Source organism: Alphaproteobacteria bacterium (genome assembly GCA_030680745.1).
Taxonomy (GTDB): Bacteria; Pseudomonadota; Alphaproteobacteria; order JAUXUR01; family JAUXUR01; genus JAUXUR01.
Map to the genome: position 1 here is coordinate 1 of JAUXUR010000017.1, position 52,176 is coordinate 52,176.

Genomic DNA, 52,176 nt, shown 5'->3' on the forward strand with positions numbered 1-52,176 from the left:
AGCGACGGGTGAGGGGTATCTAAAGCGTTTACAAAGAGCAACACTATCATGCCATAATCTAAGCATTGCCAAGCAAATACGCATCTCTCCAAAATTGTAAAAACCCCTCACCCGCTCCCTTTGGTCGCGACCTCTCCCACAAGGGGAGAGGTAAAAAAAAGCCTTCTTTTGGAGGGCTTTTGGTAAAAAATTGTTTTAGCTTCTTAGAAATAAGTTGCGGAGTGTGAGAGTGGGATAGTTAAAAATGGACTTAAGTTCATTTTTTCTCCCGCAGATTGAGAGCCCATCCACCCGGAACGGAGTGTACCCCATTGTACATGAGTACCGGAAACGAAGGCCTGACGACGAATTTGCCCATAGGATGCGTGGTTGTACTCATGAGTCCCGTCGATCATATATCGTATTCAAATAATCACCTATTTTGGTAACCATCATAACCAATAATATCAACATGATACCTGGAAAAAGACTAACCCAATAAGCTTTGTTTAAAAAATAGGCATAACCTTGTGCAATGAATAGACCCAAAGATGGCTCGGTTAAGGGAACACCAACGCCCAAAAACGATAAAGCAGATTCAAGGGCAATTGCACGGGCTAATTGATATGAAAAAACAACAATTTGTGGCGGTAATGCATTAGGTAATAAATGTTTACAGACGATATAAAAAGAAGATAATCCTAATAATCTTGCGGATAAGACATATTCTTGACGTATTTCAGCTTTTGCAATAGAACGTGCTGTTTGTGCAAAATAGGCCCACTGCCCTAAAACAAGCGCTGCAATTAATGGCAGAAAACCGTGCCCCAAAAATGCAATCAATAAAAGCGCAATTAAAAAGCTTGGGATACTCAGTTGAAGTTCAGTCACACGCCCCAAAATTTTTTCTACCATACCGCCCTTATAAGCAGCATATACACCCAAAAAAGTACCGAAAGCAAAGGCTAAAAAAGTACTGATACCCGCTATTATAAAACTAGTTTGAAGGCCATATAAAAGACCACTAAACATATCCCTGCCAAATTCATTCGTGCCTAAAATGTGACCTTGGCTGAAAGGCTTCAAAAATAAATGTTCTAAATCAGAAAAGTGCTTGTAATCATAAGGTAAAAAAAATGGCAAAACAAAAGAAGCTGCAAGAACTACAAAAAGACCTATCAATGAAGCTTTACCCCAAAAACTAGAGCTTTCAGCACTGACAAATTTAGAAATCATGCCCATCTTTTTTCTCGGAGCCTAGGATCAATAAAACGATGAATAATATCTAAAACCAAATTCATAATGGCATAAAACAAACCCACAAAAATCACAAAAGCAATCACCATCGGCCGGTCTAATTGCAACAGAGCATCAATAAGCAATTTTCCTAACCCTGGCCACGCAAAAACAGATTCAGTGATTACAGCCGACAATAAAAGACTCCCAAATTCTAAACTAAACACGGTTGAAATAGGAAGCGTTAAATGCTTAACGATATGTTTTTGATAAATAATAGATTCAGATATGCCGCGCGCGCGCGTAAAATAAATAAAAGATTTCTGTGCAACATTGCCAGCAAAATGACGCGTAAGTCTTATAAAAAGCGCTACCTTAAACATCATTAAAACAAGAACAGGCAACACTAAATGTCTAATGCCATCGATCGTTAAAAAACTTAAACCCCAAAAAGTTTCGCCCCGACCAATAGAAGGAAGCCAATGCAATTGTGCTGCAAAAAACGTTACAAGCATTAAACCCAACCAATAAACAGGGAAACTCATGCCTAATAAAGCATAAAACTCTATCCATTTTGCACCCTTTCCTTCAGGAAAACGCGCAGCATAAAGGCCTAATTTCACGCCAATAATACATGAAAATAAAAGAGCCAAAAGCGTAAGTTCTAAAGAAGCTGGCAAACGTTGCAAAATAATATCAAAACATGATGTTCCAAAAACAAATGATTTACCTAAACTTCCTGAGAAAAGACCTTTAATAAAAGTAGCATATTGCGTTAAAAACGAACCATCTAGACCTAATAATTTTCGTGCAGCATCAATTGAAGCCCCCTGCCCTTGTTCAGGCATTAATAATGCAATGGGGTCACCAATATAATATACACCCAGAAACACAACGAATGTAAGAATAAGAAGCATTACTAACGTTAAAATAACGCGTTGCGTAAAATATAAAATCATTTAATTTTTAAGTTTTTTGACATTCATGGCAATCGTATATTCATCCATCCTTGGTTCAAAAGTCAAACTTTCTTTACCTGACCAATTCGCAATCGAAAAATAAAGTGGAATAATCGCTAAATCTTCAACAACGACACGATTTGCCTTTTTGAGTAATTCTTCACGTTTAACGTCATCCATGGTTTCAAGCGCTGTTTCAATCATCACATCAAGTTCCTGATTTGCATAGCGTCCGCGATTAAAAACCCCATGGCCTTCCTTTATATCAAAACGATGAAATAACGCTTGTAAAGGACTTAAAGATTCACGACCAACCGGCCATCCGCCTAAACTTAAACTAAAATCACCTTTTTGAGAACGCGAAAAGAAAACATTTGAAGGTAATATTTCGACTTTTGCTTTAATTTTTATTTGTTCAAGCATTGATGCTATCGCCTGAACAATTTTGGTATCATTAACATATCTACCAGACGTCGAACTAAAAACGACTTGAAATCCTTTTTCATATCCAGCTTCCTTCATTAGTTGTTTTGCTTTTTCAATATCCTGAATATGTGCTTTTAAATCTGGATTAAATCCTGTAGAACCCTCAATTATTAATTGACCCGCTTGTTTTCCATGATTACCCAGATAATGCTGAATCAAAAATTCTCGATTAATAGCATATGACAAGGCTTCCCTTACACGTTTGTCTTGAAAAGGATTTTGGGTTAATGCTTTTCCATCCATATCTAAAACATAAGGCGAAATTTTATTTCCTAAATCCATGCATAAATACATCAAACGGCTTGGGATGGTTGCAAATAATTTAAATTTTGATGTCTCTTTAAAGCGATACAATTCTTCAACAGGCACCGTTTCAATAAAATCAAAATCATCTGCTAACAACGCATTAAATCTTGATATATCCTGGGGAACTGGCTTAAAAATAACTTTATCCCAAGGTTCTTTGTTACCCCAATAATCATTATTTTTTTCGATAATAATGTCCTGGCCAGGACGCCATGAAACAAAACGATATGGGCCCGTTCCAATAGCTGTTTTAGCTTGATTGAAATCATGAGAATCAAGATTCTCACCTAATGAATGTGGCAGAATTCCAATCATCGCTATATCCCAAGCAAGCAAAGGATAAGGCTTTATAGTTGATATTTTTATTTTATGCGGGTTTACAATTTCAACTTTATCAATAAAACGAATATAGGTTTTATAACTTTCCAAAGGTCCAATACCTTTTTGAATACGATTAATCGTATATACAACATCCTTAGCTTCAAAAGCCTGATCATTATGAAATTTAACATTTTCGCGTAAATTAAATGCCCAAATCAAATCAGATTCTTTTTCCCACGACAAGGCAAGCCCAGGTAATAATTTTTGATTATTATCCTGCTTCACTAAAGATTCAAACATATGGGAAGCCATCGCTGAATTCGGACCACTTACATGAAAATGAGGATCAACAGACGTAATGTCAGCACGCAAACCAATATGAAGATCCTCGGCATCAGCTTGGGTATTTATGCAGAAGGATAATAAGAACAGAAGTTTTTTCATAACGAGAACTTTCTTAATATTTGCATGTTGTAAAAAATAGTTATAATTTTCCAATCTACAGGACAAAAAATGAAATCACTTCGGTTTCACCTCTCCCCTTGTGGGAGAGGTCGGCGCACAGCGACGGGTGAGGGTGTATAAAGCGTTTGCAAAGAGCAACACCAGCATGCCGTAATCTAACACTACCAAAGAAATACTCATCTCTCCAAAATTGAAAAACACCCCTCACCCGCTCCCTTTGGTCGCGACCTCTCCCACAAGGGGAGAGGTAAAAAAATCCTTCTTTTGGACCGCTTTTAGTAAAAATTTATCCAGTAGATTAACAATTTTCAAACCAACAAAAAAACTGTCCAAATTACAGTTTATTGCCAAGGAAGCACCAAAGAACTTAAAGGAACCAGATTATATCCTTTTTTCATAAGCGTTGGAATCCATTTCTCCAAGGCATTTAATGTATCATCTTTAGGATGCCCAATTGCAATGGCGATTCCGTTTTTTAAAGCGATATCTTCTACTAATTTTAATTGAATTTCAATGGCTTTAAGCGTTGGATCGTGATCTAAAAAAACATCGCGTTCGATACAAGGTACTTTACATTCTTTTGCAAGTTCTGGCACCAACGATTTCATTGTTGTTTTTGAGTCCAAAAAAAACAATTTTCTAGATTTTATATCCGCCATTACTTTTTGAAGAGGTTCCTTCGAGGACGTAAATTTACTTCCCATGTGATTGTTAATACCAATATAACCATCAAACTGAGATAAGTGCCAATAAAGATGTTCTTTCAAATCCTTATCACTTGATTTAACCAATAACGACTTAAGGCCAGCATCTTTTCCAGAATCTGCCTCCATTGGTACATGCACTAATAATTCGTGACCTTTGTCTCGCGCAATTTTTGTTTGCTCTTTGATCTTACTGGCATAAGCTAAAAACGAAAGTGTCACTTCTTTAGGTAATGCAATTGCACGTGCTGAGCGATTAAAATCAACACCAACATCATCGATCACAATCGCAATTTTAGGTCCTTTTTGTTCTGTGAAAACAGGTTGCATCATCGCAATTTTAGGATCTAAAGTAAAAACTTCAATCTTAGGTTTTTCTTCAGGCAATACATTTTTAAGCTGTTCAGTTGCTACAGCAACTTCATTTGAAGGCTTCACTTCAGGCAAAATGCTTTTCGGAGAATCCGATGACAACGATCTTTCATTTGAAGGCTTCACTTCAGGCACGATATCTTTAGGTGATTGAGTCAATGACGGCACCTTAGAAACAGGTTTTATTACTGCCGGTTTTTTTTCTACAGTTTGAGTAGATTCTTTTTTAGCATTTGCTTTTTCAAAAAAAACATATAACGACACAAACAAAAAGCCGCCCACAAAAAGAAAAGCTAAAGCATATAAATATGGCTTAAAATTAAAATCTCCCCGATGATTTTTTTTACGTCCTGCCGTTGATTTACGGGTTGCTTTATAGGAAGACTTACTTTTCTTTGTTGTTTTTTTAGGTTGTGGCTTTTTAGGCATTTTGAATCCATTCAATGCGTAATATAAAAATATGTTCTTTGAACATGAGATCAAACCATACCCTAATTTTAGCTTCAAGAAAATACTTGCAAAAATGAATCAAATCAGGACATATGAATATAGTTTTGTGAATACACCCACAATGCGGGATCGGTATTACATTATATAAAGAAACCTTATGTTTCCGTCGTTGCGATGAGCCCCAAATTAAATAGGGCGAAGAAGCAATCCAGAAAAATAGCCCTTTAAAATCTTCATGTAGATTTTTAACTGGATTGCCACGCGGCCCCTTTTTAAATTTGGGCCGCTCGCAACGACGGACCTTTCGATTTTTAATAAATCTATTTCCGAGTTCGCACAACCTGTTTTAAACTAAAAACCATGCGCTTGTAGCTCAGTAGGATAGAGCACAGGATTCCTAATCCTGGGGTCGGAGGTTCGAATCCTCTCGGGCGCACCATTTAGTGATTAATTTCATCTTTTTTTATGGAAGTAATTTCTAATCGAGGAAGATGCATAGTTGGATAATTTTTTCCCATTATTGAAATTTCTAATAATACGGATTCGTACTGCGTTATATCAGCCAATTCAGCTAATTCATCAGGTTTAAAAAACAATCTTTTATAAACACCCACTTTTTCACCAATACTAAGAGCACAATCTACAGAGATTATTTTCCAATCTTGAGGAATAAAAGCATCAGTTTCATGTTCTCCACTTAGAATTGCAAAACCATTAGCAGGATTTATTTTGCATTCTACAAAATGACCATCTTGATTATTGAATTTAAGAGAAATTTCACGAATAGCATATAATTTACTTATTATATCTTTGTTTTTTTGACAATCGCATCTTGAACATACTTCGCATAACTGATTGTAGTGACTGTTCATTTTCACCAAATGATTATAGTTACAAAAATCAGCAATGCTGACACCAATCCTAACAGCCTCTGACGGTGAGGTAAACGCACTGAAAAAAACACTCAATATCGCCAATGTTTTAAATATCTTCATAATGAACCTTATTTTTGCATTAATTTGAGCCTGTCTCAAAATTGAATGGCAAACTATAAATATCAAACAAATATTTTTCAAACTATTTTTATATAAATATTTAAATTATTTTTTTTCTCTGGGGGGAACAATAATAATTGTTCTTTTTTGATCGCCTATCTGTTTTTCAGGCAATCCCATTAAAATAATTTTTTCTTGAGGATCAGAAAGACCTAATTTATAACGAATTTCTTCATCTAACATATCAGGATCAAGATGTTTTGGGCTTAAAAGACCTGTTTTTGATTCTTTGAATGCAAGCTTCTTTTTTAAAGCATCTCGTTCATTTTCATAAACAATTTTTTGATCTTTAAGCTTAAAATAAACACCAATGCCACGACTGCCATTCATTAAATGCACAGCAAAATACGTCACAAGCATTATACTTGTGAACGGCAAAATGAGACTTGGTAAACGCTCTTTTATTTTATCAATAGTGTGCATTTGTCCATAATAGTATAAAAAACATTATACTTCAAGATAGTGCATATAATTTTAGAGAGCTACCCCACATAAATTGTAGTAGCTCTCTATCAATTCTTAGATTATTGGTTTACGGGCAGAAACATGTAACGATCCATGCGACCTCGTAAAACCAAGCACGCCGTTTTCTTCGCGTTGTATTTTAATATCAACGAATCCTGCATTTGCTAAATTTTGTACTGTTGCTGTGATATACCCGTTGCCTTTAACTTGCTTGAGCAACTTTTCTTTCAAATCACTTCGTAAATCAATAGATTCTTTATCCAAATCAAAGGTACCATAATTTAGTTTTGGATCATATGATATCACGACCCGAGGTGCATCATCAGTACGTAAATAATAACTCATGGGATACGCTTCATCATCAAAAAAATATCCCCAACTCAAAAAATCAAACGAACCACCTGGTGTTAACAAATTAAAATAAGCCTTAGCAACCCCCATACAATATTCAGAATCTTTTACAGGTTGATACATCGACATCCCAACATGCTCAAAAAGAACGTGATTATATTTATTTGGCGTTAATTGTTCGAGCAATTCTGTATCCCATCCACTTCCTATAATATCAGCACGACAAATATTAATTGAAAGTTTATCCGGATCATTTTTAGTTAAACCACCCACGACGAGTACATCTCCAGTAAAGGTCTTATCCAGGTGATTTGCAAAAACAAAAGAGTTTGAAAAAAACATACAAACCACAACTAATAAGACTAATTTTTTCAACATTTGAAACTCCTAATATTTATATTACATTTAAATTTCAATTACTATAATACATATTATTAATGAATGTCAATTTTAAAACTTTTCATATTACGTTCTTTTATTTAAGTTTTTTTAAAGCATTTAAAAAAAAATTAAAAAACAGTTTTTTTTATACTAAAAAAATGCTAGAAGTAGTTTCGAATTTTTTATTTAAAACGATGATATGTTTCACCGTAAAACACCAAACTTTTTTGTGGAGAATGTCATGCTTAGACAGCCAAACGTAGCTATTATTGGATGTGGATATTGGGGCAAAAACCTTGTCCGAAATTTCCATAAACTTAAATCTCTAGCCGCTGTTTGCGACGATAATCCTGAAACAGCTGAATCCATGTCAAAACAATTTCATGTACCCTATTTGACATTCCACGAAATTCTTCTAAATAAAGAAATAGATGGTGTTGTTATTGCAGCTCCAGCCATTCAACATTACACCCTCGCTAAAAAAGCACTTCTTGCAAACAAGCATGTTTACGTCGAAAAACCACTTTCCTTAAATCTATCACATGCTAAAGAATTATGTGAACTTGCACACTCTAAAAATCTAAGACTAATGGTCGGTCATCTTTTGCAATACCACCCCGCTTTCTTGAAATTAAAAGAAATGGTTCAAAAAGGTGATTTAGGTCGTCTTCAATATATATATTCAAATCGTCTTAACCTTGGCAAAATCAGACGCGAAGAAAATATTTTGTGGAGCTTTGCACCCCACGACATTTCAATGATTTTATCACTCGCAGGCGAAATGCCTACTGATGTAACAGCTATATCCGCTACACATCTTCACAAAACAGTCGCTGATATTACAACCACGCATCTGACTTTCAGCTCAGGTCTTGCCGCACACATTTTTGTATCCTGGCTTCATCCATTTAAAGAACAAAAACTTGTTATCGTTGGTGAAAAGGGAATGGCCGTTTTTAACGATGGGCATTCTTGGGAAGAAAAATTACAATTATACCCCCATAAGATTGAATGGGTAAGTGGCGTCCCTTCTCCTTTAAAAGCCGAAGTTGAATATATTCCTATCAAACCAGATGAGCCCCTTACACTTGAATGTCAACATTTCTTGGATTGCATTCAGACAGGAGAAACACCTCGAACAGATGGCGAAGAAGGTGTTCGTGTTCTTGAAGTGCTTTATAAAGCAGAGCTATCAATGCAAGAACCTACAACAAATATTATTCCTTTGCAAAAAGACATTTTTATTCATGAAAGTGCATATGTCGACCAACCTGTTGAAATTGGCGCTGGTACAAAAATCTGGCATTTCTCACATATTTTAGGTCAAACTAAAATCGGTAAAAATTGCGTCATCAGCCAAAATGTTATGATTGGACCTAATGTTGAAATTGGCGATAATTGTAAAATTCAAAACAATGTAAGTCTGTATAAAGGCGTGGTTCTTGAAGATGGCGTTTTTTGTGGCCCCTCTTGCGTCTTTACAAATGTCAACACGCCACGCGCAGAAGTTGAACGTAAGGATGATTTTTTAGAAACACGGATAAAAAAAGGCGCAACAATTGGTGCTAATGCAACAATCGTTTGCGGCAATACAATTGGTGCTTATGCCCTCATAGGCGCAGGATCTGTGATTACCAAAGATGTACCTGATCACGCTTTGATGGTTGGCGTTCCGGCACGTCAAATTGGTTGGGTAAGCCATTCAGGTGAAAAACTTGGGAATGACCTTATTTGTCCACGTGAAAATCGCCAATATAAAATTGATAATAATCAATTGATCGAAATTCAAAAAGTTCAAAAGCTACACAAAGCAGGATAATAAAAATGCAACCAATACAATTTATTGATCTTAAAGCACAACAAAAAAACATTCGCCAAAAGCTTGATATAGCCATTCAAAAAGTACTTGATCATGGCATCTATATCATGGGGCCTGAAGTTAAAGAACTTGAAGCTAAACTTTCAGCATTCTGCGGCGCAAAACACACTATTTCTTGCTCCAACGGAACCGATGCCATTGCATTTGCTTTAATGTGCAAAAATATTAAAGCTGGCGATCACGTGCTTGTCCCATCCTTTACATTTGCAGCAACAGCAGAAGTTCTTGCATGGTTTGATGCTATCCCTGTTTTCGTAGATGTTGATCTTAAAACTTTTAACATGTGCCCAAATCATCTTGAATCAACTATTCTAGATGCAAAGAAAAAAGGACAACGCCTTACAGGTATTATTACTGTTGATCTATTTGGTCAACCTGTTGATTATGAAGCAATCAACAAAATTGCCAAAAACCATGATTTATGGATCATTGATGATGCAGCACAAGGTTTTGGTGGCAGCTTAAAAGGACAAAAAGTTGGAACACTCGCCGAACTTACAACAACTAGCTTTTTTCCTGCAAAACCATTAGGTTGTTATGGTGATGGTGGCGCTATTTTCACTGATAATGATGAATATGCTGCACTCATGCGTTCTATTCGTGTCCATGGTCAAGGAAGTGATAAATACGACAATGTGCGCATTGGCATGAACGGTCGTCTTGATACAATTCAGGCAGCGATTCTTCTTGAAAAGCTCGCCATTTTTGCTGAAGAACTTAAAAAACGCGATCAAATTGCACAACGTTATTCAAATGCTCTTAAAGATTGTATCCAAACACCTCATTTAATTGATGGTGCATTTTCAGCTTGGGCACAATATACGCTGGTAATACCTAACCGCGATGAAGTTGCGCAATCTCTGAAAGAAGTTGGCGTTCCTACTTTTGTATATTATCCAATGCCTTTAAATCTACAAACAGCCTATAAACATTATCCAACAGGCCCCAATGGTACACCAAACGCTGAAAAGCTTGCAAAACAAGTTCTAAGTTTACCAATGCATCCTTATTTGGATGAAAAAACACAAGATTACATTATTGAGCAAACGCGTGCTATCCTTCTAAAAAAAGCTGCGTAATATTGTTATAGGACCTGGGTTGCGAGCTACGGAGCTGCGTAGCAATCCAGTTCTAAATCAATATTTATAACTTGTTAAAATGTTTTTTCTGGATTGCTTCTTCGCCCCATTTAATATGGGGCTCATCGCAACGACGAACCTATTGATTTTAATCAATCTAATTTCGCGTTCGTATTATTAACACCTAACTCTCTCTCAAAAAACGTTATTAACATATAAGAAGAGATCCTTTGATAAATGTCAGATCCTTTTGCAAAAAACCAAGAAAATGATACAAACTTTGGATTCAAATCAGTAAGTTTTGACGAAAAGAAAAAACTTGTCCAAAACGTTTTTGATTCTGTTGCCCCAAAATATGATTTAATGAATGATTTAATGAGTCTTGGTCTTCACCGCGCTTGGAAGAAATCATTTGTTAATATGATCACACTTGAAGACAATGATCACGTTCTAGATATGGCAGGTGGCACAGGTGACATTAGTTTTAAGCTTCACGAAAAAGCCAAAAAGCAACACGCTAATATCCACATTACGAATGCTGATCTTACATATCATATGCTTAAAACAGGTATTGACCGCGCTATCGATCGTGGTATTTTAAATGGTATTAATTATGCCAACACTGATGCACAATCCCTTCCCTTTTTAGACGAAACATTCTCGCATTATGTTATATCTTTCGGTCTTCGTAATGTGCCCTCACGCGCAAAAGCGCTTAGCGAAGCAAAAAGAGTCCTTAAAAAAGGGGGAAGATTTTACTGTCTTGAATTCAGCCACATTTTTCTATCACCCATTCAAAAAATATATCAAAAATACGCCTTCAAATTCATTCCGAAATTAGGCGAAAAAATTTCAAATGACAAAGCTTCCTATCAATATTTAGTTGAAAGCATCGAAAAATTTCCAAAGCAAGAAGATTTAGCTTTAGAATTACGCCAAGCAGGATTTGATAATGTTAATTTTCGTAACCTGTCTTTAGGATTGGTTGCTATTCATTACGGCACAAAGCTGTAAAAACTAAATAATGACTACCCTATTAAAGAATTTATATTCAAGATTTCTATATGATTCTTCAAAAAAACCAACTATTAAATCCAATGATCCTAAAAATATGACAATATTATTGACAAAATAGTTTTATTAAAGTAAAAGTATATAATCATTTAAAAATTTAAAAGGGAAACAAATGAATAAATTATATATTTTTTTTGCATTATTGTTTTTTGCGAGCTCTTCTTACGGTGTTTCACGATTTGATCCTATCTTAAAAGAAATTATTAAATATCAAGAATTTGAAATTGAAGCTAAAGAGTATCGACATGAATTACTTAATAAGAAAAAAGTTACAAATCTTGATACAAAAGAAACAATATATAATCTTAAAGAAAAAAATGAATTAAAAGAAAATGATGATGATGTTTTTATTGAAAAATTATATTTTTTTGCAAAAGAATCTATAAAAAATAATGATAGTGCAATCAATTTTTTTGAATTTCTTCTTGAAAGCAGATTGGAAAAATTTATTTACTACTCTTATAAAGCAACCGAAACCCTTCTTACAACAAACGTAGCCTTACCACCTCAAGATATTGAGTTATTTAATCAATGTAATCACCACGATATAGAATATTCTACACTAACAAGAATCACAAATATTGAGAGATATCAACTAATTGTTTCTTTAATTAAAAAATTATTTCAAATTCTTTCCATTGATGAATTAACCAAAAAATCAATTAATTTATTACGCGCATCTCCTGCTCTTTGGGATATACTCCAAAACAAAACAACTAATTTAGGACATGAAGATCAATCAGGTGGTTACATTAAAGTTAAAGTTTATATGGATTATTTTAAATGTGACATGGCACAAGCCCTATTAAAAATCATGCACAGAACACATTGCCCAAAATGGGAAAAAAATAAAAAAAACTATGATGTATATTTATATGAATCACATTTTATCCCTAAAAAGAAATTCATCGAATCTAAAATACTTGGCGCTAATGGCCGTGGCATGTTTTTTACACTCACAGATTATGAAAATGGTGAATGCGATGATTTACCTTATCCAGATTTTCTCAAAACCCAACCTGAACACCCTTTTCTAGAATCAGAAAGTTTTTTTGATACGTTTAACTTTAATCTACTTTCTGATGAAGTTGATATACCAGCAAAAATAAAACTTTTACCAACTGAACATATTTGCAACAATACAAATAACATTCAACCAGCAGATACGTTAGCAGAAAAATCAGAAAACATAATTGATCATTCAGAACCTATTATCTACAATGAGATTATTTTAGATAATAAAAAAATTGATATTATAGATGATGAAGATTACCTCGCCCCATCTGGCATTCGTAAATTCCATAATCTTATGCCTGAAGCGCCCTATCCTCCCCTTAACCTTAAGAAAAAAGACCAACGTTTTATTGATACAATTTTTAATTCCAAAACATCCCATACAATAAGTTATGGTAAGTTCAAAAAGTTTTGGAACAAAATGGGCGGTCAAATTATTGAAGACACAGGATCGTCTCATAAACAATTAATCGGTCCTAAAGGTGATTCTCTGTACGGTGTTTCCGCCCATAATGATGCGCATACTTATGGCAAAAAAACTATTAAATATTTTCGTGCAGCTTTTTATTATATTGGCTGCAGACCTAGCTGATAAATCAATATGCGCAAATGATCTCTAAATGATGGTTTGCGCAACATAATTAAAACACTTAAATAAGATAAAATCATCATTTATACATTGAAAAAAATATAATTTATGTATTATTTTAAAATTTAAAGGAAAAACAAATGAAAAAACTATTCATTTTTATAGTATTATTAACTTTTGCAAACTCTTCGCACGCTGTTTCGCGCTTTGATCCAATCTTAAAAGAAATTATCAAATATCAAGAATTTGAAAATGAAACAAACAATAAAATAAAAAATAATGAACAATTATATTCTAATGTAATAAATAAAAACTATTACGACCATAGATTTGTCCAAGAATGTAGAGATGAATTCATTGCTGAACTATATAACAATATCATCAAACTTCAAAATAGCAAAACAACAGGATCTGATTTTTTAAAATATCTTCTTAATAAGCGATTAGAAGCCTATATCTATAACCCTTCAAAAAGATTAGAGGATGGTATCGTAACCAATATACCATTTAATGATTTTTTATTTAACTCGTGGATAAAACTACATAAAGCCCAACAGTATTACGATTACAATAAATTTGCATCAAAAAATGATAACAAAAGATATGAATTAATCGTTAATTTAATTAAGAAAGCATTTCAATTGCTTTCTATAGAAGAATTAGATGATAAAACAATAAAATTACTTCGTGCTTCTCCTTCTATTTGGAATATACTTCAAAATAAAACTTTTAATTTAGGGAATTATGATGAAGCTGGAGGTTATATTAAAGTTCAAACTTATATGCAGCATTTTGGTATTGGTATTAATGAAGCCATCAAGAAAATTAATAACAAAGAAAATTGCTCAAGTTGGAATAAAATAAAAAATATGACTGATTTGTGTTTATATGAATCACATTTTATACCTAAACAAAAATTTATTGAATCGAAAATCCTTGGTGCTGACGGAAGTAGCATGAGCTACATGCTTACAGATTATGAAAATGGTGAGTGTGATGACTTACCCTATCCAGATTTCCTTAAAATTCAACCTGAACAACCTTTCGTAGAACTTCCTAATTTTTTTGATACATTTGACTTTGATCTACTTTCTGATGAAGCTGATATAAATGAAGAAATTCAAGTTATACAAAATGAAAATACCAACAATAATATAATTATCACCGAACAAAAAGATCCTACAGAAGAAAAATCAGAAAATATAATCGATCATTCAGAACCTGATATTAATAACGATATTATCTCCGACAACATAGAAAATGAAATTACAGATAATAAAGACTATCTTCCGCCATCTGGTATTCGCAAATTTCATAACCTTATGCCTGAATCCCCCTATCCTGCCCTTAGCCTTAAGAAAAAAGATCAAAAATTTGTTGAGAGAATATTTAATTCTAAAACCTCACACACAATAAGTTTTGGCGAATTTAAAAACTTTTGGAAGAAAATGGATGGTCAAATTATTGAGGAGACAGGATCTTCCCATAAACAATTAATTGGTCCAAAGGGCGACGCTCTTTATGGTGTTTCTGCACATAATGACGCCCATACTTATGGTAAAAATACGATTAAGTATTTTCGTGCAGCTTTTTATTATATTGGCTGTAGACCGAGTTAATAAATAGCTGCAGCGATTATGGACAAATTCGTCGTCAGGCCTGTGCTTCCGGTACTCATGTACAAAAAGGTACACTCCGTTCCGGTTCTCGTCCTTTCTAGACTTTGCCTCATAATCGCTGCAGCTATATAATTCAAGGCGTTGAAAAGCGCCTTAATTAATCCTAACGAAACTTACTAGCAATTGCGTCGTTGACCCTATCCAACATTAACGACGCATTACTTACAAAAGAAAAACATACTTTTCGCATAATTAACCCTTCAAAAAAAAAAATTAATAAGCATATATTAAGCCAGTTTGTTTATATGTTTAATAGGACTAAAAATGCTTCTGCAAATCACAGAACCTAAGGGAAAAAGCCAAGAAATCCCTGAATACCTGACAAAATCCATCGGCATTGATTTGGGGACGACGCATTCTGTGATTGCTTATGTAAAAGAGGGTGTACCTGAAATTATTCCATCTCAAGAAGGCAAACCCTTAATTCCTTCTGTTGTTGCCTATCAAAATAATGAAGTTCTTGCAGGCGATGAAATTTCGGATCTTCAAACAAATGTTATACGTTCTATCAAACGCTTAATGGGACGTGGCCTTGCTGATATCCAAACACTTCAAGGCATCATGCCTTATGAATTTCAAAAAGATCAAGACAATCAATCCCTTTTACGTCTAAATATTGATGGGCAATTAAAAACTGCCATTGAAATATCCGCCGATCTTCTTAAAAAACTAAAACGTGATGCTGAAGCCTATCTTGGGCATCCCGTGACGCAAGCCGTGATCACGGTTCCAGCTTATTTTGACGAAGCTCAACGCGCTGCCACCAAAGATGCTGCACGCCTTGCAGGACTCGACGTATTGCGTCTTTTAAGCGAGCCAACAGCCGCCGCCCTCGCCTATGGACTCGATCAAAACAAAGAAGGTGTTTATGCGATTTATGATTTAGGGGGTGGAACGTTTGATATCTCCATCCTGAAACTTGAAAAAGGTGTCTTCCGCGTATTAGCCACTGGAGGCAATGCACGATTAGGCGGCGATGATATCGATCTTTTAATCGTTGATGATTATCTAAAAAAACACAATAAATCAATAGAATCGCAGCAAGACCTTAAGAGATTACTTCAGCTTGCGAAAAAGCTAAAAGAAGCATTGACCGAAAATGAAACCGCAGGTTTTGAAGATTATATTTTAACTAAAACAGATTTCAACAATCTAATCGAACCCATAACAAACCAAACAATCACCCTATTTGAACAAACGCTTAAAGATGCACAACTTAATGCCAAAAATCTTAACGGCATCGTTTTAGTAGGCGGCTCAACACGTATCCCTTATATATCTGAAAGCTTAAAACAGGCTTTCAACCAAAAACCACTTTCTGACCTTAATCCTGATGAAATTGTCGCCCTAGGCGCTGCCATTCAAGCCCATGGATTGACAGAAGGCGCTAATCATCTTTTGCTCGATATTATTCCCCTATCCTTAGGCATTGAAACAATGGGCGGATTGGTTGAAAAAATTATCGATCGCAATTCACCAATTCCAACCGCCAAAATGCAAGAATTCACAACCTATGTTGATGGACAAACCGCCATGTCTTTGCATATTGTCCAAGGTGAACGAGAACTCGCCAAAGATTGCAGATCTCTCGGCCATTTCGAGTTTAAAAACATACCGCCCATGAGCGCCACCATGCCGCGCATCCAGATTACCTTCATGGTCGATGCTGATGGATTATTAATCGTTTCAGCCCATGAAGAAACAACAGGCGCCAAACAAGAAATCGTCATTAAACCTTCTTATGGTTTGGACGAGGCAGAAATAACCCAGATGCTATATGATTCCATCAATCATGGCGAAGACGATTTAAACCAACGCTTTTTAATCGAACTTAAAGTTGAAGCACAATCTGTTCTGACAGCTTTAGAAAAAGCACTGATTGCGGATAAAGATGTCTTAACAAATGATGAAAAAAATGAGATAGTACTGGCAGCAGAAAAACTCACGTTTTTACTTGATAGTTCAAATCGTGACGACATTCAATTAGCCCTTACGTTATTAGAGGACAAAGCAAAGCCTTTTGTTGAAAAAAGGTTAAATAAAGCACTTTCTTCCTCGATAAAAGGAATTTCAATTGATCAATTTAAATAATTTCGGAGAATTAAATGGCAAAAATGGTTTTTATAGATGCAGATGGTACTAAAAAAGAAGTAGAAGCGCCTCTTGGTCTATCTGTTCTTGAAATTGCTCATCGTAATATGGTTGATATTGAAGGCGCTTGCGATGGATCACTTGCGTGCTCGACCTGCCATGTCATCGTTGAAGGTGATTATTTCAAGAAATTAGAACCTGCTTCAGAAGATGAAGAAGATATGCTTGATCTTGCTTTTGGGCTTACCCATACGTCGCGTTTAGGATGCCAAATTATCATGAGCGAAGAACTCGATGGTCTTACAGTGCGCCTGCCGAACGCAACACGTAATATGATGGTTGATAAATAAAATGGCCCCTTCTCTTCGTTGGACAGATTCGCGTGACATCGCGATTGCCTTGGATGAAAAATTCCCTAATACAGACATCCTGTCCATTCGTTTTACTGATCTTAAACAATGGGTTACCGAATTAGATGGATTTTCAGATGACGCTACAAAATGCAACGAAAAAATTCTTGAAGCTATCCAAATGACTTGGCTCGATGAGCGCGATTAAGGAAAAATGATGAACCACCCTCTTAATTCCTTAGGCATCACCAAACCCATTTCTGAAACACGTGTTGTTGTTGCCATGTCCGGTGGTGTTGATAGCTCCGTCGTTGCCGCTTTACTAAAGCACGAAGGCTACCAAGTCGTTGGCATTACGTTGCAACTTTATGATGAAGGTCAAGTAGGTCAAAAAAAAGGCACTTGTTGCGCAGGTCTTGATATTTATGACGCCAAACAGGTCGCCCAAAATCTTAACATTCCGCATTATGTTCTTGATTATCAAAAGAATTTCAAGAAAGACGTCATTGATCCTTTTGTCGATTCATATCTACAAGGACAAACACCCATTCCTTGCGTCAGATGCAATCAAACCGTTAAATTTCGTGATCTTTTTAGCTTTGCCAAAGATTTAAATGCTGATGTCATGGCCACAGGCCATTATGTAAGACGTCTTGAAATCGATGGCAAACCGACTTTACATTCAGGCACAGACCCAACACGGGATCAAAGCTTTTTCTTATTTGCAACAACGCAAGAACAATTAGAATTCCTCCGTTTTCCATTGGGGGCGTTCGACAAAGTACAAACCCGACAAATGGCTGAACAATGGGGCCTTGTTGTCGCTGAAAAACCTGACAGCCAGGATATTTGCTTTGTGCCCAACGGATCCTACGCACGTGTTGTTGAAAAATTACGACCCGGCACGTTAGAGCCCGGCAATATCGTTGATCAACAAGGCAATATTTTAGCCCAACATAAAGGCATTATTCATTACACCATAGGACAACGCAAAGGCCTTGAAATTGGTGGCCTTAAAGATCCGCTTTATGTCGTAAAACTTGATCCCATCAAACATGAAGTCATTGTTGGCCCAAAAGAGGCTTTAGCTTGTGCCGAAATTGACATCATTGAACCCAATTGGTTAATTGATCCTACGACTATTAACGGGCAATTTATGGTTAAATTTAGATCTACGCAACCTGCGATTCCCGCTGAGATTATCCCGGTTGACAACAATCGCGCCACTATCCGTTTCGCAGAAGCGCAATATGGCGTAGCCTCAGGTCAAGCTTGCGTTATTTATGATAATGAGCGGGTTTTGGGTGGTGGCTGGATACAGCTGAAAGGGTAATTCCTGTTAATACAATGTATACAGCCTAATTAACTCCATTATTTTCTTGGAACCTAAGAGCTCAAAGGACTCAGAAAACGCTACAAATGGACGGCACCCGCCTCCTACGTCCCGCGACTTGATCGCGGGATCCATTGTGAAGGAGGTAAATGAATGGATTTATCGAGACTTTTCAATAGGTTTTATGGATCCCGCGGACAAGCCGCGGGACGTAGGAAGTTTGTAGTATTTTTGAATCATTTTACTATAACAACTAATTTCGAAAGAAACCAAATGAACGACACTGACCGCAAAAAAGAACGATTAGCCATTGCCTTACGCGAGAATCTTAAAAAACGTAAAATTCAGCAACATGCAAGAATTAAGAATACATTGATTTCTTCTAACCAAGATATAGATACTGAAAAAAAGGATTTATCTTCATCTACTATAATTAACGATAATAAAAATCCTGAATAAAAAAGAAATTAATACAAATATAATTTATTTTCTTTACTAAGCAATATATAAATGATATAAATACAACTCAAAAAAAAGAAAAAAATATTTTTTAATATACATAATTAAAATAAAGGATTATATAATCATGAAAAAAATCGTTCTAACACTCTCTATTCTTCTTGCATCACCTATATTTAATTGCTGTGCTGCAGGCCTCGCACATAGACCAGCAGCGCTTACTTATTTACAAACGCAAGAGCATCTTGCACTTGCTCAAAATGATTTGGCGGCAACTTTTGATAGATTTCAAGCATGTATGACCCTTTTAAATTTTGCAAAACATACAAAAAATCAAGTTATCCCAATCATCTTTAATATCATCGAAGAAAACAACATCACAGAAATGAGTAAACGTGTAGCACTCAACACCATTTGGCGTGATCGTGAAGCACGCACTACATATCACGATACGTTAATGATTCATTACTTAAATCTTATTCAAAACTCACCTGATAAATTTATTCGTGAACTCGCTTTTGATGATCTATTATTTGATCAACAAATTTTGCATCAATATGAACAAATATTACAAGATGCGTACAAAAAGCACATTGATGAAGATTTTGATAATTTTGAACTTAAACTAAAAGCCTATCTTATCTTTGGTGAGTCTTTTCATGAAGCATATAATCAATTTATAAATGAATATTGGTTAACGCGAAACAATAATCAAAAACAAGGACTATTGCAAAGAATGATCAACAAATTTGGCGCTGATCATCCATGCCTTCAAGAATTGGATTCAACTATATTGCCTAATTGGTCCGCTAAATTTTTAAAAATAGCAAATGCAGCTGAGGCAAAAAACAAACAAATCGCGGATAATAATATCATCCAAGATTAAATTGCATTAACACCCTAAATATTTATGAGTTATAAACACTCGCTTTATAACTCATGTTTTGATGCAATGTGAGCCATAAAAAAGAAAAGGCCGCACAGGCCCTCAAAACATTTTTATGTTAGAAAACCTGTGAAAAACAATTAATTTTGTGCGTTTTTTGTATTTTTTGAAGGTAGTCGATATCCTTCAGTGTAATTTTCTCGAATGTCATCTCCTATTGCTGTACCTTGAGGAAATGTAACTTCCAAACTAGCCTTAAGAATTGGGTTATATGCTGGTAATATTAGCTGACCCAATCCAGCAAACCCTGTACAACCATAAAGAAAAATTTGTTCAATCTGTATCACTAGACGAAAGGCAGAAAGATCAAGACCTGTCAATCCGCTACAATTTAAAAGAAAGCCCTGTTTAATCTGCGTCAATTGACTCAAGGAAGAAAGATCAAGATTGGTCAATTTAGAACAATTAGTAAGAAAAAGAACGCCAATCTGTACCACTTGACGCAAAGGAGAAAGATCCAAATCAATCAATTCAGTGCAATCCTTAAGAAAGCAAGCTCCAATATGGATCACTTGACTTAAAGGTATAAGATCAAGGCGGGTCAAACTAGCACAACCTTCAAGAAAGCTATCTTTGATATGTGTCACTGAAGGGGGAAGATCAATGTGAGCCAATCCATTGCAACCATAAAGAAAGTAAGATCCAATTCTTCTCACTTGACTTAAAAGCGTAAGATCAAGATCACTCAATCTAATATACCTAGAAAGAAAATCATCTCCGATTATTTGAACATCTTGAGCAATATTAAGGATTGTAAGTTTACGTATATTTTCAACTAAATTCTGACCAAGAGATAATGAAGCATTTTCTACCAACCCATCGCCTTCTTGAACATCAAGAATAATGTGCATATTAGGAGAATTTTGAAGCAATTCATTAATACGATTATTTTTATCGTGCAATTCTTGACCCGTAAGCACAAGATACGCATTATTTAAGCCGTCATTGACACTACCAATCTCATTCAGGGTATAAAAAGATCCTTCCACTTGAGGATGTGTTTCTTTGTAATTGCCTATAATTATATCATGACGCTCATCAGCAAAAGAAAAAGATGCCGAAAATGCCATCAAAAATAATATAGACAACATATGTATTTTCTTCATAAAGAATCTCCTATGAATGTTAAAAATTCAAAACCAAAATATTTTAACACGCAAAAATAATTATTTATATTTTTTTATAAAAAAATACGCTTTCATAATATTTTGCAAAAATTTAAACTAAATAATATTTTTTAAAAAGCATTAATACAATTATAAATAAAATTTATTTATGTACAATAAAATAAATACAACAAATTATTATTTTTTATTTTAAATAAAATGTGATATATGGATATAGTCAATAAATTTGAGGCGTAGTCAAAGAACAACGAACGAAGAGTACATGAGTGAAGCGTGACAATGTATCCTTCCAATGTCTATCAACTATAAATGAATTAGAATTCAAAAATCAACTTAAACTGATAATTTGAGGATGCGTTATAACGACTCGCTTTATAGCTCATTATTTGTAATTGGCAACAAATTTATGCTTAATTACCCACCTCCCCCTCTGCTACGCCCCACGGCCATATCATTACTCATAAGTACAACAACATATTGATATGTAAATTATCCATATAAGGACTTAATCCAAAAGCACTAACTGCTACACACGCAACCCCATTTTCCAGGAAATAATTTGATTTAAAAAAAGACCAGCAGAAGATACGTGAGTTTCAACACTGGTCCTTTTTGACTAATCAATCGTCGTAATGTCCTTGGCAAGATAAAATATTAACATTACCATTATTTATAATTTTGTATACAAGCCTATGTTTATCTGTAATGCGTCTTGAAAATAATTCATGACCTTTTAATTTTTCAGGCTTTCCACGTTTTCCACTTATTTTAATATCTGCGATGAGCGCGGATACTTTATTTCGTTCAAATGCATTAAGTCCAATCCATTGATCTTGTGCATTTTTATCGAATAAAACATACACATTTTCTTTATGAAAATTTGTGTCTGGTTTTGACATTAAAGATTTTTTTTCTTCTTCTGAAAGCTGCCCACGAATTAATTTTTTAAACTTATAATTTTGCTCTTTCTTATTTTGTTCTCTTTGTCTTTTTTTTAATGCTTTAAGCTCTCTTCGTTTTAAAAGACTTAATTCTTCTAATTGTTCGTTTGCAGAAAGATCTTTTTGTTCTTTTGCATCACATAGATTCTTATCATCAGAAAATTTTTGCGTCTCAATAGTATCAACTGCACCACTAACATCAATTTTACTAAAATCATCATCCTCCCCATGACTCGAATCTTCTTCATCCCCAACATCATCACCTGAAGACAAATTTTCTATTTTTATTTCAAGGGGTTTTTGATCAACAATTGACTGATCCTGACCAGAAACATTCAAAGAGTATTTTTCACTTTCTATTTCATTTTCTAGAATTACATAATAAAAAGATGCAGCTGTAAAACCACCCAACGCAGCTTTCATTAAAAATTCTAAGGCCTCTTTTCTAACCTCAAAAGAATTACCTAATGATGAAGAAAGCTTAACCAAAGCTATATGATAATTAGCTTCAGGCGAATCACATTGTAAAAGTAAATCAACTACAACTTCATTACGCTGAAAATCTAAAATAATTGGATTATTATCTAAATCAGTCGAAGTTTTATTTTCATAAATTAAGATTGCTAATCTTTGAAGCGCATAAGAAATTTTAGATTTTCTATATAAATCAGCAACAATTTCATATTTTTGATTTGGATCTATAATTTTATTATCTAAATCCCTGTCTATTAAGTCATTTTCAATAAGAACAGCTAAATTACATAAAGACTCTTCTGTAGATTTTGATCGTCTGTACAAATCTGCCGCAACCCTATCTTTCTGACTATCAAGAATATCAACACCAAATAAATCTTTTTTAATGATTCCTCTTTGAATAAGTGATGCAAGATTACCTAAAGAAGATGGTACTGATGGTGATCGTCTATATAAATCGGCTGCAACTTCATATCGCTTATTTTTTGGAATAAGTTTTCCATTCACATCTTTATTGATATACCCTTTAGAAATAAAAACACCAAGTCTGTATAACGCCAAAGGTTCAGATGCTGCATGTCTATATAAATCTGCAACAACTTCAAATTTTTTATCTTCAGGAATATCTTGCCCATATAAATCTTTTTTAATTTTATTACGCTCAATAAATGCGCCTAAATTATATAAAGATTCTGGCAAATCTTTTCCTTTTCTATAAAAATCTGCAGCAATATCATATTTCTCATCTTCCAAAATTTGTTTTCCATTAATAAATGAAATATCACCTGAATTAATAAAATTTCCAATCTTATAGAAAGAAAATGGTGTTTTTAATTCTAAGCATAATTTTAAAATTATATTGTATTTATTTTTTTTTGTTATTTTATTTCCGTTTGAATCAAATTTTATTGAATCATTAACAATTAAATCAATAATAGCCTCTTTTGTTTCTATCGAATTTATTTTCCATAATAAACTTGATGCTATTTTATTTCTATCTTGTTCATTAAATTTTAGTCCATACTGATCAACATTTATATGCCCCTCAAAAATCAATTTTGATAGAATTGTTATTTGATCTTGATCTATTGGGTTTCGGTAACAACAAGCACATTCATACAAAAATCCATTATTATAAAAAAGACTACCAAGATCATTTAAATATAATGCTGATTGTTTTTTAATTTTTGCACATGTTATCCCCCAATTAAAAACATTAAAAGTAAAAACACTTAACTTTCTATCAGGAAAAAAATTACGAATCATATTTGCACATAAATGTTGAAGAACATATATAAACCTAGAATAAAATTCTCCTTTTGATGAACTTTCTACAGAACTTTTAAAAAATAAAATATTTTTTGCAATAAATTCAAAATAATTTATACGTTCTTCTGAAAATCCTGTCTTTTTAGAAAGATTTTCTAATCTTGAAACAATTGTTTTTGGTATAGTTATTGTCTGATTTAATTTAATTTCTTTTATTATTTGCGTCCAAAACGCAATAACATACCATGAAAAAGCATCGTTATAATATTTTTGCTTTTCTTCTTCAGGCGCATTATCACCTTTTTCTACTTTTAATGTACCTAACAATTCCATCGATTTTGGACATGCATTTTGAGCTCCCTCTGCAGAAAGCTTCAAAGCTTCATCAAATGTTGGCTCATTTTTAAATTTATAATTCAAATATAATGCTAAAGCATTTTTAAATTTTTTCTCGTTTTTTTCATCAATTTTTTTCCGCTGGTTATCTTTAAGACTGCACCATTCTTTGAATTTTTCAAAACCACAAAACCGTGTATCTGCAAATGGGTTTTCATCATTCATCATTATTTCTGTATCATCTGCATCATAATCAGCTGAAAAAACATCAATAGGCTTAAAAAAAAGACATGAAACGATTGAAATAAAAAGAAACTTCTTTAACATAATTAAAACCTTTGTTTGATAAATATTTTTTAATAATTCGATAATATTATATTTGTTTGATTAAATCAATAAATTTTATATTTCAACTTAATGTTTTTCTAAAATAACACAAGCATAATTTAATCTATTTGCAGAAATATTCAAATTACTCATTGACGTCACATAAAATAAACGAATATAAAGACTCAATCCAAAAGCACTACCGGGCACACACGCAATACCATTTTCCAGGAAATAATTTGATTTAAAAAAGACCAGAGGAAGATACGTGAACTTCAACACTGGTCCTTTTTGAGTAATCAATCGTCGTAATGTCCTTGGCAAGATAAAATATTAACATTACCGTTATTTACAATTTTGTATACAAGTCTATGTTTATCTGTAATGCGTCTTGAAAATGCATCAGAATTTTGTAATTTTTCAGGCTTTCCACGTTTTCCACCTATTTTGATATCTGCGATGAGCTCGGACACTTTATTTCGTTCAAACGCATTAAGAACTACCCATTGATCTTGTGCATTTTTATCGAATGTAATTTTTATATCTTCTTTACTAATGTTCATTTTTTGATTCTGAATGAAAGATTTTTTGTCTTGTTCTGAAAGCTGCCCAACAAGAAATTTTTTAAACTTATCAACCTGTTTTTTTATCTTTTGTTTGCGCTGTTCTTTTTTAAGCGCTTTAAGCTTTTTACGCTGCAAAAGATTTAATTCCTCAGACAAAGCATCTGAAGAAGTACCAGCACTTGTTTTCGTATCAAGCGTATCCTTATTGCAAGATAATTGCAGCGATGCTAATTGCTGCACTTCATGACAATCATCTATTTCTAAATCGTCATGATCATAATCCTCGTCACCACTAGAATCTTTTATCTCATTCTTAAGATCATCATTTTCTCGATTATCACATAAAAAAGAGTTTTCTTTTTTTATTTCTAAAATTTCTGAATCATTACTTTGTTGACATTGACCAGAAACACTTAAAGAGTATTCTTCACTTTCTATTTCATTTTTTAAAATTTCATAATAAAAAGCTGCATTTTCAATACCCTGCAACGCTGCCTTCATTAAAAATGTTAAAGCCTCTTTTTTAACCTCAAGTGATTTACCCAATGGTGAACAAAGTTTAATAATGGCAACATTATACAAAGCTTCAGGAAAACCAGAATCTAAATATAACTTTATTGCAATTTCACGTCGTTGCTCATCTGAGTCAATTGACCTTCTATCTAAATCTGTTGAAATTTTCTTTTTGTAAATTGATGTTGCCAATGCAAATAAGCCGTATTCGTTTTTAACCTCTCTAAATAAATCTGCAGCAACTTCACATTCTTGACCTTCAGGAATGTCCTTACCATATACATCCTGCTTAATCAGACCTTTCTGGATCATACATCCTAAATAATACAAAGAGTTTATTCTTGATTTTGAGCGCCTAAACAAATCAGCAGCAACTTTATATTGCTGTCCTTCAGGAATATCATCGCCATTTATATCTTTTTTAATTTTACCATTGTAAATAAATATACCAAGCTGAGACAAAGCTTCAAACGAAACTATAGATTGCGATAAACATTGCCTGTACAAATTTGCTGCAATTTCATATTGCTGTCCTTCAAGAATATCCACACCATTTATATCTTTTGATATTCGCCCCTCTGCAATAAGATTAGCATAATTAGCCAACGAATCTGGAGTTTTTAACGCTCTAAATAAATTTGCTGCAACTTCATATTGTTGACCTTCAGGAATATCAGCGCCACTTATATCCTTCTTTATCTTACCGGAGGCAATAAGAATACCAAAATTAACCAAAGCTGCTGGCGTTTTTAATTTTCTTAACATGTCAGCAACAATGTTATATTTTTTATTTTCCAAAATAAGCTTGCCATCAATTTCTTTAACTAAACCTTCAAAAATCAAAGAAGAAAGTGTAGCCAAAGAATATTCAGAATTTATTTCTATGCATAATTTTGACAAAATTAAATACTTATTGTTTTTATTTATATTTTTTCCTTTTTTGTCAAATTTAATCAAATCATTCAAAATATATTCTAAAAGAATATCTTTATTTTCTTGTGATTTCAAACACCATAGTAAACTTGATCCTACTTTATTTCTATCTTGCTCTTTTATTTTTTGGCCAAATGGATCCGTCTTTCTTTGCCCATTAATTATAAAAATTGCCAAATTAAAAATTTGATTTTCTTCTGTTGGATTTCGATAACAAAAAGAAGCTTCTAATAAAAATTCATTGTTATTAAATAACGTAGCAAGTTTATTTAAAAAAATTTCCAAACATTGAATAAACTTTTCACAATTTTTTTTATTATCTGTTAATTCATTTTTCAAAGATAATGCCCAATCCAATATATTAAACGTAAATACAAAAAACTTTCGATCAGCGAAAAAACAATCTTGAAGATAATTTTCATGCATATTATGCACAATACGCACAATATACTTATAAAAGATTTGCTTATCTGAATATTTTAACAAACCTAAAACAAATTTCTTATTTTCATTTAAATGATTAAAATAATTTATACGCTTTTGACAAAATCCAGACTTCTTAGTAAGATTTTCTAAATTTAAAATAATTTTTGATGGTATTACGACATTCTTTTTTAATTTAACTTCTTTTATTATTTGCATCCAAAATGAAATAACATACCATGAAAAAGCATCTTTATAATATTTTTGCTTTTCTTCTTCAGGCGCATTATCACCTTTTTCCACTTTTAATGTGCCCAACAACTCCATCGATTTGGGACATGCATTTTGAGCCCCCTCTAGAGAAAGCTTCAAAGCCTTGTCAAAGGTTTGCTCATTTTTAAATTTATAATTCAAATATGATGTTAAAGCATTTTTAAAATTTTTTTCGTTTTTTTCGTCAATTTTTATCTGTTGCTTTTCTTTTAAACCAAACCATTGCTTGAATTTTTCAAAACCACAAAATTGCGTATCGACAAATGGATTTTCACCATTCATCATTATCTCTGTATCATCTTCATCATAATCAGCTGCAAAAATCTGAATTGGTTTAAAAAAAAGACAACAAGCGATTGAAATAAAAAGAAATTTTTTTAGCACAATTAAAGCCTTTATTTAATACGTAATTTTTAATAATGTGATAGTATTATATTTATTTTCTTAAATCAATAAATTTTGTATTTTAACTTATTAAGACTATAAAGATCCACAAGCTGTTTTCAATCTTTCAACAGCTATCTTTAAATTATCCATCGATGTCGCATAAGATAAACGAATATAAGGACTTAACCCAAAAGCACTGCCGGGCACACACGCCACCCCATTTTCCAAGAAATAGCTCGATACATCCTGATCATTCTTTAATGTTTCGCCAATAATGCCTTCACAATTAACATATAAATAAAACGCCCCTTGTGATGCCAAACATTTCAATCCATTGATTTTATTAATGGCTTCCACCATAAAATCACGTCTTTCGATATAGGCTTTCACCCAATCTTTCATAAAATCCTTAGGTCCTGTCAGCGCTTTCAAAGCCGCATGTTGCGAAATTGAGCATGGATTTGACGTCATATGCGATTGCACATCTTTCATCGCATTGATAAGTATTTTGGGACCGGCACAATAGCCAATACGCCATCCCGTCATTGCAAATGATTTTGATACGCCATTAATGGTTACAATACGCTCTTTTAAATCAGGCGCTAATGCAGCGGGTGATAAAGGTGCCGAATCATCAAATAACAATTTTTCGTAAATCTCATCTGACAACAACAACACATGCGGGTTTTGCCTCAACACTTCTAATAATGACATCCATTCTTCTTTAGAATAAACTTCACCTGTTGGATTGGACGGCGAATTCAAAATCACCCATTTCGTTTTAGACGTAATAGATTCTTTTAATTGTGAAGCTGTCATTTTAAAACGATTTTTTTCAACACATTCGATTATTTTAGGCACGCCTTCGCATAAAAGGACCATGTCAACATAAGACACCCAATAAGGCGCCGGAATAATAACTTCATCGCCTGGATTAACACTTGCATATAATGCATTGAATAAACTATGTTTTGCACCATTGGATACTAATATTTGATCCAAATCATACTGAAGCTGATTGTCTTCAAGAAATTTCTGTTGAATTGCTTTTTTTAACGGTAAAATACCATCAACAGGCGTGTATTTTGTCTCACCCTGCGTAATTGCATCAATTGCCGCTTGCTTTATATGTAAAGGCGTATCAAAATCAGGTTCACCAACACCCAAATCGATAATGTCTTTTCCTTGTGCTCGTAATTCACGCGCTTTTTGGCTCACCGCCAAAGTTGGAGAAGGCTTTAAGGGTTTAAGACGGTTGGCAAGGACGACCATTATATTTCTCCGAATGAGGCCTAACAATTGAGCGACAATCTACCACATTTTCTAGCCATAGAGCAATTCCTATCCAAAAACCGTGCGTTGCTCCCTCAAGGTGATGCCAATTTCAAACTTACATCCGATTACACGCCTAAAGGCGATCAACCAAATGCTATTTATGATCTGACCAAAGGCGTCAAAGAAGGCGAAAGAAACCAAGTTTTGCTTGGTGTTACAGGGTCCGGTAAAACTTTTACCATTGCCCATGTCATTCAAAATTTAAAACGCCCCGCTTTGGTTTTAGCGCCCAATAAAACCCTTGCCGCCCAACTTTATGGTGAAATGAAAGCCTTCTTCCCTGAAAATGCTGTTGAATATTTTGTCTCTTACTACGATTATTACCAACCAGAAGCTTATATCCCCAGATCAGATACATTCATTGAAAAAGAAGCAACCATTAACGAGCAAATCGACCGCATGCGCCATAGCGCCACAAGATCAATGCTTGAGCGTCGTGATGTCATTGTTGTTGCCAGCGTTTCCTGCATTTATGGTATTGGTGGCGTCGAAACTTATGCCAATATGATTTTACGCCTTAAAAAAGGCATTAAAATGGACCGCAATGTTTTATTAAAACATTTGGTTGATTTGCAATATAAACGTAATGATCTTGATTTTTCGCGCGGTAATTTTAGGGTTCGGGGCGATAATGTTGAAATATTTCCAGCCCATTATGAAGATCGCGGTTGGCGTCTTTCCTTCTTTGGAGACGAACTTGAATCTTTACAAGAAATTGATGCACTCACCGGTAAAAAAATAACCAACTTAGACGACATCACCATTTACCCCAATAGTCACCATGTGACCCCTCGCCCAACATTGATGCAAGCCATTAGTTTTATCAAAGCAGATTTAGAAAAACGCGTCCAAGAATTTTATACCCAAGGCAAATTAATCGAAGCGCAACGGATACGAGAGCGCGTCATTTACGATATTGAAATGATGGTTGCAACCGGTAGCTGCCCAGGCATCGAAAATTACTCCCGTTATTTAACCGGTCGCAACATTGGCGATCCGCCGCCAACGCTCTTTGAATATTTAGCACAAGATGCGATCCACATCGTGGACGAAAGCCATGTGGCGATCCCTCAACTTTTTGGTATGTATCGCGGCGATGCTGCACGTAAAAAAACACTTTCTGAATTCGGATTCCGCCTGCCCGCTTGTGCTGACAACAGACCACTGAAATTCGAAGAATGGGAAATGATGCGCCCACAGACCATTTTTGTATCGGCAACCCCAGGACCTTGGGAGCTTCAACAAACAAATGGCGTCTTTACCGAACAAATTATCCGCCCCACAGGCCTTATTGATCCCATCCCCATCATTCGCCCCGTTACCAATCAAGTTGATGATTTAATCGGTGAATGCAAAGAAGTCATCGCCAAAGGACAGCGTATTCTGGTCACAACGCTTACTAAAAAAATGGCCGAGGATTTAACCGATTATATGAAAGAATTAGGTATCAAAGTCGCTTATATCCATTCGGATGTTCAAACCTTAGATCGCATTGAAATTATTCGTGATTTACGCCTTGGTAAATATGATGTGATTGTCGGCATCAACTTACTCCGTGAAGGGCTTGATATTCCTGAATGCGGCCTTGTCGCCATTTTAGATGCTGACAAAGAAGGCTTTTTGCGGTCTAAAACATCCCTTATCCAAACAATGGGACGTGCCGCACGTAATGTGTTTGGCCGCGCTATTCTTTATGCAGACAAAATCACAAAATCCATTGAAGCCGCCCAAAATGAAGCTTTAAGACGGCGCGAAAAACAACTTGAATATAATCTTGCCAATAATATAACGCCTGAATCCATTCAAAAAAACATTAGAGATATTATGAATTCGCCTTACGAAAAAGGAGACCATCTAAATGTTGATATAAGTGGTCTAAGCGGCTTTAAAAACAAAACTGAAATTCATAAGCATATTGCCAAACTAGAAAAGCAAATGAAAAAAGCCGCTAATGATTTGGATTTTGAAGAAGCAACTAAATTACGCGATGAAATAAGACGTCTTGAAAAAGAAGCCATGATTTTTGGTGAAGTTGTTTAAATTTTTATTAAAAATATTTTTACATTAAATTTATTAATAAATTAGAATTAAAAAATATTATTGTTGACTTATTACACAAGTATTGTTAACATCATAAGGAAGCTACACTTATTTATTATGAGGTTTATACGTAACATGAGACTTACTTCTTAAAATTGCCCTTTTAGAGGGTGATATGATCTCAACAGCCAAATGGTTTACAGATCAATATTCATAAATCCCTTTTACGATTTTTAAGAGTTCATCATGATACATAAACCTATTCAACTCATTAACATTACCCTCTCCTTTCCGCATAAAATTTGCTTTGAGGATTTTTCCACTTCTATTCCTTATGGCAGTCGAATTGCCATCATTGGACGCAATGGAAGCGGCAAATCAAGCTTACTTAACATGCTTCAAGGAAATAACAACGACATAAAAATGCCAGAAGATGTTGTCATCGGTTATGTACCTCAACTTATTGAAGAGTTTGATTCTTTAAGTGGCGGACAACGCTTAAACGAAAAACTAACACAGGCACTCACCAAAGACCCGAATATGCTGCTTCTTGATGAACCAACCAATCACCTAGACATGCAAAATAGAAAATCATTAATGCGCATGCTGCAATCATATCAAGGCACATTAATAATAGTTTCGCATGACCTAGAATTGTTACGTCAATGTATCGATACAATTTGGCATATTGAAAATGAAAAAATTCATGTTTTTTCAGGAAACTATGACGATTACAAACGTGAAATACAGATCAAACGCACTACAATTAAAGATGCACTAACACATGCTACACGTCAAAAAAAAGAACTCCATCAAAATTTGATGAAAGAGCAAGAGCGCGCCAAAAAAAGTGATGCACGTGGTGAAAAATCAATTCGTAATCATAAATGGCCCACTGTGACTTCCCCTGAAAAAGCAAGACGTGCGATTGAAAGTACAGGGAAAAAGAAAAAAAATATTCGCAATCAACGTGAGGAACTTATTGATACATTAGCCGAATTACAATTACCCGAAATAATTACGCCCAAATTTTCATTAATTTCTAAAGATAAAGATGGACGAAATGCACTTTCTGTTAACGATGGTGCAATTGGATATAAAGGATGTCCGACACTTCTTAAAGATATTACATTATCGCTTGCAGCCAATGATCGCTTAGCTATTCTAGGCGATAATGGTAGCGGCAAATCAACGCTCGTCAAAGCCATTTTGAATGATCCAATCGTTCTAAAGTCGGGTGATTGGTATTTACCGAAAATCGAGGATATCGGCTATTTAGATCAGCATTACAATACGCTTTCACCCCAAAAATCAGTTTTAGAGCATATTCAAGATATTAGACCCAATTGGACGCATGCCGAAATTCGTAAACATTTAAACGATTTTTTATTCCGTAAAAATGAGGAAGTTCAAGCTTTAATATCCACGCTTTCAGGTGGCGAAAAAGCACGATTAACATTGACACAAATTGCCGCCAAAACACCCAAGCTTTTAATTTTGGATGAAATGACAAACAATCTAGACATCGAAACACGAGATCATGTAATTCAGGTATTATACGATTATCCAGGTGCCATGATTATTATTTCGCATGATGAAGATTTTTTAAAAAAAATTGGCGTTAACAGTTTTTATGATCTTGCAAAAGCACATCCTAAAAGATAAAATAACCTAAATTTATTGATGGAGAACATTATGACAGTCAGCTCTTTAATTATAAAAAATCACTTTATTGTTGATCTTAAAAAGATATAAAAGCGACTTATCCTCTATAGCTAATTTTATAAGATTTGTTCTTTATACCTATTTAATGCTCACTTTTTAAGCTTCAACAATATCTATGTACACCTTACCAATAGGTATTTAAATGAAGCTTTATACTGCCCTTTTAATGGGCATCTTAACGGGATGCGAGATTGATCTTTTTGTCCCTAGTTTTGCAGAACTTGAACGTGTTTTCCATCTAACCCCTTTCATGGTTGAATTGACTTTAAGTGTCAATTTAATCGCTCATTGCATCACTGCTTTAATTGCCGGGAATTTAGGCGATCGTTATGGTCGCAAACCTATCATTATATGGGGGCTTGGCATTTTTATTCTTGGTAGCATGCTTTGTGTTTCTGCTGACAGTTTTTCAATATTACTGATAGGGCGTTTTTTCCAAGGTATTGGCATTTCAGGACCAGCAGTTTTATCTTTTCTTATTATTGTTGACGCCTATCCATTGGAAGAACAGCAGCAAAAAATGGGTCTTCTCAATGGCATTATCACGCTTGCTATGGCTTTTGGGCCTGTAATTGGTAGTTATGTCAATTTGTATTTTAATTGGCGTGGCAATTTTTGGTTGCTTCTTATTTTAGGAATTCTGTGCCTAGCTCTCACTCTTGTTTTTGTTCCTAAAGGAGAGAAAAAACCGCATATTCGTCTCTCTATTAAGGAGTATCTTCCCGTTTTCACAAATTCTAAAGCATTGCTTTATGTCTTTATGATTTGTTTTCTAATAACATCTTATTGGGTGTTTATTGCTTTATCACCTCTTCTTTACATTGAGGATTTACAGATAGACCTTAAACATTTTGGATATTATCAAGGATCACTGGCTGCAACTTTTGCTATTGTAAGCTTAAGCAGTGGATATTTCTTAAAAAAATACGGACAAAGAAAATGTCTTTTAGCAGGATTTTCACTTTTAGTCCTGTTTGTTATAGGCTCTATTTTGTTGATATTGTTCCAAATAAATCATCCTTTAATCATTACAGGAACTTGCATCTGTCTTGCTGCAGGCATGATTTTACCGGTTAATATCTTGTGGCCTATGTCGCTTGAAACTATTCACGATGGAAAAGGACGCGTATCCGCAATTATTGCCTCCATGAAACTTGCCTTGACAAGCTTGTTCATTCAGCTTGTAAGTTACTTTTATAATAAAACATTCACTTATATAGGTATTGCCATGTGTTTATGCATTATCTTAAGCTTTGTATGTTTTTATTATTTGATAAAAAAAGATCAGAAAGTAGGAGCGCTTATAAAAGAATAAAGTTTTTTAGAAAAAACGAAAGCCCTATTAAAAGGGCTTTCCCTATTAGATCATCCAACCTTTCAATCAATCTTCAAGAATTGTCTTCTTATTTTTTTTCTTTCAAAACAGTTAATTTAAGCAAAATCTTTTGAATACCTTCAGGTTTCACCTTTGGATATTGATCGCCCATAGGATCATTTTCAAAAATATCACTCCAATCCCATTTCTGTTCGTTTATAAATATCAACAAATCAGCAATTCGAATGGGACGTTCGATGTTGGATTTTTTTAAATCTTCTTTCGCCTGATTTAAAACCTTTTCTATATCGTGAGTGTAATAATTTTCGTCAAAGAATTTGACTGCTTCAAAATCTACATCATTTTCAATATTATTAAGAAGAATTTTAATGACATAATGAGGTGTGAATTTAGCATAAAAAGCTTCCAAAGCATTGCCTAAGCTATTTTGAAAAGGATCACGCCCCATCATTCCAATTTTGTCTTCAAAAGAAGTGAAATAAGAATTTAACCCCAATTCTTCTTTTAAATGATATGTATAATAATTCAAAACATGAACATTTTGTCCATTGTTTCCTGGAAGAATGGCTGATTTGAAAATCATTTCTTTTGTGATCGCTAAAAGATGAGCGATTTTATTCTGTAATCCAACACATACCTTGCTTGTTGTAAGATACAAAAGAATCGCTTCAATTCCTTCTTTTTGACCTGTAGGACAATGAAAAATAGCATGGGTTAAGGTCGAAATCAAAACATGACGAACATCATTATCCATGCCAGCATTATTCATGATAGAAATAATGTAAGAAAGATTGCGCTGTACCTCTGGGATTGATCCTTCATACATCTGCCAACCTTTTTCTTCTCCTGGAAGCACAGAAAGATTCCATAACGTTTTCAAATAACCGCGCAATCGAGGGAAAACATCTTTCTCAATACGTTCTTTATTCGTACAAGAATTATTGTTATTGTAAATTTGAAAATCATTAACTAATAAAGCATAAGATAAGGCATTTTCACCTTCTAAAACCAAAAGACTTAATACTTTTTCAAATTCTTGCATAAATGTTTCCCCATCCCATTCTAAATTAGGAATATGAGGCAAAATGAAATGTTGAAGTGTTTCACGATTAAAAGAAACATCTTGTTCATCTAATTGAGTATAAATTTGTTCCTTTGTTTTTAAATCAACATAATATTTTTTTTGCCCTAAATGAGGAAGGATAATTCTATCCCCAAAAATACGCTGTAATTCAATTTCACCCAGCGCAGATCCTTCTCCATTATTTCTTAAGTTTGGATTGTTATGAATATCAATCAGTACAATATACCTCTGTAAATTCCCGAAACTTTCTGGAAGGGAGATGAGTTGATTTCTAGAAAGACGAACATGTTGTAATTTAATAAGATTCCCGAAAGATATTGGAAGGGAAATGAGTTGATTTCCAGAAATATTAAGCCCTTGTAATTGTATAAGATTCCCGAAAGATTCTGGAAGAGAAGTGAGTTGATTATTGGAAAGATTAAGCGCTTTCAATTGAGCAAGATTTCCGAAAGATTCTGGAAGAGAGGTAAGCTGATTATTAGAAAGAGTAAGTTCTGTAAGCCAAGTTAAAGTAGATAATTTTTCTAAAATTCTATCAGAAATTTTCACTTTACAACGTATCAATAATTTGGATTTTAGAATTTCTTTTTTTAAAACATCATAACTCAAACTCTCATCTTCTTGTTTGATGAGGTTTAGAAATTCAATAGTCCGTTCTTCTTTTTCTTTAGTACTTAATGCTATATCACCATCAATAAAAACATTCCCCAATGAGATTGCATAAAAGGGAACATTCATAAAAGAAAAACAGAATATAAATAGAAAAAACAACCTAATGTTCATTTAAAAACCTTTAATTAATATTTAAGTAAATTTAAAGTCAATGTAACATAAAGGCACTTTAATGTCAATAAAACTGTCAATAGATAAATTTAATTCGTTGTACTTCTTTTAAAACTTACCAATGAGAAGCGAGCGATAAAAGATTTGACACCGAAAATCTAAGTATATTCTTCATATATAAAGATCTAAGTACCGAAGCAACACATCAATAAACCAAAGTAGCAGCGTTTCAAAAAGAATCTATAATACGAACTCGGAATTAAAATTATTTAGGAGAATATTAAAATGTTATCTGAACCTATTTTTACATCACCTGTTACTTTTTAAAGCATATTGAAAAATAAAAAAAATTGACTAAAAAATTAAGAAGTGGTTTATGTCTTTCAAATGGGGGGGCAAGTTACTTATGACTGATATCAAAGATCTTGCCCCATAATATTTATTTTAATTTAAATGCATATAATGCATCATATAATGTTATAAAGTCCCTAACGTGAGGATCATAAATTCCGTCTTCCTCCATAAGATCATCATCAAGCTCATTTTGATGATGATGCACAAGCGTACCATTTATAAGATTGACGAAATAATCTAGGTCTATATCAATATAATCAAGTCGCTTGATTATTGAAGCCAGCTCAAAACTCCCATATCCATAAAATTGTTTGTTTATGTTTAATGCCATATATTGTTCTAAGCGTTTTTTATTTTGTTGACTAACTGCCTCGTAAATTTCAATAAACACTTCAAGCTCATCACCCTGTTCATAAGAAGCTTGTTCTACAATTTTATTGCTAACATTGTAATAAAATTCTCTGTCTTCTTTTTTGATACCAAGACTTATTGTAATGAAATTTTTCAACAAATCTTCTGGCCAATCATTTACGTTTCCATGTGTTACGAGCAAATCTATAATATTGGCGCATTCTTCTTTGGAAACATTTTTTATAATTTCTTGAAAAGATTTATTTCTAGTCATATCAATAGCATCGAGCCAATAATAATTTTCGTGATCCCAGTTTTCACTATAATTATTCAGCAACTCAATGAATATTTTTATTTCTCTTCCTTTTAATTTATTTATTTTTTCTAAACTTTCTAATAAATCTTCCAGTGAAAATAATGTGTTATTCGCTAAAAAGACTTGTATCTCATTTAAAGTCAAAAATTTTGACATTTTTAATATTTTTGAATTTTGCTCAGGTTCGGTGCTTATATTTTGGTCTGCTTTATCTACTTTACGTTTTTTTAATTCAGTATCTTTTACACCATAAGAAATTGAAGATAAAAAAAGAAAAGATAAAAAAAAACATAGATGTAATTTTTTTCATTGGGATTAATCCTTGTTTTGAACTGTAAATTATTGACTGCTCTACAATAAAAAACCAATATAGTCAATAGTAATAACTAATTATTTTTTTGTACTTCTTGTTATGTTAAAAAACCCCAATCCAACAAAAAGCAAATTATGAATAGTTAAAATTTTCTTCCAAAGAAAATTCACACGTCAACATATACACATTTCGATTAGCAATCTTCTTTAATTTAAAAACAAATTTAAGCTTTGTTTTTAATCGCACTTCACTGTTGAATGTGCAATTAAAAACACAAAAATATAATTTTAAAATATATCTATACTTAAATAAAAGTAAATAAAAAATATTTATATTGATTTATTGATAAATATTTACTAAAATAAAAAAGATTTAAATTAACAATTACAATGTCGGAGTTAAGAATGAAGTTTTTTGCAGTAATTGCATTTGTTTTTTCTTGTTTTTTTATAAACGAGAATGCTTTTTCCTACAATCAGGAAGATTTTGATTTTTTAGTAAAATCATCGCAACTTCTTGAGCAATTAGATACAACAGACCTACAATCCAAAGAATCTAAAGCACTATTAAAAGAACTTAAAAACCTTAAAAAACATAGATCTCAAAACCTTGACCTAAGCAGCTTAAAATTGAGCGATTTTACGTTTTCTCTGGAAAAATTGCATACAATTAAGGACATAAAATTAAAAGACAAATTACTAAGCTATATTAATCTTGAAGGCACAAATTTCGAAAACAGCACATTCAATAACGTTACTTTTATATCCGTGAATCTTAAAAATGCCAATTTAAACAACATCACTTTTGAGTGCTCACAATTTATAAGCTGCCCCATAAGTGGCATTCTAAGTGGTCATATTAATGCATCGGGTTTCCACAACTGCGTTTTAAGAGACTTAAAATTTATAAACACACATTTTAATAACACAGAATTTTATAACATTAACTTTGATGATGTTCATTTTAACAATATAGACGCTTCAAATTGCACCTACATTCTATGCACTTTCCCTGCAAATGCCCTTACAGAAGTGGATTATACACAATGTAACTTCACACAATCTTTTTTTGCAAATGATTGCTATATAAGCCATTGCACAGATTGTACATTTTATATTCCGGCACAAATAATTCAAAGTACAATAGGCACACATAGACCTGACTTCATGTATGCGAATGATTTTGAAAACAACAACAGACTAGAAACAATCAAAAAAGATGATTTAACAGAAATTCGTGCCAATCATCGTAAATCTATAAATGCAACTTCATCACGCTCACCTAGCCCTTCTTCTGAAAGATCTAAATCCTCATCCTCGTCCTGCTCACCTCTTGACAGCGATGATGATGATACACATTCTTTCATGACGCTTTCACCTTCCCCTAAATTAATCAGAAAACTTAACATCACGACCCATATTAATAAAATGGAAAACAAAAGTGAAACCCTTAAAAAAGGCCTCATGGCTAGCCTCAATGCTGAAATCAGTCTTTATCGTCACCTTTTAACAATTCTAGAAAGTGATTATGTTGAAAGACTTGCATCAGCTAAATACAAACGTACACCTCGTGCTCTTTTAACAAAAAAAACACTCGACCAAACAATCGACGCTGTCACAGCAAGCTTTGAAGCTCTTATAAAAAAAGTCGTTGATCACGTTGAAAGAGGATACAATGCTTCCGAAAACCAAAATGCTGAAGATCTAAGATGGGCAAAATGTAAATTTGCTGAAGAGTTAGGATATTTGCGTGGACCTGCAGTTGTTGGCCCAAAAGCATTCTTAAATGGCATCCTTCAACAAACACAATTTTTAAGTAAACCAAAAATATATCAAGAAGATATAGCCAGATTAAATGCTGAAATAGAAATTTATAATACAATTTCAAGTCACTATCAACAAGATTTGGCAAAAGACAAAATGCAAAACATTTATGATCTTTTTGATCAAAAAATGAATGCACCAATAGCCGCTTCAGTAGAAGACATTGCAAAGTCTTTCGAAGCCATTGAAACTGATGAAAATATAGCTTCAGTAAGACCTACAACATTTGCACCACAATCACCAACCCGCACACGCTTAAAAGAAATGAAAAAAGTGACAACAATTTTACAAGAAAGCAATGAAAATCTAGCTAACCTTAGATCAACACCAACTGCACCTGAAACACAACCACGGGGAGAAACCGAAAAAAGTAAATCGTTTAAAACACTTTTAGAATTTCACGAACAAAAATCTCGACAAAACTTATAAAATAAATATTTCAACTTCAAAAACACCTGAGTGCTACGCGCGCAGGTGTTTGCGTTAATGCATGTAACAATAAATACAACCCCTGATTTAACCTAATTATGTATATCCTCACAATCAACAATACCATAGCATATGTAACAAGTTTTTTGACATCCCTCGTATTTTCTTCTATTATCTAGGAAACGAGGAACATCATTTGAAACAACACATTACATTTTTATTCATTAGACTTTTTTCGAAACTCGCTAATGTGAGGCGAGTGATAGAAGGTTCGGCACGGAAGAACGCAGTGTATTCTTATATACATGAGGATCTGAGTACCGAAACGACACATCAATCGACCACAGTAGTAGAGTTTCGAAAGAAGTCTATTCTTCGAATGTCCTAAGGGACATATCCTATCGAACACCCCCCAGCCATTCATTTTACTTTTTTTCGTTGAGGAACGATCATGTCTCTACTTATTAGTTTTTGCCCCATTTTTCTATTTGTTGTTTTATATGTTGGCGCAGGTATTTATTTTTCACTGATGGGTGTTGAAAATTCTTTTTACCAGCTTTCACCCAATGTTGCCGTTATTCCAGGGATTGTTCTTGCCTGGATAATCCATAAAGGGCCTACAAAACATCGCTTTGATCAATTTATTGATGGTGTCCGCCATAAAGACATTATAACGATGTGCATTATATTTATTTTAGCAGGCGCCTTCAGCACCGTCACAAGCGCTATTGGATCTGTAGATGCAACCATTCATTTTGGCCTATCAATTATTCCACAAGATTATCTTCTTATTGGACTTTTCCTGATTGCCGCTTTTATTTCAACAGCCATTGGTACATCTATGGGCACGATTGCAACCATTGCCCCAATCGCTGCAGGTCTTGCAAGTCAAGGTGCCTTCCCTGCAACTTTAGGCCTTGCAACCATTGTAGGTGGCGCAATGTTCGGCGATAATTTATCAATTATTTCAGACACAACCATAGCCTCTGTTTCTTCTCAAGAAGCTAAAATGAAAGATAAATTTAAACTCAATGCGATGCTTGCCCTTATATCGAGCTTTATAACAATAATCGTCTTACTTTTTGTCCACGACACACAAACCTTTATCGAGCCTAAACCCTATAATTTTATGCTGGTAACACCCTATTTATTTTTAATTATTTTTGCGATGACAGGCGTTAATGTTTTTATCGTATTGTTGCTATCAATATTATATGCAGGGATTATTGGATATATTCATCATGATTACTCAATCCTTGATTTAAGCAAGGATGTGGCAATTGGTTTCAAATCCATGCATGACATCATGCTTTTATCCCTTTTGATTGGCGGACTTTCAGGTCTATCCCAAAAAGGATCAAAACAACTCGCACAAAAATTAGGAGATTGGATTTCCAAAAAAGGAAGCAAACGCTTTGCCCAATTAATTATTGCAAAAATTGTATCCATTTTTGATATCCTTTTAGCCAATAATACAGTTGCCATCATCGTCAGTGGCGAGATCGCACGTGAAATTGCTAAAAAACACCATGTACCACCTCATTATAGCGCAACAATTCTCGCGATTTTTTCCTGCGTCTTTCAAGGCATTATCCCTTATGGCGCACAATTGTTATTAGCAGCCTCCGTCGCTGGTTTGTCACCCCTAAGTTTGGTGCCACATGTTTATTATTGTTATATATTAGGCGCTGTGACGATTGTATTTATTTTAGTGAAAAAACCAACAAACGTCACATAATAAACGTGTGCACATTGTATTGACAATTATTATTTTAAAGTATAAAATTATGTTGTAAGGAGAGTTTTATCATGAAAACACAAAACAAAGATTCAACAGTCAATATACGCGTTGACAATTACTCAAAAAATTTAATTGATCAAGCGGCTTCTTTATTAGGACAATCGCGTTCGTTTTTTATTCTTGAAGCAGCAAAACGTTATGCTGAAAAAATAACATTAGATCAAAATAATTTTCATTTAGACCAAGAAGCTTGGGAAAAATTCAATTCATCCTTAGAAATACCACCTGAAGAGAATCTCAACCTTAGAAAATTAATGAAGTCTAAAATTAAATGGACCTAAGTATCAACAAGCCAGTACCTATATCAGAGGAACATAATACTGATATATTTTGCTCTGGTAATGATGCGCTCGATGAATGGTTAAAATTTAAGGCCCTTGCCAATGAAAAAAAACGCGCCTCTCGCTGTTTTGTCATCACAAAAAACAACGTCATTATTGGATATTATGCAATAGCCGCAGGATCTGTTACCCATAAAGAAGCTACGGGCAAAATTAAAAGAAATATGCCAGATCCAATACCCGTTATGATTTTAGGACGTCTTGCAATCGATAAAAATTATCAAGGCTTGGGCTTAGGAACAGCCTTATTAAAAGACGCGCTTTTACGTACTTCACAAGCAGCTGATATTATTGGCATTAAAGCGGTTTTAGTACATGCCATCGATCAAAATGCCGTTCACTTTTATCAAGAACGCGGCTTCAAATCATCCCCCATTGATGCAAAAATATTAATGGTAACTCTTGATGATATCATCCGACATATGTCAGACTAAAGATGATATAGTATTTTCCATTTAGGTTAATAGGGCGTTATTCGTCCCTCATGTAGGAAAAGACTACACTTCGCTCCTCATGCCTTCTCTTAACCTAAAGCGAAAACACTATATATAAATAACGTTCGAAAGCAACATCATGAATATCAACAATAAAATTGCAGTTATTACAGGGGCGGGTTCCGGATTAGGCGAGGCATGCACTATTTTTTTAGCCGCAAAAAATGCAAAAATTGCGCTTCTAGATTACGATTTATCCAAAGCTGAAAATGTCGCCAAAAAACTAAACACAAAAAACGTATTGGCTTTACAATGCGATGTCTCAAAAGCAGAAAGTGCTGAAAACGCCATCAACCAAATTAAAACACAATTAGGCACACCTTCAATTCTTATTAATTGCGCAGGCGTTGCAACACCCACGAAAATTATTTCTAAAGACGGTCCCTTGCCGCTTCAATTTTTTGAAAACGTTATTAATGTTAATTTAGTTGGCACATTCAATATGATGCGCCTTTGTACTCATCTAATGTCTCAAGAAAAACCTGATGATAACGGGGAAACAGGCATTATTATCAATACGTCATCGATTGCTGCATTTGAAGGACAAATGGGGCAAGCTGCCTATGCCGCCTCAAAAGGGGGTGTGGCCTCCCTCACCTTACCTGCTGCACGCGAATTAGCGCGTTTTGGGATACGCGTCATGGCAATTGCACCTGGCCTGTTTGGTACACCCATGCTTTTATCAATGCCTGATATTGTTCAAGAAAGCTTGAAATCAACCCTATTATTTCCTAAACGCTTTGGCTTACCAGAAGAATTTGCACAACTTGTAGGCGCCATCATTGAAAATCCGATGTTAAATGGTGAAGTCATACGCCTAGACGGTGGATTACGCATGCAAGCCAAATAGCAACAACTTCAGATTAAATGAAACCATCATCATTGGATTGGTCCTCACTTTCTTCTGTCTGTACTATAGGCATTTCTCCAAGATCAATACCTAAACAATCGAACGTGTCAATAATTAATTGCCAGTCAATCACTATGTCTCCGACTATTTTACCGAGAACATTTTTAACTAATTCCATTTTTATATCATCAATTTTTTCACTTATAATCAATTCTTCTTGTTTATTTATTTCAGATTGCGCTGTTTTAATTATTTCTTCATATTCATTTACATTTAGAGTTACATTTATATTTGGCTCTTTAGCGTTTTGAATACGTATAATGTCCGCAGCATTTTCTGAAATATTAACAGGTCTTAATGTTCGTAGAAGCTCTAAAAAAGATTTTAAGGATCTAGTCTCTTTATTTTCAAGCTCTTTTCTTATTTGATTGTATGAAGCCATAATAAAATCAGCTGGCGAAGAAAATTTTTCTTCATTAATCTTATGCCCAGAAATATTCATATCCGATTGAACAAGATGAAACCATGAATCCAATACTTTTTGTTTTCCTTCTATACATAAAATATCAGCCCCTAATTTTTCAATAAATTGCTCAATATAATATTGTTTGTTTGTTTTATCTTTTATCTCTTGAATGTGGTTCCAGCAATTCGCAACAATATGATAAACTTGCCATACTCTTTGCTCCAAAGAAACTTCTGTTTGCTCAGAATGCAAAATTAAATTTATTTTTTTACCAAATAATTGAGGTGAAATAACATGATACAAAATATCAGATGTCGTTTTTTTAGAGGCTGAAATTTCATAAGAAATCATGATGTTATAATTAATCAAACAAAATAATCCTTGCAAGAATTTTAAAGCATCATCAACGTTCTTGATGTCTTTATTTTCTTCTATATGACCTATGATGTCTCGTAATAAATCATTTTCTTTCTGACCTGCATCTTCTGCAGAACCTAAGTTGCACTTTATTGGATTTGTCAAACTCGCTTGTCCGAACAGCAGCATTTCACTTACAAATGAGCGTTTTTTCTCAAAACTATCAAATTCCCTATATTGATCAATATAAAACCTCATCCTTTCTTCAAACGGCATATCCAACAATCTTTTCTCTTTTTGATATTCTATTTTTATTTCATTTTCAATTAAGTCTTTTAGTTTTTGAAAAAAATAATCCATCATATGCAACGCAACAGAAAAATCATCTATTGTATCATCTATAAAACCGTTTAAATTATCCTTTACAACACCTCTATATTTTAAATATTCATAAAGATACAAATTACATTTATTGATTAAAAAATTGCCATCAATTCTTTTTTTAGATCGAAATTGAGATTCATAATTATCATAAATCTTAGACAATGTATGAGCATGTTGATTTTCATCATCAATTTTAGATAGAGCAATTTTTTCTTTACCTATTTTGAGTATTACAACATGTCGCTTTTCAACCTCCTCTATTTCTTTAAGTTTAGCATCAACAAAAGCTATTAAACGGCTTGTTTTAAGTAGGTTTTGTTGGGGAGGAGCTACTGCTTGAGGTACTGCAGGTAAAACAGCAGCTTGCGGAGGATTTGCCAATAAAGGCTGCCCCTGAAGTGGTTGCACAAAATGCGGAATGGCTGCCTGTCGAAGAGCTGCAGCTTGTTGATCTGCAACCATTTGAATATCACGTTGTCGCTTGCACTCATTTCTAAAATTTTCTTTTTTGATCTCTAAAGTAAAGTTCTGCATAACTATCGCAGGAAGATCTTGATATTGTTCTTCCAGGTATAGCCTGATTGATTGTTGTTCTGTCAATATTCTTAATTGTTCGCTTTGATCATGATTACTTATAGCACTGTTATAAGCATTAACATGTTGGAAGGACCCCATCTTTTCAGCAACAAAAAAAGATAAAAAATACAAATGTGAAGTTCGAAATTTTTGTCTGTCTTCTTCACTTATATCTTCTTTTTTACTTAAGATTTCACACAAACTCATGGCTTCAATAAAATGATGTTTCTCCATAAATTTAGGATCAATAGACATTAATATTTCATATGAATCATATTTTTTTTGATTATTGCCATGATACAAATATAAGATACTTAACATTACTTTTGCATTAATCAGCGAATCATATTGCAATAAAACATCTTCAATAAAATTGTAATTGTTTTCATATACTGAATTTTTTATAAATTCAAATAGATTTTTGTTATAATTTACAATAATTTTATTTTTTAAATCAGGATTAAGTTTTTGAATTTCTGTAAAAATATAACGGTTTTCAGTAAAAAAACTAGAAATCTCAATTAATTCTTTAAAATTATCATTGATCCATAGATTTTTATTTTCTTCCAAATCTAATGCTTCTGCTAATTTTAAAAAACCATCAACATATCCCTGATTTGCAGCCCATAAATGCAGATCTATTGCCTTTGGCTTTGTTGAATGATTGTTTTTTAAAAAAAGTTTATAACTAAAGTGCGACCATTTGCGTAACTCTTGTATTTTTACATCTTTTAAAAAAGCAGACATTATTTTTTGGGTATCTTTTCTTAAATCACATCCAATTGGTTTACCAAGTAATGCAGAATTTACTAAAAAAAATTGTGCAGCATCAAATTGTTCATCACTAAGTATTTTTAATTTTTCTAAAGCATTTGTTACTTTTTCTATAGATGCATTTTTTGAAGTTCTTTTACTTTTTAGAACGTCCAAAACGTCAAGAAATTTATTAAAATTTTCGTTAACTTTTAAATGTGCTATATATTTTTTATTTTTTGTTTGTACATTTTTTAAAAAATCTTTGTCAGTGAAATGCTCCTCAAGAGTAGTAACAAAATTACAAAAACTATAATATACAAATTTCGCTTTTCTGTTTCCTAATTCTGCATATATTGAAATAATTTCTTCGCACCTATACATTATTTTTTCAATGTCAACTATATTGTCTTTAAAAAAAATATTTTCATCATTCTGATTTAATTCGTCTGAATTTAAACATGACACAATATTAAGAACAATATTAAAGTAAAAAAAGTCATATTCATTATAATGGCTGTAATTATTAGCTAAAACATATTTAATATTATCACATCTTATATTAGGTAAGATAAAATTGCCATAAAAGCAATCCATTAAAAGTCGGTGGTAAATGGGAATGTCATATACTAAATGTTCTGGAACATCTTCTTCGCCTGTTGTGCTGCTTGATGTAGAGGTTGCCATGGAAGATTTTTGTGTTCTTGCTCTTTTTCCATTCCGTTCACCATCTTCTTGATCTCCTCTTTTTCTTTTTCTTGTTGACGCCTTTTGAGAGACATCATTATCACGCAACTGAGAGCTTGAGCCAGCTTTATGAGTATTAATTTCATTTTCATCATTGCCTACAGCATGCCCTGCTTCAAAATTTAGACATAAAAGCATTAATATGATTATTTTTTTCATTTCCGAATCCTTATCTTAAAATAAATTGTCAGATTTTTGTATATTTTCAAAAAGTTCATCAAAAACAAGAAAGAAATTTTCACCTAAATCTTCAAATTTTTGATGATATTCTTCTTTTTTATTGTTCCATTCTATTAAAAGAGTTTCCTTTAATTCTTGAACACCTAATTCGCTGACATAATGTAATTGCTCTGATGAGCAGGTAATATTGCTAACAATATTAAATTGTTGTGACGCATTACGTCTTAATAAATCAATTTGAATTGGCACATTCGATAGGGTTACTTTTATTAAAAAATCATTTAATTTCAAAAAAGAACTTTTAGATTTATTTTTTGTTATTAAATCTTTTTTTAATGATTCATATGAGTATTTTAAATATTCTGTTAGAATTTCAATTTGTTCAGACTCATTGCTTTCTATGTATGTTTTTTTAAAATGATCATCATATTTATCCTTTAGAAGTATTATTAAGTTTTCTTTTGTTTTTTGATCTATAAAACACATTAATTCATTGATACTTAGAATGTCTTTTTGACACAAAAACGATTTAGCAATCCGGTCTATAATCTCGTTAAAAATGCTTATGTCATTATCATAAACAAATTTAAGTTTTTCAATGAGTCTAAAAACGCAACTTTCTTTATTTTCACAGTCGTAAATCCACTTTCTGACGGTATACTGCTTTTGTGGAACATACTGAGCTGAACAATATTGCGGTAGAATATATTGAGAATGGTTTTTATTCGTTAAAAACATCTCTGTCTGGAAATACATGTTGCAATTAGCTAGCATGGCTAAATTTTGAAAAAATACATTTTTAATATTATTATAAGGGCTTTTAATAGCTTCTTTATCTAAGCTTATGATTTTCTTTAGAAAACAAATTTCTTCATTACACGCATCTCTCATTACATCAAAATTAATCTCTTCTATTAGTGAGATATCATCTTGCGCTAAAAATGGAAACATTTCTAAAAAATCATTATTTTTTAATAAATCGCGTCTTTCTTCGTCAAAATATGCTTCACAGTATTTTTCCACAAAATTCGAACCTGCCAACCTTAAGATATAATGGAAATTTTCAACGAAAGGGTAAACAACATGATTTCCAATATTGTCATCATGAAGTGATTCAGAATCAATAAAATCACGTGGATATTTTTTTAAAAACGCTTCATTAAATTTATTGTGTTCATTTTTGTACTTAATAATAATTTTAAGTGTTTTATTAAATTTATTAGGAATTACATTATCTAATTCTTTAACTAATTCTAAAAATTTTTTTTTATCACTATTAAAATCTTTATCAAAACCTATCCGAACATCAATTTTTTTAATATCATTTGGTATAAATTCTCTCCAATGATTTGTTTTTTCCACAAAGTTTTCAAGCTTTTGAATCTCATCAAGCGATAAATAGTAATTGCAAATTTCAATAAAAACACCAATATCAAAAACAAGAATTGAATAATTATTACGACTATTATGTACCTTAAACAAAAGGATTTCTAACTTTTCAGCAATTCTACTACATTTATCTAAATGTTTATTTTCAGTATTTCCAGATTTTAATTTAAAATTACTAAGGATAGACAATAATTTTTTTTTATATTCTTGCGCATAATCATTATCAATACTTACAAGAAAATCATAATGTGATAAAAAACTGCTCTCATCTGGATTTTGGAATAAATATTCTAAAGCTTCTTTAATCCAGGATAAGTTACGTCTAGATACACATCTAGAATTCTTAAGAAAGTTTTTAAAATGATGAATCGCGCATTCATGGTCATTTTTATCTTTCGCTTCTATTGCTGCATTAAAAAATTCAATTGTTTCCTTATTAAAATAACGACTTGGATCTTTAAGATCTTTCGTTTTGCGTGCTCTTTTAGATTGAGATGCTGAACTAATAGATGCTGAAGCATCATCTTCTTCAAGCTTTCTTTTTATTCCTTTGCCAGCAAATACTGAAAAGTCAACAAAAACAGTAAACAACAACAATATATATACGAATTTTTTCAATTTTACACCTTGTTTATTATAGTAAAAAAATTTTATAACAATTTTTATTCAATATGTCAACAGTAATTTAAAAACAAAGAATAATATTTACTTTGTTTATTTTTCTATTTAAAAAAAATCACTTTAATATATTGTCAGATCAATTAGTTAAAATAAATTTCATATGCCCCACCTTTAAAAACAAGCAATAACTAATTACATCTAAGTGAATAAGTGTTAATCTTATCTATACAATTTTAAAGGAATTAGACATGCGTATCTTTATTATATCTCTATTTTTAAGCACAATTGTTTTAACACCTATTATCGCTGAACAAAATCAACCAAATATAGCAACCATTCCTTTACCGCCAGCTCAAGAAAATAAGTATAATATTCAATCTTTTAAGCTTCCCAATGGATTAGAAGTTCTGCATATTCCTAATTTCAGAGCACCCGTCATCATGCAAGCCGTTTGCTATAAAATTGGATCAGCCGATGACGCGCAAGGTAAATCAGGTGTTGCCCATTATCTTGAACATCTTATGTTCCGCGGCACCAAAAACACACCCGATGGCGTATTTAACAAGACAATCTCTGAAATTGGCGCCGAATCAAATGCCTATACACAATATGATACGACCGTTTATTATCAGATTTTTGCAAAAAATCACCTTGAAAGAATGATGGAACTTGAAGCTGATCGTATGCAATATTTTGAACCAAACCCACAAGCTTTTGATAGTGAAAAAAGAATCATTATTGAAGAATATCAAATGCGTGTTGGTAATGATAAAAATGAACAATTATATACAATGACCAATGCAGCTTTTTTTGCAAACCACCCATACCGCATTCCCATTATTGGCTGGTGGGAAGAGCTAGAAAAAATTTCACGTGATGACGCACTTGATTATCACAAAAAATATTATGGGCCCAATAATGCAATTCTTGTGATTTCAGGTGATATTGATTTTGAATCAACTAAAAAACTTGCTGAAAAATATTATGGCCCCATCCCTGCACGTCCGACTATAGAACGTAATCGCACCCAAGAGCCTAAACATTTTCAAGAAACCATTCGTGTAGAATTAAGACATCAAACTGTAAGTGCGCAAGTGCAAGCAATTTACGACGCACCCAATTATCGAACAGGTGATCAAAAAGAAGTATTGGCACTTAGTATTTTTGAAAAAATACTTGGACATGACTCAACTGGCAAATTATACCAAAATCTTGTCATGCAACAAAAAATTGCGGGCAATGTCTATGCATCTTTTAATCCGAACTATCATGATCCATATTCTTTTGTGCTTGTGGCAAGCCCTAAAACTTTTTACGACTATAAAGAACTTGAATATGCGATACATGTAACGCTTAAAAAAATAATCAATGATGAAATTAATGACGCATTAGTTGAAGATGCCAAAAAAAATATTGTTTATGAAATGGATGAACATTTCAGTTCTCTTTCCAATATATCAGACTTTATTATTAAAGGCCTCGCCAATGGTCGCAGCCTAAAAGATATGCTGAATTTTCACCAGAATTTTGCTCAAATAAAAACAAAAGATGTTCAAGATGTTGCGCAAAAATATTTTAAAAACCCTCCGCGTATGATTGCTGCAGGCGTTTCCTTACCTCAATTGGAGTCAGATCAATGATCAAATTTGTAACATATTTTTTATTTGTTTTTTTCAACATTAATGCTGTTTTTTCAAATTCAGCTGAAATGAAATTACCGATTAAAGTCGTCCCCATTTTAACAAAAAATCAAGCATGGCTCATTGAAGATCCTTCAACACCACTTGTTTTGATTGAAATGACCTTTACCAAAACAGGCAGTTCTTACATGCCTATAGGAAAAGAAGGTCTTTCCACATTATTTTCAAATCTTTTTTTAAAAGCCCGCAATGGAGGAAACCATCATGAATTTATTGCGATCATGGATGGATTAAAACTAAAAGTGAATACAAATGTTTCACATGACAATTTAGGGTTTTCATTTTCGTTTCCTAAGGAAAATGCTGACAAAGTTATTCCACTCATAAAAACTCTTTTTAATAATGCTGTATTTTCTGAAGAAGATGTTAATAAAAATAAATATGGAGGATATACAAATTTTGCCCACTCAAACCCATCCTATGTTGCACAACGTGCTTTGCATATGAAGGTCTTTCAAGGTCATCCTTATGGGCAAAATCCTGATGGCGATTCTCAAAGCATTCAGATGTTGCGCGCTGATGATATTAAAATTTTTCCCCAAGCATTTTTAGCAAAAGAAAATCTAAAAATAAGCTTTTTAGGAAGTTTAAATGAAAAAGAAACGCAAAATTATGCGAATCAAATTTTACAAACTTTACCCGATGAAAAATTAATTAAAACTGATGATATTCCGTATATTGAACCCAAACCTGTAAAAGACTTAACGCAAATTTATCAAGATGTGCCTCAAAGTAGCATTGCCTTTATTTATCCAATGCCCAAATACAATACCTTAGATTATTACTATGCTACGATTGCCAATGTTTCCTTAGGTCTTACACAAGAGTCAAAATTATGGCGTGCAGCACGTGTCAAAAAAGGACTTGTTTACGGTATATCAACTGATATAGAGCAATGGCCTGCTTCAACTTATCTATACGGAAGCGCTTCAACTCAAGGTGCGCAAACACAACAAATACTTGATATTGTTCGACAAAAATTTACCAATTTAAAAACAAAAGGAATATCCGAAAAGGATTTGTCTTTCGCACAAAATCACTTAACAGGTAAAATCGCAACAGCCCTTATTGAACCAAGACAAATCATCAATTTAATCCATTATGCTCAAACATGGAATAAAGACATTGATTTTCTTCAAAAATATGTTGATGCCATTCGATCAGTCAAATTAGAAGATGTGAATAAATTTATACAAAACTGGATCGATCCACAAAAATTAAGTTTTGCAATCGTAGGCAAAAACGCGGGATGTGAAATCCCACAGGAATAAGGTTGATAGCTTCTACCCTTTAGTCGATTAATCTACGGAACAAAATTTAATTTTTTTCGAAGCATGTCGACTACTCAATTGTTTCACTGGACCAATAAGAGCCTAAGAGCTCGAATGCGGATCCAGGGAAACAAAGGAAGAAATCTTAAACTAGAATTTTTAACATAAAATTAAAAATTGTCCAGTAGATCGATTGATTTTACAATAAGTTATTAGATCAAACCCAAACAACAAAAATATTTTATTAAACAATAAAAAAATGATACAATGAACTGTCAATAAGCAAAAAAAATCGGAGGATACAATGAAAAAAATAACTTTTATAACATCGTGTTTTTTTACAATTAGCACTATGTTTTTTATTACCAATGCTAAAGCTGACACAACTTTAATGTGCCCCACAAAAGTTTCACTTGATAACATCAAAGCCCTTAAAACCGCTGGTAAAGTTTCACTGCCTACTGCAATACAGGAAGGTGGTACTTTTGCAACCAAACAAATGGATTTTACTGCAGGTAAAGGCGTTGATGAAATACATACAAAACTTCCAATCTCAAGCGCTAAATTTGAAGCTTCAAAAGTATTGGCTGAAGCCAAGCAAGAGGGTGATAGTCTTGTATGTAGATCATAGTACACGACACTTTTTTAATTTGATCTAAGGTATTGATTTTTTATAAGAAAACATAGTACAGACAAGATACAAAAAAAGGAGCTGTACAATGATAAAAATGAATACCTTAGATCAAGCAATAAATAATCACTTCG

Annotated in this window: 37 protein-coding genes and 1 tRNA gene; 23 read left to right on the forward strand and 15 right to left on the reverse strand. The window is 33.3% G+C overall.

Going from position 1 to position 52,176, the window contains the following annotated elements; translation table 11 throughout:
• Window positions 1-375: 375 nt before the first annotated feature.
• The 4 genes from Q8L85_01255 to Q8L85_01270 all read right to left on the reverse strand — a co-directional run bounded on the left by Q8L85_01255 (window position 376) and on the right by Q8L85_01270 (window position 5,257).
• Window positions 376-1,215: an ABC transporter permease gene (locus tag Q8L85_01255; protein ID MDP1723314.1), complete on the reverse strand. Its 840-nt coding sequence runs from the start codon at window positions 1,213-1,215 to the stop codon at window positions 376-378.
• On the reverse strand, window positions 1,212-2,174 hold the full coding sequence (locus tag Q8L85_01260) for an ABC transporter permease (GenBank protein MDP1723315.1): 963 nt from the start codon (window positions 2,172-2,174) through the stop codon (window positions 1,212-1,214). The genes Q8L85_01255 and Q8L85_01260 overlap by 4 nt, the downstream gene beginning before the upstream one ends.
• Window positions 2,175-3,731: an ABC transporter substrate-binding protein gene (locus Q8L85_01265; GenBank protein ID MDP1723316.1), complete on the reverse strand. Its 1,557-nt coding sequence runs from the start codon at window positions 3,729-3,731 to the stop codon at window positions 2,175-2,177. It abuts the gene before it with no gap.
• Between the two features lie 362 nt (window positions 3,732-4,093).
• Entirely contained in the window at window positions 4,094-5,257 is a 1,164-nt protein-coding gene (locus Q8L85_01270; GenBank protein MDP1723317.1) for a divergent polysaccharide deacetylase family protein, read from the reverse strand.
• A gap of 383 nt (window positions 5,258-5,640) precedes the next feature.
• On the opposite strand from Q8L85_01270, the gene Q8L85_01275 reads away from it, so the two are divergent.
• Window positions 5,641-5,717 (forward strand) — tRNA-Arg (locus Q8L85_01275).
• Window position 5,718: 1 nt separating this feature from the next.
• Here the strand turns inward: Q8L85_01275 and Q8L85_01280 are convergent.
• From Q8L85_01280 to Q8L85_01290, 3 genes are all read right to left on the reverse strand, one after another.
• Window positions 5,719-6,273, reverse strand: a complete 555-nt coding sequence (locus Q8L85_01280) for a hypothetical protein (GenBank protein ID MDP1723318.1) — start codon at window positions 6,271-6,273, stop codon at window positions 5,719-5,721.
• 105 nt (window positions 6,274-6,378) lie between these two features.
• Entirely contained in the window at window positions 6,379-6,756 is a 378-nt protein-coding gene (locus tag Q8L85_01285) for a septum formation initiator family protein (GenBank protein MDP1723319.1), read from the reverse strand.
• A gap of 96 nt (window positions 6,757-6,852) precedes the next feature.
• Window positions 6,853-7,527, reverse strand: coding sequence for a hypothetical protein (locus tag Q8L85_01290; GenBank protein MDP1723320.1), 675 nt, complete (start codon window positions 7,525-7,527; stop codon window positions 6,853-6,855).
• A gap of 244 nt (window positions 7,528-7,771) precedes the next feature.
• Here Q8L85_01290 and Q8L85_01295 point away from each other — a divergent pair, with 244 nt between their 5' ends.
• The 11 genes from Q8L85_01295 (at window position 7,772) to Q8L85_01345 (ending at window position 19,963) form a co-directional block, all read left to right on the forward strand.
• Window positions 7,772-9,349 (forward strand): Gfo/Idh/MocA family oxidoreductase, encoded by a 1,578-nt coding sequence (locus tag Q8L85_01295; protein ID MDP1723321.1) that lies wholly within the window; start codon window positions 7,772-7,774, stop codon window positions 9,347-9,349.
• A gap of 5 nt (window positions 9,350-9,354) precedes the next feature.
• Window positions 9,355-10,488 carry a DegT/DnrJ/EryC1/StrS aminotransferase family protein gene (locus Q8L85_01300; GenBank protein ID MDP1723322.1) on the forward strand — a complete coding sequence of 378 codons (1,134 nt, stop codon included), beginning with the start codon at window positions 9,355-9,357 and terminating at the stop codon, window positions 10,486-10,488.
• Between the two features lie 237 nt (window positions 10,489-10,725).
• Entirely contained in the window at window positions 10,726-11,502 is a 777-nt protein-coding gene (gene ubiE / locus Q8L85_01305) for a bifunctional demethylmenaquinone methyltransferase/2-methoxy-6-polyprenyl-1,4-benzoquinol methylase UbiE (GenBank protein ID MDP1723323.1), read from the forward strand.
• 172 nt (window positions 11,503-11,674) lie between these two features.
• The gene (locus tag Q8L85_01310; protein ID MDP1723324.1) at window positions 11,675-13,168 is read left to right on the forward strand and encodes a hypothetical protein; all 1,494 of its coding nucleotides are present in this window, start codon (window positions 11,675-11,677) and stop codon (window positions 13,166-13,168) included.
• Window positions 13,169-13,305: 137 nt separating this feature from the next.
• The gene (locus Q8L85_01315; GenBank protein MDP1723325.1) at window positions 13,306-14,784 is read left to right on the forward strand and encodes a hypothetical protein; all 1,479 of its coding nucleotides are present in this window, start codon (window positions 13,306-13,308) and stop codon (window positions 14,782-14,784) included.
• Between the two features lie 324 nt (window positions 14,785-15,108).
• A complete protein-coding gene (gene hscA, locus Q8L85_01320; protein MDP1723326.1) occupies window positions 15,109-16,935 on the forward strand; it encodes a Fe-S protein assembly chaperone HscA in 1,827 nt (608 codons plus the stop codon).
• A 14-nt stretch (window positions 16,936-16,949) separates the two neighbouring features.
• Entirely contained in the window at window positions 16,950-17,285 is a 336-nt protein-coding gene (locus Q8L85_01325) for a ferredoxin family 2Fe-2S iron-sulfur cluster binding protein (protein MDP1723327.1), read from the forward strand.
• A gap of 1 nt (window position 17,286) precedes the next feature.
• Complete coding sequence (gene iscX, locus Q8L85_01330; GenBank protein ID MDP1723328.1) at window positions 17,287-17,493, forward strand: Fe-S cluster assembly protein IscX; 207 nt, start codon at window positions 17,287-17,289, stop codon at window positions 17,491-17,493.
• Between the two features lie 6 nt (window positions 17,494-17,499).
• Window positions 17,500-18,618: a tRNA 2-thiouridine(34) synthase MnmA gene (mnmA, locus tag Q8L85_01335; GenBank protein ID MDP1723329.1), complete on the forward strand. Its 1,119-nt coding sequence runs from the start codon at window positions 17,500-17,502 to the stop codon at window positions 18,616-18,618.
• A 273-nt stretch (window positions 18,619-18,891) separates the two neighbouring features.
• Window positions 18,892-19,077 carry a hypothetical protein gene (locus tag Q8L85_01340; GenBank protein MDP1723330.1) on the forward strand — a complete coding sequence of 62 codons (186 nt, stop codon included), beginning with the start codon at window positions 18,892-18,894 and terminating at the stop codon, window positions 19,075-19,077.
• Window positions 19,078-19,204: 127 nt separating this feature from the next.
• On the forward strand, window positions 19,205-19,963 hold the full coding sequence (locus Q8L85_01345) for a hypothetical protein (protein ID MDP1723331.1): 759 nt from the start codon (window positions 19,205-19,207) through the stop codon (window positions 19,961-19,963).
• 140 nt (window positions 19,964-20,103) lie between these two features.
• Here the strand turns inward: Q8L85_01345 and Q8L85_01350 are convergent, their stop codons facing one another.
• From Q8L85_01350 to Q8L85_01365, 4 genes are all read right to left on the reverse strand, one after another.
• Window positions 20,104-21,129 carry a leucine-rich repeat protein gene (locus Q8L85_01350; protein ID MDP1723332.1) on the reverse strand — a complete coding sequence of 342 codons (1,026 nt, stop codon included), beginning with the start codon at window positions 21,127-21,129 and terminating at the stop codon, window positions 20,104-20,106.
• Between the two features lie 641 nt (window positions 21,130-21,770).
• Window positions 21,771-24,497 carry a type II toxin-antitoxin system YoeB family toxin gene (locus Q8L85_01355; protein MDP1723333.1) on the reverse strand — a complete coding sequence of 909 codons (2,727 nt, stop codon included), beginning with the start codon at window positions 24,495-24,497 and terminating at the stop codon, window positions 21,771-21,773.
• Between the two features lie 299 nt (window positions 24,498-24,796).
• The gene (locus tag Q8L85_01360; protein MDP1723334.1) at window positions 24,797-27,589 is read right to left on the reverse strand and encodes a type II toxin-antitoxin system YoeB family toxin; all 2,793 of its coding nucleotides are present in this window, start codon (window positions 27,587-27,589) and stop codon (window positions 24,797-24,799) included.
• 96 nt (window positions 27,590-27,685) lie between these two features.
• Window positions 27,686-28,864 carry a pyridoxal phosphate-dependent aminotransferase gene (locus Q8L85_01365; protein ID MDP1723335.1) on the reverse strand — a complete coding sequence of 393 codons (1,179 nt, stop codon included), beginning with the start codon at window positions 28,862-28,864 and terminating at the stop codon, window positions 27,686-27,688.
• 87 nt (window positions 28,865-28,951) lie between these two features.
• Between Q8L85_01365 and uvrB the strand changes: the two genes are divergently transcribed.
• The 3 genes from uvrB (at window position 28,952) to Q8L85_01380 (ending at window position 34,007) form a co-directional block, all read left to right on the forward strand.
• Window positions 28,952-30,967: an excinuclease ABC subunit UvrB gene (uvrB, locus tag Q8L85_01370; GenBank protein MDP1723336.1), complete on the forward strand. Its 2,016-nt coding sequence runs from the start codon at window positions 28,952-28,954 to the stop codon at window positions 30,965-30,967.
• 246 nt (window positions 30,968-31,213) lie between these two features.
• Window positions 31,214-32,632 carry an ATP-binding cassette domain-containing protein gene (locus Q8L85_01375; GenBank protein ID MDP1723337.1) on the forward strand — a complete coding sequence of 473 codons (1,419 nt, stop codon included), beginning with the start codon at window positions 31,214-31,216 and terminating at the stop codon, window positions 32,630-32,632.
• Window positions 32,633-32,834: 202 nt separating this feature from the next.
• On the forward strand, window positions 32,835-34,007 hold the full coding sequence (locus Q8L85_01380; protein MDP1723338.1) for a multidrug effflux MFS transporter: 1,173 nt from the start codon (window positions 32,835-32,837) through the stop codon (window positions 34,005-34,007).
• Between the two features lie 88 nt (window positions 34,008-34,095).
• Here Q8L85_01380 and Q8L85_01385 read toward each other — a convergent pair whose 3' ends face one another.
• Together Q8L85_01385 and Q8L85_01390 are read right to left on the reverse strand one after the other, a co-directional pair.
• Entirely contained in the window at window positions 34,096-35,895 is a 1,800-nt protein-coding gene (locus Q8L85_01385) for a leucine-rich repeat domain-containing protein (GenBank protein MDP1723339.1), read from the reverse strand.
• 439 nt (window positions 35,896-36,334) lie between these two features.
• Complete coding sequence (locus tag Q8L85_01390) at window positions 36,335-37,072, reverse strand: hypothetical protein (GenBank protein ID MDP1723340.1); 738 nt, start codon at window positions 37,070-37,072, stop codon at window positions 36,335-36,337.
• Window positions 37,073-37,633: 561 nt separating this feature from the next.
• Here Q8L85_01390 and Q8L85_01395 point away from each other — a divergent pair.
• The 5 genes from Q8L85_01395 to Q8L85_01415 all read left to right on the forward strand — a co-directional run bounded on the left by Q8L85_01395 (window position 37,634) and on the right by Q8L85_01415 (window position 42,967).
• Window positions 37,634-39,481, forward strand: a complete 1,848-nt coding sequence (locus tag Q8L85_01395; GenBank protein ID MDP1723341.1) for a pentapeptide repeat-containing protein — start codon at window positions 37,634-37,636, stop codon at window positions 39,479-39,481.
• Window positions 39,482-39,932: 451 nt separating this feature from the next.
• Window positions 39,933-41,219 carry a Na+/H+ antiporter NhaC family protein gene (locus Q8L85_01400; GenBank protein ID MDP1723342.1) on the forward strand — a complete coding sequence of 429 codons (1,287 nt, stop codon included), beginning with the start codon at window positions 39,933-39,935 and terminating at the stop codon, window positions 41,217-41,219.
• A gap of 71 nt (window positions 41,220-41,290) precedes the next feature.
• Window positions 41,291-41,563, forward strand: a complete 273-nt coding sequence (locus Q8L85_01405) for a DUF1778 domain-containing protein (GenBank protein MDP1723343.1) — start codon at window positions 41,291-41,293, stop codon at window positions 41,561-41,563.
• The gene (locus Q8L85_01410) at window positions 41,554-42,057 is read left to right on the forward strand and encodes a GNAT family N-acetyltransferase (GenBank protein ID MDP1723344.1); all 504 of its coding nucleotides are present in this window, start codon (window positions 41,554-41,556) and stop codon (window positions 42,055-42,057) included. The genes Q8L85_01405 and Q8L85_01410 overlap by 10 nt, the downstream gene beginning before the upstream one ends.
• Before the next feature lie 139 nt (window positions 42,058-42,196).
• On the forward strand, window positions 42,197-42,967 hold the full coding sequence (locus Q8L85_01415) for an SDR family NAD(P)-dependent oxidoreductase (protein MDP1723345.1): 771 nt from the start codon (window positions 42,197-42,199) through the stop codon (window positions 42,965-42,967).
• A gap of 13 nt (window positions 42,968-42,980) precedes the next feature.
• On the opposite strand, the gene Q8L85_01420 is transcribed toward Q8L85_01415, so the two are convergent.
• Together Q8L85_01420 and Q8L85_01425 are read right to left on the reverse strand one after the other, a co-directional pair.
• Entirely contained in the window at window positions 42,981-46,409 is a 3,429-nt protein-coding gene (locus Q8L85_01420; GenBank protein ID MDP1723346.1) for a hypothetical protein, read from the reverse strand.
• A gap of 15 nt (window positions 46,410-46,424) precedes the next feature.
• Window positions 46,425-48,437, reverse strand: a complete 2,013-nt coding sequence (locus Q8L85_01425) for a hypothetical protein (GenBank protein MDP1723347.1) — start codon at window positions 48,435-48,437, stop codon at window positions 46,425-46,427.
• A 251-nt stretch (window positions 48,438-48,688) separates the two neighbouring features.
• On the opposite strand from Q8L85_01425, the gene Q8L85_01430 reads away from it, so the two are divergent.
• The 3 genes from Q8L85_01430 to Q8L85_01440 all read left to right on the forward strand — a co-directional run bounded on the left by Q8L85_01430 (window position 48,689) and on the right by Q8L85_01440 (window position 52,042).
• Window positions 48,689-50,080, forward strand: a complete 1,392-nt coding sequence (locus Q8L85_01430; protein MDP1723348.1) for a pitrilysin family protein — start codon at window positions 48,689-48,691, stop codon at window positions 50,078-50,080.
• Complete coding sequence (locus tag Q8L85_01435) at window positions 50,077-51,411, forward strand: pitrilysin family protein (GenBank protein ID MDP1723349.1); 1,335 nt, start codon at window positions 50,077-50,079, stop codon at window positions 51,409-51,411. The genes Q8L85_01430 and Q8L85_01435 overlap by 4 nt, the downstream gene beginning before the upstream one ends.
• Window positions 51,412-51,715: 304 nt before the next feature.
• Window positions 51,716-52,042, forward strand: a complete 327-nt coding sequence (locus Q8L85_01440; GenBank protein ID MDP1723350.1) for a hypothetical protein — start codon at window positions 51,716-51,718, stop codon at window positions 52,040-52,042.
• The last annotated feature ends 134 nt before the right edge of the window (window positions 52,043-52,176 follow it).

What these genes read in the sequence shown, in the direction of transcription:
- Q8L85_01255 (MDP1723314.1), bottom strand. Translation starts at nt 1,215, where the DNA reads ATGATTTCTAAATTTGTCAGTGCTGAAAGCTCTAGTTTTTGGGGTAAA.
- Q8L85_01260 (MDP1723315.1), bottom strand. Translation starts at nt 2,174, where the DNA reads ATGATTTTATATTTTACGCAACGCGTTATTTTAACGTTAGTAATGCTT.
- Q8L85_01265 (MDP1723316.1), bottom strand. Translation starts at nt 3,731, where the DNA reads ATGAAAAAACTTCTGTTCTTATTATCCTTCTGCATAAATACCCAAGCT.
- Q8L85_01270 (MDP1723317.1), bottom strand. Translation starts at nt 5,257, where the DNA reads ATGCCTAAAAAGCCACAACCTAAAAAAACAACAAAGAAAAGTAAGTCT.
- Q8L85_01280 (MDP1723318.1), bottom strand. Translation starts at nt 6,273, where the DNA reads ATGAAGATATTTAAAACATTGGCGATATTGAGTGTTTTTTTCAGTGCG.
- Q8L85_01285 (MDP1723319.1), bottom strand. Translation starts at nt 6,756, where the DNA reads ATGCACACTATTGATAAAATAAAAGAGCGTTTACCAAGTCTCATTTTG.
- Q8L85_01290 (MDP1723320.1), bottom strand. Translation starts at nt 7,527, where the DNA reads ATGTTGAAAAAATTAGTCTTATTAGTTGTGGTTTGTATGTTTTTTTCA.
- Q8L85_01295 (MDP1723321.1), top strand. Translation starts at nt 7,772, where the DNA reads ATGCTTAGACAGCCAAACGTAGCTATTATTGGATGTGGATATTGGGGC.
- Q8L85_01300 (MDP1723322.1), top strand. Translation starts at nt 9,355, where the DNA reads ATGCAACCAATACAATTTATTGATCTTAAAGCACAACAAAAAAACATT.
- ubiE (MDP1723323.1), top strand. Translation starts at nt 10,726, where the DNA reads ATGTCAGATCCTTTTGCAAAAAACCAAGAAAATGATACAAACTTTGGA.
- Q8L85_01310 (MDP1723324.1), top strand. Translation starts at nt 11,675, where the DNA reads ATGAATAAATTATATATTTTTTTTGCATTATTGTTTTTTGCGAGCTCT.
- Q8L85_01315 (MDP1723325.1), top strand. Translation starts at nt 13,306, where the DNA reads ATGAAAAAACTATTCATTTTTATAGTATTATTAACTTTTGCAAACTCT.
- hscA (MDP1723326.1), top strand. Translation starts at nt 15,109, where the DNA reads ATGCTTCTGCAAATCACAGAACCTAAGGGAAAAAGCCAAGAAATCCCT.
- Q8L85_01325 (MDP1723327.1), top strand. Translation starts at nt 16,950, where the DNA reads ATGGCAAAAATGGTTTTTATAGATGCAGATGGTACTAAAAAAGAAGTA.
- iscX (MDP1723328.1), top strand. Translation starts at nt 17,287, where the DNA reads ATGGCCCCTTCTCTTCGTTGGACAGATTCGCGTGACATCGCGATTGCC.
- mnmA (MDP1723329.1), top strand. Translation starts at nt 17,500, where the DNA reads ATGATGAACCACCCTCTTAATTCCTTAGGCATCACCAAACCCATTTCT.
- Q8L85_01340 (MDP1723330.1), top strand. Translation starts at nt 18,892, where the DNA reads ATGAACGACACTGACCGCAAAAAAGAACGATTAGCCATTGCCTTACGC.
- Q8L85_01345 (MDP1723331.1), top strand. Translation starts at nt 19,205, where the DNA reads ATGAAAAAAATCGTTCTAACACTCTCTATTCTTCTTGCATCACCTATA.
- Q8L85_01350 (MDP1723332.1), bottom strand. Translation starts at nt 21,129, where the DNA reads ATGAAGAAAATACATATGTTGTCTATATTATTTTTGATGGCATTTTCG.
- Q8L85_01355 (MDP1723333.1), bottom strand. Translation starts at nt 24,497, where the DNA reads ATGTTAAAGAAGTTTCTTTTTATTTCAATCGTTTCATGTCTTTTTTTT.
- Q8L85_01365 (MDP1723335.1), bottom strand. Translation starts at nt 28,864, where the DNA reads ATGGTCGTCCTTGCCAACCGTCTTAAACCCTTAAAGCCTTCTCCAACT.
- Q8L85_01375 (MDP1723337.1), top strand. Translation starts at nt 31,214, where the DNA reads ATGATACATAAACCTATTCAACTCATTAACATTACCCTCTCCTTTCCG.
- Q8L85_01380 (MDP1723338.1), top strand. Translation starts at nt 32,835, where the DNA reads ATGAAGCTTTATACTGCCCTTTTAATGGGCATCTTAACGGGATGCGAG.
- Q8L85_01385 (MDP1723339.1), bottom strand. Translation starts at nt 35,895, where the DNA reads ATGAACATTAGGTTGTTTTTTCTATTTATATTCTGTTTTTCTTTTATG.
- Q8L85_01390 (MDP1723340.1), bottom strand. Translation starts at nt 37,072, where the DNA reads ATGTCAAAATTTTTGACTTTAAATGAGATACAAGTCTTTTTAGCGAAT.
- Q8L85_01395 (MDP1723341.1), top strand. Translation starts at nt 37,634, where the DNA reads ATGAAGTTTTTTGCAGTAATTGCATTTGTTTTTTCTTGTTTTTTTATA.
- Q8L85_01400 (MDP1723342.1), top strand. Translation starts at nt 39,933, where the DNA reads ATGTCTCTACTTATTAGTTTTTGCCCCATTTTTCTATTTGTTGTTTTA.
- Q8L85_01405 (MDP1723343.1), top strand. Translation starts at nt 41,291, where the DNA reads ATGAAAACACAAAACAAAGATTCAACAGTCAATATACGCGTTGACAAT.
- Q8L85_01410 (MDP1723344.1), top strand. Translation starts at nt 41,554, where the DNA reads ATGGACCTAAGTATCAACAAGCCAGTACCTATATCAGAGGAACATAAT.
- Q8L85_01415 (MDP1723345.1), top strand. Translation starts at nt 42,197, where the DNA reads ATGAATATCAACAATAAAATTGCAGTTATTACAGGGGCGGGTTCCGGA.
- Q8L85_01420 (MDP1723346.1), bottom strand. Translation starts at nt 46,409, where the DNA reads ATGAAAAAAATAATCATATTAATGCTTTTATGTCTAAATTTTGAAGCA.
- Q8L85_01430 (MDP1723348.1), top strand. Translation starts at nt 48,689, where the DNA reads ATGCGTATCTTTATTATATCTCTATTTTTAAGCACAATTGTTTTAACA.
- Q8L85_01435 (MDP1723349.1), top strand. Translation starts at nt 50,077, where the DNA reads ATGATCAAATTTGTAACATATTTTTTATTTGTTTTTTTCAACATTAAT.
- Q8L85_01440 (MDP1723350.1), top strand. Translation starts at nt 51,716, where the DNA reads ATGAAAAAAATAACTTTTATAACATCGTGTTTTTTTACAATTAGCACT.